At 44.8% G+C, this 57,671-nt stretch carries 53 protein-coding genes, 1 pseudogene and 1 riboswitch (1 of these 55 cut by a window edge); of the genes and pseudogenes, 41 read left to right on the top strand and 13 right to left on the bottom strand.

The window, feature by feature from the left end; genetic code table 11:
- The first annotated feature begins 195 nt into the window (after positions 1-195).
- The 4 genes and pseudogenes from MKX34_RS31285 (at position 196) to MKX34_RS31270 (ending at position 3,510) form a co-directional block, all read left to right on the top strand.
- A pseudogene (locus MKX34_RS31285) lies at positions 196-550 on the top strand (nucleotide excision repair endonuclease).
- Between the two features lie 137 nt (positions 551-687).
- Positions 688-1,353, top strand: coding sequence for a glycosyltransferase (locus tag MKX34_RS31280; RefSeq protein WP_235219468.1), 666 nt, complete (start codon positions 688-690; stop codon positions 1,351-1,353).
- Positions 1,354-1,528: 175 nt separating this feature from the next.
- Positions 1,529-2,251 (top strand): hypothetical protein, encoded by a 723-nt coding sequence (locus MKX34_RS31275; protein ID WP_036682228.1) that lies wholly within the window; start codon positions 1,529-1,531, stop codon positions 2,249-2,251.
- A 5-nt stretch (positions 2,252-2,256) separates the two neighbouring features.
- Positions 2,257-3,510: a polysaccharide deacetylase family protein gene (locus MKX34_RS31270; protein ID WP_076296998.1), complete on the top strand. Its 1,254-nt coding sequence runs from the start codon at positions 2,257-2,259 to the stop codon at positions 3,508-3,510.
- A 16-nt stretch (positions 3,511-3,526) separates the two neighbouring features.
- Here the strand turns inward: MKX34_RS31270 and MKX34_RS31265 are convergent, their stop codons facing one another.
- Positions 3,527-4,585 carry an endonuclease/exonuclease/phosphatase family protein gene (locus tag MKX34_RS31265; protein ID WP_076296999.1) on the bottom strand — a complete coding sequence of 353 codons (1,059 nt, stop codon included), beginning with the start codon at positions 4,583-4,585 and terminating at the stop codon, positions 3,527-3,529.
- Positions 4,586-4,740: 155 nt separating this feature from the next.
- On the opposite strand from MKX34_RS31265, the gene rlmN reads away from it, so the two are divergent.
- From rlmN to MKX34_RS31245, 4 genes are all read left to right on the top strand, one after another.
- Complete coding sequence (gene rlmN / locus MKX34_RS31260) at positions 4,741-5,811, top strand: 23S rRNA (adenine(2503)-C(2))-methyltransferase RlmN (RefSeq protein WP_036682223.1); 1,071 nt, start codon at positions 4,741-4,743, stop codon at positions 5,809-5,811.
- A 79-nt stretch (positions 5,812-5,890) separates the two neighbouring features.
- A complete protein-coding gene (locus MKX34_RS31255) occupies positions 5,891-6,178 on the top strand; it encodes a DUF6509 family protein (RefSeq protein ID WP_036682221.1) in 288 nt (95 codons plus the stop codon).
- Positions 6,179-6,287: 109 nt separating this feature from the next.
- Positions 6,288-6,767: a transcription elongation factor GreA gene (gene greA / locus MKX34_RS31250; RefSeq protein WP_036682220.1), complete on the top strand. Its 480-nt coding sequence runs from the start codon at positions 6,288-6,290 to the stop codon at positions 6,765-6,767.
- A gap of 157 nt (positions 6,768-6,924) precedes the next feature.
- Positions 6,925-7,854: an AEC family transporter gene (locus tag MKX34_RS31245; protein ID WP_076099740.1), complete on the top strand. Its 930-nt coding sequence runs from the start codon at positions 6,925-6,927 to the stop codon at positions 7,852-7,854.
- A 4-nt stretch (positions 7,855-7,858) separates the two neighbouring features.
- Here MKX34_RS31245 and MKX34_RS31240 read toward each other — a convergent pair whose 3' ends face one another.
- The 4 genes from MKX34_RS31240 to MKX34_RS31225 all read right to left on the bottom strand — a co-directional run bounded on the left by MKX34_RS31240 (position 7,859) and on the right by MKX34_RS31225 (position 11,818).
- Complete coding sequence (locus MKX34_RS31240) at positions 7,859-8,701, bottom strand: aldo/keto reductase (protein WP_076297000.1); 843 nt, start codon at positions 8,699-8,701, stop codon at positions 7,859-7,861.
- Positions 8,702-8,759: 58 nt separating this feature from the next.
- Entirely contained in the window at positions 8,760-9,968 is a 1,209-nt protein-coding gene (locus MKX34_RS31235) for an MFS transporter (RefSeq protein ID WP_038573785.1), read from the bottom strand.
- A gap of 210 nt (positions 9,969-10,178) precedes the next feature.
- Positions 10,179-10,691, bottom strand: coding sequence for a hypothetical protein (locus MKX34_RS31230; RefSeq protein ID WP_244886541.1), 513 nt, complete (start codon positions 10,689-10,691; stop codon positions 10,179-10,181).
- A 158-nt stretch (positions 10,692-10,849) separates the two neighbouring features.
- Complete coding sequence (locus MKX34_RS31225) at positions 10,850-11,818, bottom strand: Gfo/Idh/MocA family oxidoreductase (RefSeq protein WP_076297001.1); 969 nt, start codon at positions 11,816-11,818, stop codon at positions 10,850-10,852.
- Between the two features lie 199 nt (positions 11,819-12,017).
- Here MKX34_RS31225 and MKX34_RS31220 point away from each other — a divergent pair, with 199 nt between their 5' ends.
- The 20 genes from MKX34_RS31220 (at position 12,018) to MKX34_RS31125 (ending at position 35,875) form a co-directional block, all read left to right on the top strand.
- On the top strand, positions 12,018-12,965 hold the full coding sequence (locus MKX34_RS31220) for a sugar-binding transcriptional regulator (protein ID WP_076297002.1): 948 nt from the start codon (positions 12,018-12,020) through the stop codon (positions 12,963-12,965).
- A 160-nt stretch (positions 12,966-13,125) separates the two neighbouring features.
- A riboswitch (purine riboswitch) is annotated at positions 13,126-13,229 on the top strand.
- A gap of 168 nt (positions 13,230-13,397) precedes the next feature.
- A complete protein-coding gene (locus MKX34_RS31215) occupies positions 13,398-14,012 on the top strand; it encodes a xanthine phosphoribosyltransferase (protein WP_036682464.1) in 615 nt (204 codons plus the stop codon).
- Positions 14,006-15,325: a nucleobase:cation symporter-2 family protein gene (locus MKX34_RS31210; protein ID WP_076297003.1), complete on the top strand. Its 1,320-nt coding sequence runs from the start codon at positions 14,006-14,008 to the stop codon at positions 15,323-15,325. Before MKX34_RS31215 ends, MKX34_RS31210 begins: the two co-directional genes overlap by 7 nt.
- A gap of 211 nt (positions 15,326-15,536) precedes the next feature.
- Positions 15,537-16,835 (top strand): SLC13 family permease, encoded by a 1,299-nt coding sequence (locus tag MKX34_RS31205; RefSeq protein ID WP_036682204.1) that lies wholly within the window; start codon positions 15,537-15,539, stop codon positions 16,833-16,835.
- Between the two features lie 33 nt (positions 16,836-16,868).
- Positions 16,869-18,020, top strand: a complete 1,152-nt coding sequence (locus tag MKX34_RS31200; protein ID WP_038573774.1) for a glycerate kinase — start codon at positions 16,869-16,871, stop codon at positions 18,018-18,020.
- 109 nt (positions 18,021-18,129) lie between these two features.
- Entirely contained in the window at positions 18,130-19,164 is a 1,035-nt protein-coding gene (locus MKX34_RS31195; protein ID WP_076297004.1) for a sugar diacid recognition domain-containing protein, read from the top strand.
- 92 nt (positions 19,165-19,256) lie between these two features.
- On the top strand, positions 19,257-20,612 hold the full coding sequence (locus tag MKX34_RS31190; protein ID WP_249267650.1) for an MFS transporter: 1,356 nt from the start codon (positions 19,257-19,259) through the stop codon (positions 20,610-20,612).
- 79 nt (positions 20,613-20,691) lie between these two features.
- Positions 20,692-20,898 (top strand): hypothetical protein, encoded by a 207-nt coding sequence (locus MKX34_RS31185; protein WP_232061479.1) that lies wholly within the window; start codon positions 20,692-20,694, stop codon positions 20,896-20,898.
- Between the two features lie 28 nt (positions 20,899-20,926).
- On the top strand, positions 20,927-21,616 hold the full coding sequence (locus tag MKX34_RS31180) for a hypothetical protein (protein WP_036682194.1): 690 nt from the start codon (positions 20,927-20,929) through the stop codon (positions 21,614-21,616).
- On the top strand, positions 21,613-22,815 hold the full coding sequence (locus tag MKX34_RS31175) for a glutathionylspermidine synthase family protein (protein ID WP_036682191.1): 1,203 nt from the start codon (positions 21,613-21,615) through the stop codon (positions 22,813-22,815). Before MKX34_RS31180 ends, MKX34_RS31175 begins: the two co-directional genes overlap by 4 nt.
- A gap of 69 nt (positions 22,816-22,884) precedes the next feature.
- Positions 22,885-23,478 carry a hypothetical protein gene (locus tag MKX34_RS31170; protein ID WP_232061559.1) on the top strand — a complete coding sequence of 198 codons (594 nt, stop codon included), beginning with the start codon at positions 22,885-22,887 and terminating at the stop codon, positions 23,476-23,478.
- Positions 23,475-23,867 (top strand): DUF350 domain-containing protein, encoded by a 393-nt coding sequence (locus tag MKX34_RS31165; protein ID WP_038573772.1) that lies wholly within the window; start codon positions 23,475-23,477, stop codon positions 23,865-23,867. The genes MKX34_RS31170 and MKX34_RS31165 overlap by 4 nt, the downstream gene beginning before the upstream one ends.
- Positions 23,868-23,984: 117 nt before the next feature.
- The gene (locus MKX34_RS31160) at positions 23,985-24,968 is read left to right on the top strand and encodes an ion channel (RefSeq protein ID WP_339204098.1); all 984 of its coding nucleotides are present in this window, start codon (positions 23,985-23,987) and stop codon (positions 24,966-24,968) included.
- 136 nt (positions 24,969-25,104) lie between these two features.
- Entirely contained in the window at positions 25,105-27,150 is a 2,046-nt protein-coding gene (locus tag MKX34_RS31155; RefSeq protein ID WP_076099734.1) for a catalase, read from the top strand.
- 169 nt (positions 27,151-27,319) lie between these two features.
- A complete protein-coding gene (locus MKX34_RS31150) occupies positions 27,320-28,474 on the top strand; it encodes a glycosyl hydrolase family 8 (RefSeq protein ID WP_076297006.1) in 1,155 nt (384 codons plus the stop codon).
- Between the two features lie 31 nt (positions 28,475-28,505).
- Complete coding sequence (locus tag MKX34_RS31145) at positions 28,506-30,059, top strand: hypothetical protein (RefSeq protein WP_076297007.1); 1,554 nt, start codon at positions 28,506-28,508, stop codon at positions 30,057-30,059.
- A complete protein-coding gene (locus tag MKX34_RS31140) occupies positions 30,056-31,606 on the top strand; it encodes a hypothetical protein (protein WP_076297008.1) in 1,551 nt (516 codons plus the stop codon). Before MKX34_RS31145 ends, MKX34_RS31140 begins: the two co-directional genes overlap by 4 nt.
- A 28-nt stretch (positions 31,607-31,634) precedes the next feature.
- Entirely contained in the window at positions 31,635-32,885 is a 1,251-nt protein-coding gene (locus tag MKX34_RS31135) for a glycosyltransferase family 2 protein (protein ID WP_036682179.1), read from the top strand.
- A gap of 52 nt (positions 32,886-32,937) precedes the next feature.
- Positions 32,938-35,034: a cellulose biosynthesis cyclic di-GMP-binding regulatory protein BcsB gene (locus tag MKX34_RS31130; protein WP_081383978.1), complete on the top strand. Its 2,097-nt coding sequence runs from the start codon at positions 32,938-32,940 to the stop codon at positions 35,032-35,034.
- Positions 35,024-35,875 carry a diguanylate cyclase gene (locus tag MKX34_RS31125; RefSeq protein ID WP_036682174.1) on the top strand — a complete coding sequence of 284 codons (852 nt, stop codon included), beginning with the start codon at positions 35,024-35,026 and terminating at the stop codon, positions 35,873-35,875. Before MKX34_RS31130 ends, MKX34_RS31125 begins: the two co-directional genes overlap by 11 nt.
- 6 nt (positions 35,876-35,881) lie before the next feature.
- On the opposite strand, the gene MKX34_RS31120 is transcribed toward MKX34_RS31125, so the two are convergent.
- Positions 35,882-36,433 carry a helix-turn-helix transcriptional regulator gene (locus MKX34_RS31120; protein ID WP_036682170.1) on the bottom strand — a complete coding sequence of 184 codons (552 nt, stop codon included), beginning with the start codon at positions 36,431-36,433 and terminating at the stop codon, positions 35,882-35,884.
- Between the two features lie 143 nt (positions 36,434-36,576).
- On the opposite strand from MKX34_RS31120, the gene MKX34_RS31115 reads away from it, so the two are divergent.
- The 8 genes from MKX34_RS31115 (at position 36,577) to MKX34_RS31080 (ending at position 45,258) form a co-directional block, all read left to right on the top strand.
- Positions 36,577-37,230 (top strand): alpha/beta hydrolase-fold protein, encoded by a 654-nt coding sequence (locus tag MKX34_RS31115; RefSeq protein WP_036682167.1) that lies wholly within the window; start codon positions 36,577-36,579, stop codon positions 37,228-37,230.
- A complete protein-coding gene (locus MKX34_RS31110; RefSeq protein WP_076274850.1) occupies positions 37,227-37,997 on the top strand; it encodes a class III extradiol ring-cleavage dioxygenase in 771 nt (256 codons plus the stop codon). The genes MKX34_RS31115 and MKX34_RS31110 overlap by 4 nt, the downstream gene beginning before the upstream one ends.
- 16 nt (positions 37,998-38,013) lie before the next feature.
- The gene (locus MKX34_RS31105; RefSeq protein ID WP_076297009.1) at positions 38,014-38,802 is read left to right on the top strand and encodes an SDR family oxidoreductase; all 789 of its coding nucleotides are present in this window, start codon (positions 38,014-38,016) and stop codon (positions 38,800-38,802) included.
- 223 nt (positions 38,803-39,025) lie between these two features.
- Entirely contained in the window at positions 39,026-39,274 is a 249-nt protein-coding gene (locus MKX34_RS31100) for a type B 50S ribosomal protein L31 (protein ID WP_036682161.1), read from the top strand.
- Positions 39,275-39,405: 131 nt separating this feature from the next.
- Positions 39,406-39,927 carry a YcxB family protein gene (locus MKX34_RS31095; protein WP_036682157.1) on the top strand — a complete coding sequence of 174 codons (522 nt, stop codon included), beginning with the start codon at positions 39,406-39,408 and terminating at the stop codon, positions 39,925-39,927.
- Positions 39,928-40,010: 83 nt separating this feature from the next.
- The gene (locus tag MKX34_RS31090; protein WP_076297010.1) at positions 40,011-41,585 is read left to right on the top strand and encodes a diguanylate cyclase; all 1,575 of its coding nucleotides are present in this window, start codon (positions 40,011-40,013) and stop codon (positions 41,583-41,585) included.
- A 33-nt stretch (positions 41,586-41,618) separates the two neighbouring features.
- On the top strand, positions 41,619-42,326 hold the full coding sequence (locus MKX34_RS31085) for a DNA alkylation repair protein (RefSeq protein WP_076297077.1): 708 nt from the start codon (positions 41,619-41,621) through the stop codon (positions 42,324-42,326).
- Positions 42,327-42,540: 214 nt separating this feature from the next.
- Positions 42,541-45,258, top strand: a complete 2,718-nt coding sequence (locus MKX34_RS31080; protein ID WP_081383979.1) for a CHASE3 domain-containing protein — start codon at positions 42,541-42,543, stop codon at positions 45,256-45,258.
- 535 nt (positions 45,259-45,793) lie between these two features.
- Here the strand turns inward: MKX34_RS31080 and MKX34_RS31075 are convergent.
- Complete coding sequence (locus tag MKX34_RS31075; RefSeq protein ID WP_076297011.1) at positions 45,794-46,834, bottom strand: stalk domain-containing protein; 1,041 nt, start codon at positions 46,832-46,834, stop codon at positions 45,794-45,796.
- A 191-nt stretch (positions 46,835-47,025) separates the two neighbouring features.
- Here MKX34_RS31075 and MKX34_RS31070 point away from each other — a divergent pair, with 191 nt between their 5' ends.
- Positions 47,026-49,593: a DUF2339 domain-containing protein gene (locus MKX34_RS31070; RefSeq protein WP_076105071.1), complete on the top strand. Its 2,568-nt coding sequence runs from the start codon at positions 47,026-47,028 to the stop codon at positions 49,591-49,593.
- Positions 49,594-49,627: 34 nt separating this feature from the next.
- Positions 49,628-50,341: an HAD family hydrolase gene (locus MKX34_RS31065; RefSeq protein ID WP_076105070.1), complete on the top strand. Its 714-nt coding sequence runs from the start codon at positions 49,628-49,630 to the stop codon at positions 50,339-50,341.
- Between the two features lie 93 nt (positions 50,342-50,434).
- Here the strand turns inward: MKX34_RS31065 and gdhA are convergent, their stop codons facing one another.
- A complete protein-coding gene (gene gdhA, locus MKX34_RS31060) occupies positions 50,435-51,820 on the bottom strand; it encodes an NADP-specific glutamate dehydrogenase (protein WP_036682144.1) in 1,386 nt (461 codons plus the stop codon).
- A gap of 239 nt (positions 51,821-52,059) precedes the next feature.
- On the opposite strand from gdhA, the gene MKX34_RS31055 reads away from it, so the two are divergent.
- The 3 genes from MKX34_RS31055 (at position 52,060) to MKX34_RS31045 (ending at position 53,147) form a co-directional block, all read left to right on the top strand.
- Positions 52,060-52,338, top strand: coding sequence for a hypothetical protein (locus tag MKX34_RS31055; RefSeq protein ID WP_038573758.1), 279 nt, complete (start codon positions 52,060-52,062; stop codon positions 52,336-52,338).
- A 259-nt stretch (positions 52,339-52,597) separates the two neighbouring features.
- Positions 52,598-52,798: a cold-shock protein gene (locus tag MKX34_RS31050; RefSeq protein WP_019914790.1), complete on the top strand. Its 201-nt coding sequence runs from the start codon at positions 52,598-52,600 to the stop codon at positions 52,796-52,798.
- Positions 52,799-52,916: 118 nt separating this feature from the next.
- Positions 52,917-53,147: a cold-shock protein gene (locus MKX34_RS31045; protein WP_036682139.1), complete on the top strand. Its 231-nt coding sequence runs from the start codon at positions 52,917-52,919 to the stop codon at positions 53,145-53,147.
- Between the two features lie 69 nt (positions 53,148-53,216).
- Here the strand turns inward: MKX34_RS31045 and MKX34_RS31040 are convergent, their stop codons facing one another.
- From MKX34_RS31040 to MKX34_RS31020, 5 genes are all read right to left on the bottom strand, one after another.
- Positions 53,217-53,678, bottom strand: coding sequence for a VOC family protein (locus MKX34_RS31040; RefSeq protein WP_076297012.1), 462 nt, complete (start codon positions 53,676-53,678; stop codon positions 53,217-53,219).
- Positions 53,675-54,238, bottom strand: a complete 564-nt coding sequence (locus tag MKX34_RS31035; RefSeq protein WP_036682135.1) for an NADPH-dependent FMN reductase — start codon at positions 54,236-54,238, stop codon at positions 53,675-53,677. The genes MKX34_RS31040 and MKX34_RS31035 overlap by 4 nt, the downstream gene beginning before the upstream one ends.
- A 153-nt stretch (positions 54,239-54,391) precedes the next feature.
- The gene (locus MKX34_RS31030; RefSeq protein WP_076297013.1) at positions 54,392-55,084 is read right to left on the bottom strand and encodes a response regulator transcription factor; all 693 of its coding nucleotides are present in this window, start codon (positions 55,082-55,084) and stop codon (positions 54,392-54,394) included.
- A 16-nt stretch (positions 55,085-55,100) separates the two neighbouring features.
- Positions 55,101-56,774 carry a GAF domain-containing sensor histidine kinase gene (locus MKX34_RS31025; protein WP_076297014.1) on the bottom strand — a complete coding sequence of 558 codons (1,674 nt, stop codon included), beginning with the start codon at positions 56,772-56,774 and terminating at the stop codon, positions 55,101-55,103.
- Positions 56,775-56,926: 152 nt separating this feature from the next.
- Positions 56,927-57,671, bottom strand: partial view of an MATE family efflux transporter gene (locus MKX34_RS31020; RefSeq protein WP_038573751.1) — the 3' portion only. The gene runs 647 nt beyond the window's last position; the window shows 745 of its 1,392 coding nt (coding positions 648-1,392); its start codon lies off the right edge, out of view — the gene reads right to left on this strand; it ends in the stop codon at positions 56,927-56,929.

The following is a 57,671-nucleotide window of genomic DNA, read 5'->3' as shown; positions in this document are numbered from 1 at the left end:
TTTATAATCCTCTCCTGTCTAAGACCGCAACCCTTGGGCAGGAAGGTTTTGAATAATGCCATATTTTTTAGTAATATTTCCATTAGATCAATCGAACTTGCTTTTATTGTATTTATTTGACTGCGCCAGATTGAATGGTCTTACTTAGCGATTTATGATACTATTTACTCCTATATAGAAAGAGGACGTGAGCTAATGATCAACATAACGATTCCCAAAGCGGATGTTAGTATTACTAAACAAATTAACCCGCAGTTAAGCAATATTTACGGATTTACTGATTTTCACCTGATTCCGAGAGATTACGGCGGTATCTTTATGTTCTACAATGATCAGGATGAGTTGTTGTTTGTAGGTAAAGCGAGAAAGTTAAGACAAAATTAAAAAACATTTTGAAGACACCGTATCTGACATCAAGCAACATCGGGACGAGGTCACCAGAATTGATGTATGTTTAATCGAAAGTCCAGTTCATAGAGAGATCTACGAAACCTATATCATTAATGAACTGAAATCTAAATACAATGTAGACAAAGTGATGTTTAGATAATAGTTAGACTCAGGCGCCGTCCACGTGATGGTGCTTTTTTTGTGTTCTGAGATCAGCTGTGTGAATGAAATGGAAGTAAAGGTGCACAATATACAAGATATTCAAATCCATTACTGTTCACAAGGAGATAGGTCATATTGAAAAATAAGAATTTGATGTTGAAGCTAACCTTATTGTGTATGTTTCTGGTTGTAAGTGTTACACCTACAATTGCTGATGCTGCAGCAGCTAAAGAGAAAAAGAGCTCCCACAAGCAATGCTTAACCCCTTCCGTAATTGAGCTTAAGGATAATCTTAGGAAGTTATGGATCGATCATGTGGTATGGACAAAAAACTACATTGTTAGCGCCTTTGCAGATTCCGAGGATAAGGAGAAGGTACTGGCAAGGCTGTTACAGAATCAGCAGGACATAGGGGATGCCTTTAAACCGTATTACGGTGAGGCAGTTGGAGATAAGGTAGCTCAATTATTGCGGGAGCATATTCTTATTGCCGGAAAAGTCCTAGATGCTGCGAAGGCTGGAAATCAGGCCGATGTGGAAAAATACAATAAAGAGTGGTATACCAACGCCGATGACATTGCCAAGTTCCTTAGTAGTCAGAATCCCAAATATTCTTATGAACAATTAAAGGAAATGCTTCATGAACATCTGGAATTGATTACTGATGACGTGACGGCTAGAGTTAAAAAGGATTGGGATGCCGAAATTGTCGCATTTGATAAAGGGCTGGAGCATATGATCATGTTCGCAGATATTTTAACCGAGGGATTGATCAAACAATTTCCCGATAAATTCAATTGAAATCAAAGCACCCGAAGGGGTGCTTTTTTTATTTTGCAGAAGAAAATAGGTCTTTAGGTGCATTTCAGAAAGTTAGATATAAAGGCTCACTTACATACAAGATAAGTAAACTATAATAGACTCGTGGGCACTCGACATTTTTTGACATTTTTTTATAATTGAGGTGATAAAATCGATGATTTCCCCCTTTTTTAAAAAGAAAGATTCAGTGGATAAGCAATCCAAGTCGGATATGGTTCAAAAGGTACAGTTATTAGATGATCAGGTCGAAGAAATAGAAGAAAAGACCTCGGACGAGACTTTAGCTGGATTGGTTACGACAGGCAAAGCTCAGCTTGATAAAAAATCACTCGATTTGATCTTCTCCGTGGAGCAGATTATTCAGGCCAGACAACATGCGGAGACCAATATTAATGAGCTTCAGGATCGGTTGACCCATTCCAGCAGTCATGTGGAGCGATTAAACCGGGATATGAAAAACCTTAATAAGGTCATTGAGGAAAGAGAAAAGAATGTCCGCGAGCTTGAGCATAAGTTGATTGAGAGAAATTTGAAGGTCGATCAAGTGCTGGAGGATTACCGCGAGCTTCAAACTGCGCTCACAGCTGAGATCGAGGAATTAAAGAGTACCATTGAGCTGGAGCAGCAAAAATATGTAAATCTGATTCAAAAACATAACGAAGCCCATGCAGAGAAACTTAAAAAGATGAATGATCTGGAAGAGAAAATCGGACGGGTTGAGATTGAGAATGCACATTTAAAACAGAAGTACGATACGATTCGCCAAGAAAAGGCGTATCTCTCGGGTATGATCAGCGATTTCACCAATCGGATGACGGTTCCTTTTGGGAGTGGCAGTAGTCTGACGGATCGAAATGATGGAAACGGAGATACATAGGATTCATGGCATCTAAGGAACCGGACACCATTCTAATGATTGAGTTACTGTCGCTTGAGCATGAACAGGCCGGTTATCAGATTGAGGTAGGTCTAACCCGTAATGTTGGGTACGCAAGAAGCAAGCTCACCATAGATGAATTTACATACGAACAATTGAAGGCGCTAGGTCCCTTTTCCGGAGGGAGAATGAGATTGTCGCTGTATCCGAAGTGGGATCCTTTTCGGAATAGTTACTACAGCACACTGATTATAATGAACAGAGCATACAGCGAAACATTGTATTTTGCCTGTTCTGAATATTATGTAACCCAACTTCTTCAATTAAAGCAGCAGGACTATCCTCAAGCAGAAGAGGAGAGGGTAGTTCAGACCATGCTTCCCTCTACAGAACCAGGGCATAGGATAAGCAGAAAGAAGACCAAACGAATTGGACTGGTTGCACTGCTGTGTCTCATGTTCGCTTGTTTGATATTTGTGTTACCTCTGCGAATGGATGGACAACTCGTAGATAGTGCTGAAGCGCTGGAGGAACCCGTATTAGGGGCCGACTCTGAGCCATTACTTTCGGTGCCGTTCGTTACCCTTGCGCAGACGATATCGGTTCATAACCAGCAAGCCGAGCCTACACCAGAACCTTCGGCCCCTCCTCAGGAACAGACATTGCCGTACGAAAAGTATGAATTACCCGAGAATGAATTTTTGTATAGCTTGCCAAAGGGTTACGTTGCCTTGTCATTTGATGATGGACCGTCAAAGTATACGAAAGAGATCGTAGATATTCTAGTAGAACATAAGGTGGCTGCCACCTTTTTATTCATTGGGAATAAGGTAGCTCATAATGCGGAAGCCGTTAGGTATGCTAATGAGCATAAGATGTCGGTTGGGAGTCATTCGTGGGATCATAGCAAAATGACTGCTAATAGCGTTGAGGAGAACCGGAATAACTTGGCGAAGACTAATCAGGCGCTGGAGGAAATTACACAATCACCGATTACTATTTTTCGGCCGCCATATGGGGCGATCAATGACAAGTTAACCGCCAAGGTGACGGAACAGCAGATGAAGGTATTATTGTGGAATCGTGATCCCGAGGATTGGAACGTCAAGAACCCAGAGGATATTCTTCAATATGTTCATCATGCCGATCCGTCCGGCGGAGTCTATCTATTTCACGAAAAGAAGATTACTGTAGAAGCTTTGCCTGCTATCATTAAGTATTTTCAAGAGAAAAACCTGAAATTTGTTGTGTTTAAATAGAATCAGAGAATCCATGTTATTGCAGAATAAAAGTGGCTGTTACAGGGTTGTGATCACTGTGTTCGAAGGATAACTCATGACCCTGTACGCCGCTTATGCTGACGTTTGGTGAGACTAGAAAGCCATCAATCACTGCGCGGAAATTCACACCTTCTGAATAGGCAACATCGAGCGTCCGGACGGAGGGTACCTTGGCATCTACGGCCCACTGAAAGCCCTGTTGAAAATGTTCTGGGAATTCTTGCAGCCATTGCGGCCAATCCTGCGTTGTCTCGAAAGCATCAGGAGCTGTACCCGGAAGGGAATGGTTCCAATCTCCCCCTAAGATGAGGTAATTCCCTTTGTCATTCTCCTTCATGATATAAGCCGATAAATACTCCAACTGCTGTTTACGAATCGTTCCGCCTTGGTCAAAAGCTGATAAATGAAGATTGATCAGAATCAGTTCTTTTCCGTTATCAACGGGCAATCTGCTCTCCACAAAAGCACGATCGAGATCAAACTGTTGGCGAGGCCAGGTTTCTTTGCCCGGGAGATCATATCTAATATTACTTGTGCTGTTAAAACGGGATAAAGTTAATAAACCGCTGTTCACCGAGCCCATCGGATCAAGAACTGGAAGCGGTACCCAAGGTACCTTGTAGTTGGTCGCGAAAACATTGCTGTAATCAGCGAACTTATTCGACAAGAAAGAGACTTCATCTATACCGTTGCTACGGGAAGAATCGACGTCGACCTCCTGCAACATGAACAGGTCCGAGTCTGTAGTTGTCATAAGGGACGCTACGGCCTCAAGGTTTGTCTTCGTTTGTTCCCTACTGCTTGAGCGTGACTTTGTTCCGCCATCCATAAAGAAATCTTGGCCTTTATCCAACCCGGCGTAGCCAATATTAAAGGTGGTTACCGAGAAGGACTCTCCCTGCTTCAGTACTTGCTGCGGATTATTGTTTACAGTAAGGGTAGTAATCTCCTGTGGTTTGTAGTCAGTGAGGGTAATATACACTAAAAAACCGCCAAGGATTAGAACGGCAGCTAGAAGGGTGAGACTGATTGCTTTTATTCTTGTTGAACCCATATGATTCCATCGCTCCTTAGATACATGTTCATAGAACAGACTTTAATGGTGTAAACTTCGACACAACCCAATAACTCCCCTTGTTTTAATAAAAAAAATTTGAGACAATGAGTAGTGATGGTCTGAACTTTAACGTTTTGAAAAGAGGATAACGAATGAATATAGAATCCATTTATGGATTAACTTTTGATCAACTGGCGGCATGGCTGTTAGAACGTGGACATAAAAAGTTTCGGGCTACGCAGGTCTGGGATTGGCTTTATCGGAAGCGGATTACAGACTTTTCGGAAATGCTCGATGTAAATAAAGATTGTGTAGAATTATTAGAGCAGAATTTTGTCATTCATACCTTGGAAGAACATGTGAAGCAGGAATCTGCGGATGGAACGATTAAGTTCCTGTTCCGCCTAAAGGATGGCAACCTGATCGAGACAGTGCTTATGAGACAGAAATACGGCTTGTCTGTATGTGTAACCACGCAAGTGGGCTGCAATATCGGCTGCAGCTTCTGTGCAAGTGGGCTATTGGCGAAGAGCCGGGATCTCTCCAGCGGAGAGATTGTGGAGCAGATTATGAAGGTCCAGCAGCATCTGGATGCGGCGAACCTGGATCAAAAGGTCAGTCACGTCGTAGTGATGGGCATTGGCGAGCCATTCGATAACTTTAAGAACCTGCTCGATTTCCTGGCGATTGTCAAAGATCACAAGGGACTAGCAATTGCGGGTAGAGGGATTACCGTATCAACGAGCGGATTGGCTAACAAAATCGTTGAATTTGCGGATGCGAATACGCAGGTGAACCTGGCGGTTTCTTTGCATGCCCCTAATAATGAACTGCGGACGCAGATCATGAAGATTAACAAGGCCATTCCAATAGAGAAGCTAATGGAGTCTATAGATTATTATTTGGAGAAAACCAAGCGGAGAATTACGCTGGAATACATTCTGATGAAGGATGTAAACGACGGCAGAGAGCATGCGCTTGAACTGGCTGAGCTGATTGGTGATCGACGTCCGCTCGTCAATGTGAACTTGATTCCATATAACCCGGTGGATGAACACAGCCAATATCAAAGAAGCGAGCGGGAGACGGTGCGGGCCTTTTTTGATACCTTGAAGAAGCAGGGTGTCAGCGTAAGCACTCGTCTGGAGCATGGTGTGGATATTGATGCTGCCTGCGGACAGCTGCGAAGCAAACAAATCAAGAAATCCAAAGCCATGGCTTGATGGACTACCTCGACAACAATATGTTACTTTTTGTGATACAATGACGTGGCAGGTATTAGGAAAAGAGGTTGATTGAGTTATGTTGACATTTACGGGCTACAATGTGGAGAATGTAAAAGATCCTTTCGGTATACTAACCGGTAAACGGTATGAATTTGTCGTTCAACTGGACGTTCCAGAGGATGATGAGCTGTATGTAGAGAACGGAGTATCCGCTAGAGCGATTATTAAGGTGGATGAAGATCAAGTCAGCATCGTAAGTTATGATCTACAGGAGACAACTTCAGGTCAACTGCTCGATTTCGATATGGAAGAGGACGAGGAAGAAGCGTTACTCCTTTTTTGTAAAGAGCATTTGCCAGAATAATTAAGCAGCATTGACCTCCTTGCCCAATGTTCAATTGTGGCAGGGATTTTTTTAAAATATAAGCATTTATATGTTCAAGCTGTAAATTATCTAAATAGGAGTTGTATACATGTCTAATGAAGAAGTGTTCTTGACCAAAGAAGGGTTGGCTCAATTAGAGGAAGAGCTGAAGGAATTGAAAGGCGCAGGGCGTAAGGAATTGGCCGCACGGCTTAAATTGGCGATCAGCTATGGAGACTTGAAGGAAAATAGTGAGTACCATTCGGCCAAGGACGATCAATCGTTCATGGAGACTCGTATTATGATTCTGGAGAAAATGTTGACCAAAGCCAAGATCGTGGATGAGAGCCAAATGGATCTGTCAAAGGTTAGTATGGGTTGTATTGTTATTCTGAATGACATCGAATATTCGGAGAAGATCGAATATAGAATTGTTGGAGCTGCTGAGGCAGATGTTCTTAATAACAAGATTTCCTATGAAAGCCCGCTAGGCAAGGAATTGCTGGGTAAAAAGGTCGGCGATATTGTTAGTGTAAATGCACCGATGGGCATCATTAAATATGAGTTGCTTGAGATCAAAATGATGTAACAATATACCGAAAAGCTCTCAACCCTTTGTAAGGGCTGGGAGCTTTTTTTGTTGGCATGATAGGTTTTGGCTATGAGGTATATTGATTTCATATCTTAGACGTTCTGCGCTGTTGCGCTTATAGTTTGAAGTAACCTACAGCAGAGGAGTTCTATTCATGATCCAAAGTGTGTTAACGACGTTATACCAAGTCATCGTGCCCTTGTCCATCCCTGTGATCGTGGGTGCGCTGCTTGGGCGGTTTAAGAATCTGGATACGAAGCCGTTATTGACGCTTTATCTATACTTTTTAACGCCGGCAATTATTCTAAATACATTGGCTACTGCCGAGATTTCCATGGATGATATTTATAAGACGCTCGCCTTTTCGCTTCTGAATCTAATCTTCTTATGGGCGATTGCGAATATAGTGGGCAAATTATTGAAGCTAGATCCATCCGAAGTATCCGGTCTGACCTTGATTTCAACGTTTACGAATAGTGTGAATTATGGACTTCCGCTGGTGCTGCTAGCTTTCGGACAGCTTGGTCTCGATAAGGCCTCTGTATATGTGATCGGACAGATGATTATCGTGAATACGATAGGCGTTTATTTTGCAGCAAGATCTCAGTTCTCGGTAAAAAATGCAGTGAAATCGGTCTTTTCGCTTCCTGCCATTTACGCAGCTCTGTTGGCCCTTCTTCTCCGCATCTTTGGCCTGCATTTGCCTACAGAGGTGGCTACAGGGGTTGCCTTGGTAGCTGGAGGATATTCGCCGGTGGTACTGGCGATCCTTGGCGCACAGATGGTTAAAGTGAGAACCATGCCATCCGCACGCAAGGGCCAGTCTACTTTTTGGACAGGGATGTCGATTCGATTAATCTTAGCGCCGCTAGTGGCTTACCTCGGATTATCGATCCTGCAAATAACCGGGACCTTGTTCTCTGTGCTGCTGATTTTGGCTTCTATGCCAGTTGCCGTCAACGCCGTAGTGTTAGCCGAGCGCTTTAATGCCTCACCGGAGCTGGTATCCAAATGTATTTTGTGGACGACGCTTGCTTCGTTTCTCGTGTTGCCGGTGCTTATAGTGTTAGTGCAAGGTGCGTAAGCCCTTAGAAATCAAAATGATCTGGGTCTGGACCTACCCGTTGATCTTGGTTGAGAGAGTTAATTAGAGTCATATCCTCGTCAGATAAATTGAAATCAAACACGTCTACATTTTCGATGATCCGGTGTTCTTTAGTAGACTTAGGAATAGTGATAATCCCACGTTGCAGGTCCCAACGGACAATAACTTGAGCGACGGATTTGCCATGTTTGGCAGCAATTTGTTTCAGTACAGGCTGATCGAACAATTGACCTTGCATTAACGGAGACCAAGCTTCTAATTGGATTCCTTGCTCTTTGCAGAAGTCGAGCAGCTCTTGCTGATTCAAATAGGGATGTAATTCAACTTGATTGACCATCGGCTTAATCTCAGCATCCTTCAGTACATCTTCAAGATGGTGAATCTGGAAGTTGCTGACCCCAATGGCTTTTACCCGGCCCTCTTTATACAACGTTTCAAGCGCTCTCCAAGACTCTTTATATTTTCCTTTTACAGGCCAGTGAATAAGGTACAAATCCAGGTATTCAAGTCCGAGTTTAGCTAAGCTAGTCTCGTAGGCGGCAATGGTCTCTTCGTAGCCCATATCTGCGGTCCAGACCTTTGAGGTTACGAAAAGCTCTTCTCTGGACAAGTTGTTCTCTTGTAGAGCCTCTTGGATGGCTTGTCCCACGCCTGTTTCATTCTCATAAATTGCGGCAGTGTCAATGCTGCGGTAACCTTGTTTAATAGCGGACTTGATCGCTTGTATCAGTTCTGCGCCTTCTTCTACTTTAAATACGCCAAGCCCTAGCCAAGGCATATTTACACCGTTGTGTAATGTAGTTGTATCCTGTAGATGTTGAGCCATAATAAAGTAACCTCCTAAGATATTTAAAAGTTTGTTTGGGTTGTTAATGGACTGCTGTTTAAGCAGCTTTAGTCTGGAGAGGAGCCTCATCTTTCTTCTCCAGAGCACGGCTCCATGCCGTCAGTAATACTGCGGACAGAACCATGATTGCACCTACCCAAGTGGTATGAATCAGTCCCATATGATCTGTGACGATGCCGCCAAGGTACGCACCAATGGCAATACCAGCGTTAAAAGCAGCAATATTTAATGCAGAAGCTACATCTCGTGCACTTGGCGCATATCGATCTGCAAGCGTAACAACATGTACTTGCAAGCCGGGCACGTTCATGAAAGCTAACAGTCCCATAAAGAAGATCGTAATCAGTGCGGCAACCTTATAAGGTGCGGTAAAAGCTAAGACAAATAAGACGACAGCTTGGACTGCAAACATATAGAATAGAGCATTCATCGGTTTGCGGTTGGCGGCTTTACCTCCAATCACGTTCCCGATGGCAATCGCAATGCCGTATACAAGCAAGATTACGGCGACTGTATTCTCTTTGAAGCCGCTGATCTCATGCAGAAGGGGCGATAAATAAGTAAAGACTACAAATGTGCCCCCATAGCCCAAAGCTGTAATCGCGAAGGCAAGCAGTAAACGCCCATTGGTGACCAGCTTAACTTGCTCACGAAGGGGTGTGTGGGTACCTTTGCGCAGCCCGGATGAAGGAACAAGGATCAGATTGCCGATGAGTGCTATAAGCCCGATAGCAATAATAGCAACAAATGCAGCACGCCAGCCGAGTTGTTGGCCAAGGAACGTACCTAGCGGAACGCCAGTAACAGTAGCTACTGTAAGTCCTGTGAACATGATGGCAATGGCACTGGCCTTACGATCCTCAGGCACGAGGTCGGCGGCAATGGTCGAAGCAATCGACATGAACAAGCCATGGGCCAGTGCGGAAATTACTCTCGCGATTAACAGCAATGTAATCCCGTCCGCAGCCGCCGCAAGACTATTGCCGATAATAAAGACGATCATAATGCTTAGCAGTAAGGTTTTGCGCGATATCGACGTGGTTAGCGACGTTAAGATGGGTGCGCCAAAAGTTACTCCTAAAGCGTATAAAGTAACGGTCAACCCGGCTGTGGTTACCGGTATATGCAGATCCGTGGCGATTAGAGGCAGCAGCCCCACACTGATAAACTCAGTGGTACCAATGGCAAAGGCACTAATGGCTAGAGCTAAGAGTGCCAAGGTGCTTCTTCTTTTATCTAAGGACATTTCTTTCACTCCTACGCTGTGTTAATCACCGGCCGGTAAGTGCTATTATGAAGAGATCTGTCCATTAAGTATAGTACGTACTTTAAAGTGCTATAGGTACTAAAAAGTACCTGTAACGCAACTCACCAAACCCAAAAAAAGCATGGGCGCCCTGATCTCGTCGGGTTTGCCCATGCTTTTTGCTATACTTGTTATATAGTCCCGAAAGGGTTAACGAGACCGTTGTTTGAGGTGGCGCCGTTTAGTTGTGCCTTTGTTAGTGGCGTGCCCACCCGATCCTCCACCAACCGCCTGTTGCTGTCTTGTTCCTGGACTTTCAATAGCGGAGTTTGTTCCACCGGTGCTGAACGTTCCGCCTCCGCTTGCTACCTGAGTTGCGGAGGCATTCTGGCTCCGTTTAGGCAGTTTAACCGTCTGGGTATTGATAACGACCACAACTTCTTTGCGATACGGATATAATAAGAGGGGCTTAGCTTTGCCGCGTTTGTTGCCCCCACTGCCTAGGTTAGTCGCATCACCGCCTGCGCCGACACTTTGTTGTTGGCGTGTATAGGGAGAAGCAATGGCGGCATTATTGCCGCTTGCGCTGCTGCGTCCTGCACCGCTTGCAATTTGTGTAGTGTTGGGGGCGTTCGTATATTGATTGTTGATGACAAAGATTAATCTGTCCACTCCGTGGAGTGGGGTCCTTGTAATTATGCGCCGTTTTCCTTTTTGAATAATGACAACGATCCGGTCTCTTTTATAGGCCACCCATATTCACTCTCCCATACTTTGACTTCATTAACATTAATGCAGATGGGGGGATTAAGTGATGAATACGGGCGGACCACCTCGAAAAACAATCATTTGCCTAAGTTGCTGCCTAATAATCGGTTTATTTATTCAAAGCTATATTTGATCCCCCATTGCTCCCGGACATTGCTCATAATGTCCATGACATCCAAGGAGAGGTCGAGGGTCTCTTTATGGCTTTTATCTGCAATATACCGCCGCATATCTTCAATCTCGTATTGTAAAGCCTTGGCTGTATCTCCAGCCTCAATCGTCTCTACTGTGCCATCCAAATATTGAATGGTGGCTTTGCTGGCCCGCGGGAAATTGTCTACGGTAATAAATCCGAGTTCTCCTGCAACCACGCCTCGTTTAGGCATTTTGGAGCGCATTGTAAGGGAGATTACCGCCATTTCATCTGCAGCATTGTTAAGAATAATGCCGGATTGCTCGTCCACTCCTGTCTCGAATCGTTTTACTGTAGTAAGAATCTCATGGGGCCGTTTGGACAGGAAGAATCTTGTGAAGGACAACGCATACGTCCCAATATCCAGCAGGGCTCCGCCCGCCAGATCTTTGCTGAAGAAACGGTTGTTCACATCATATTCTTTATGGCTGCCAAAGGAGACCTGCACCATTTTGAGGCGCCCGATGATGCCATCCTCAATGAGCTGCCGCAGTTTTTTATACAGTGGCATATGGTAGATGGTCATAGCTTCGGCCACAACCAGATCCTTTTCAGCGGCAAGTCGGGTGACCTCTTGAAGTTGTTTGCTGTTCACCGTGATTGCTTTTTCGCAGAGAACATGTTTGTTATTCTGTAAGCTTTCAATGATGTATTCATAATGATTGCTATGTGGCGTAGAGATGTACACTACATCAATTGCGGGATCCTGCAGCATTTCACTGTAACTGCCATAAGCTTTCGTGGCTCCATATTGATTAGCGAATTGTTGTGCTTTCTCTAAGCTCCGCGATCCAACCGCATACAATGTTTCCCCCGTTTCATTCAGCGCAGCCGCAAATTCGGCAGCTATACTTCCCGGACCTACAATTGCCCACTTTAAGGGATTCATTTCCAGCACCTCGCCTGTTTGGATTGTTTGTTTTTATTTAGAGATAACCTTGATTCCATCTGAACCATTCATCTCCATAAAAGTTTTGATATTAAGCACATTTGTGCAATATAATGATAAATGTGCAAAACAATCGTCTACAGTATAGCGGGGGGTTCTAAATCCGTCAAACTGTTGAATATAGCGGGGGCGTTGTAACATGGATCGAAAAGAAGATAAGAAGCTGCTCATTAAAATAGCACAAATGTATTATGAACAGAATTTAACGCAGAGTGAAATCTCTAGCGAACTTGGTATATATCGTACCACCATCAGCAGGATGCTAAAGAGGGTACGTGAAGAAGGTATCGTTACAATAACTATTAATTACGATACTGGCGATCATTTTACATTGGAGCAGGAGCTGAAGGAGCGGTTCGGGCTACGGGAAGCCATTGTTGTGGAGGTAGATCCTGCACAGTCCAGCACGATTAAACGCAAAGCTATAGGACAAGCCTGTGCGAGATGGCTCGAGCAAGTGCTTCAGCCGAAAGATACGATTGGGTTTTCTTGGGGAAGCAGCTTAGCTGCCGTTGTAGAAAGCCTAACACAAGCCCAGAGACCTTTTGTAACCTGTGTACCTACGGTCGGCGGCCCATCAGGAAAGATGGAGAGCGGGTACCATGTAAATAACATCTGTTATCGAGCTGCTCTAAAATGGGGTGCGCGCTCGTTAATGATTGATGTTCCAGCGATCACGGAGCAAAAGGAAACTAGAGATCAACTGATGAATTCACAGTACTATCAGACCATTGCCAAGGCGTGGGACCATCTGGATATCGCTGTGTTCGGCATCGGATCGCCGGAAATGAAAGGGGAAGAGGCGTGGCGCGGATTTTATGGTGATGCAGTGATTGCTGAGCTGGAGAATGGAAAGGTCGCTGGTGATATCTGTTCACGATTCTATGATGGCAACGGGATTCCCGTGCATACCGGAATATCGGATCGAACGCTGACTATTGAGCTGGAGCAGATCAAGCAAGCTCGGTATTCGATTGGTGTAGCGGAATCACTTGAGAAGGTTACAGGGATCCTTGGTGCGCTAAATGGGGGTTATATGAATGTACTTGTAACGACCCAAGAAACGGCGCAGAAGATATTGGAGTAACAACTACTAAATGTAAACAATTGAATTTCGTGAAAATAACCTGAAAATGGCATGCAAATTGCTTAAAATTTTGCTTGTAAGCACCAGACAGAGCGTGTAAGATATACAAGGTATTCATATCGAACATTTATAAAAATATAAGTTTCACATTATACATTATCTTTATATTTGCTTATCAACTCATATAATCTTGGGAATATGGCCCATAAGTTTCTACCGGATAACCACTGTAATTATCCGACTATGAGTGAAATAGCGCATCTAGGGTTCCGCTTCCTGACTATGGAAGGACTGGACCGAGCGATGCGGACACTATGCAGTGTTACACCACTAAGGGACAAAAACCCAGAAGGACAAATTCACTTGAGAGAAACGACTCAAGGGATTTGTCCTTTTTTTGTTTTTAATTCAGAAGGAGAGATCAAGTTTACTATGAAGGTACTTCAAGAGCGCATCAGACAAGAGGGTCTTATTTTATCAGATACGGTACTAAAGGTAGATTCATTTCTGAATCATCAGGTGGATACGGAGCTTGCCTTACAAATTGGACAGGAGTTCAAGCGGTTGTTTGGACATTTACCTATCACTAAGATCATCACTATTGAAGCGAGTGGCATTCAATTTGCCATGGCTACGGCCATCGCCTTAGGCGTACCGTTTGTATATGCGAAGAAAAAGAAAGCAGTGACCTTATCTGAAGCGGTCTATTCCGCGCCGGTACATTCTTTTACACGCAAAGAGGATTATATGGTTAGTGTCTCGCAAAAATATATCGGACCAAGCGATAAGGTGCTTATTGTAGATGACTTTTTGGCTACTGGTGCTGCTCTTGTTGGACTGGTTGATATCGTGCAAGAGGCTGGCGCTGAGCTCCTTGGCGTTGGTTGTGTGATTGAAAAATGCTTCCAAGAAGGCCGGAGTCTACTCGAGGATAGAGGGATAGAAGTCCATGCTTTAGCCCGGATCACATCTATGTCACCAGGTGAAATTCACTTCATTGATAATGAAAGTTCAAAAGAGCCAATCAAGGAGAGTGCGAGATGTTAAGCAAGAAAAAAGTATTTGCGTTAGGATTTCAGCATGTACTGGCGATGTATGCCGGAGCAGTTGTTGTTCCGCTGATCGTAGGGAACGCACTGAACCTGAATGCCACCCAAATGGCCTATCTTATCGCAGCTGATTTGTTTACTTGCGGGTTAGCTACTTTGCTGCAGATTATGGGCACTAAGTATTTTGGCAGCAGGCTGCCGGTTATTCTTGGATGTACCTTTACGGCAGTAGGGCCGATTATCGCTATCGGCAGTGCCAACAATTTGGCAACGGTGTACGGAGCAATTATTTTATCTGGTCTATTCGTGGTACTGGCGGCCCCGCTTTACGGGAAGCTGCTGAGGTTCTTCCCAACGATAGTAACGGGCTCAGTCGTGACCATTATTGGGTTATCTCTTATTCCTGTAGCTATGAATAGCGTAGCTGGCGGAGAAGGCAGCGCTGATTTTGGGAATCCCCGCAATTTGTTGCTTGCACTGATCACGCTGCTGGTCATTTTAGCGGTTAACCGTTTTACTAAAGGATTTCTTCGCTCGGTCTCTGTCTTGATAGGTCTTTTAGTGGGTACAATTATTGCTTATGGAATGGGCATTGTTAGTTTCTCTACAGTAGGTGAAGCCTCTTGGGTAAGTGTTGCACAGCCTTTCTACTTCGGATGGCCTCAGTTCAATCTTACGGCTATTTTCACTATGATCATTGTTAATATTGTTAGTATGGTGGAGTCCACAGGCGTTTACTTTGCGATTGGTAAAGTAACGGATCAGAAAGTGGAACAAAAGCAGATCGTAAACGGGCTGCGTTCGGAAGGTTTGGCGATTATGCTGGGCGGGATCTTTAATGCATTTCCGTACACAGCATTTTCGCAAAATGTAGGTCTGGTCTCGCTGACTCGGGTCAAAACCCGGAATGTTATTTTTGCAGCCGGCGGGATTATGGTTGTGCTTGGATTACTGCCTAAATTGGCGGCTCTGACAACGGTTATTCCCAATGCCGTACTGGGTGGAGCGATGATCGTGATGTTCGGATCGGTTGCTGTTTCCGGGATGTCGATTCTGTCAGAGGTAGATCTGCGTAAGGATGGTAATCTGCTGATTGCCGCTTGTAGTATCGCTGTTGGTTTGGGTTCGGCAACTGTACCTGCGATGTTCGATCAATTGCCTGAATTCGCCCGGATGCTGCTGCAAAACGGTATCGTATCCGGTTCCCTTACAGCGATTGTGCTGAATATCTTCCTCTCGAAGACAAAGGATAATGTTCTGGCAGAAGATCCTGCTGCCCCTGTTCTAACGAAAGAAACACAAGTCTCATAATACGTTTAATTCATGTTAAAAGACCAAGCTCTGGTGTGCTGAAACCTAAGCTTGGTCTTTTTCTCATGCTCAGTGCTTGTGCATATGCACAAAAAAATAGGTTGTCCCGTCAATATTATTGGGCTTGTAAGCGCAGTATACTCAGTTTAGAAAGCGTTATCAAATTACACACTGTATAGTGTCAAATTCTTATACTAGGGGGCAACTAGAGATGGAAGGCACAGTAATTAACTGGATGGGCGCGATTGCGGGATTGATTCTGGCCGTCGTATTGATTTTCAAAAAGGTTAACCCGGTCTACGCACTCTTTTTAGGCGCGATTGCCGGAGGGATATTAGGCGGGGCATCCATTGCAGAGACAGTACAATATGTCATCGACGGAACGAATAGTGTTATGGGTGCAGTTGTACGTGTTCTCGCAGCTGGTGTGCTGGCCGGGGTATTGATTGAATCAGGGGCAGCCGAACGAATGGCCGAGACCATAGTAGATAAGCTTGGTGAAAAGAAAGCGTTATTATCTATAGCGCTGGCTACTATGATAATTACAGCAGTGGGCGTATTCATCACAGTCGCTATCATTATTGTCGCTCCAATCGCTTTGTCCGTAGGTAAGAAGATCGGCATTTCCAAAACCGCTTTGCTGCTCGCACTGGTCGGTGGCGGTAAAGCCGGTAACATTATTTCACCGAACCCGAACACCATTGCCGTAGCTAAAGGCTTTGATGTAGATTTGGCTCAGGTCATGATTCATGGATTCATCCCAGCCGTTGCGGGTCTGATTGTCACTGTTATTATTGCTAATCTGTTAGTCAACAAAGGTGTAAAAATTGCAGAGGGCGACGTTGTAACTAAAGAGGAAGACAGCACTAAGGTTAAACCTAGCTTTGGCCGTGCTATCGTCGCTCCAGTTGTCGCTATTTTGCTTCTAGCCATTAACCCAATCGGAAATATTCTAAATATCGAATTGCTGAAATCATTTAAAGTCGATTCTATGATCATCTTGCCTCTTGCCGGCATTATTGGATTGATTGCTATGAAACAAACGAAGAACATCATTTCTTTTACAACCTCAGGGTTAAATAAAATGACAGGTACAGCCATTATCCTGATTGGTGCTGGTGCTATCGCTGGTATTATCTCGAAATCGGATCTGAGCGCTACTGTTGTAGATGCAATAACGGCTATGGGGATTTCCGGAACGTTCCTTGCTCCAATTGCAGGGATCCTGATGGCGGCTGCTACAGCATCAACCTCTACGGCTTCTATCGTGGCTGCCGGATCATTTGGTCCCGCTATTCTTTCGATGGGCACAGCGCCGCTAAATGCAGCAATTATGGTGCACACCGGGGCTACAGTTATTGACCATCTGCCACACGGTAACTTCTTCCACGTGACCGCAGATTCCGTTAAGATGAACATCAAGGACCGGATGTCACTGATTCCTTATGAAAGTCTCGTGGGTCTGACGATGGCTATCGTCGCCACTATATTATACGGCTTCATCCTATAATTTATATTTGCAACTAGAAGGGACGGATATTCTATGAATAAAGACTTTGTCATCGTATTGGCACCGGATTCTTTCAAGGAAAGCATGACAGCCAAAGAAGCTTGTGAAGCCATGGAAAAAGGCATTCATAAAGTAAATTCTAATATTACTTGTATTCATGTACCCATGGCAGATGGCGGCGAAGGAACGATGCAGTCCTTGGTCGATGCAACGGAAGGTACAGTATATATAACAAAAGTTAAAGGGCCACTGGGCAATGAAGTTAGCGCATCCTACGGAATCACAGGAGACGGGCTGACAGGGGTGCTGGAAATGGCTAGTGCGAGTGGCATTCAGCTGGTATCCCCTGAGACACGTAACCCGTTGATTACAACCACCTACGGGACAGGACAATTAATCAAAGCATGTCTGGATCGTGGGGTCAGCAAGCTGCTGATTGGCATAGGTGGCAGTGCCACCAATGACGGAGGCGCCGGGATGGTGCAGGCATTAGGCGGCAGACTGCTGGATGCCGAAGGCAATGAGCTGTTATTTGGTGGTGGTGAGCTTGGCAGATTAGCCCGTGTTGATCTGAGTGGATTTGACCCTCGCCTGAAGGATGTACAGGTTGAAGTGGCCTGCGACGTTACGAATCCATTATGTGGTCCGACCGGAGCTTCCAATGTATTTGGTCCGCAAAAAGGGGCTACGTCGGATATGATCAAACAGCTGGACAGCAATCTGCATCATTATGCGAGTGTCATCAAAGAGCAACTGGGTTTCGATATTATAGATATGCCTGGTGCTGGTGCAGCGGGTGGACTTGGGGCAGGACTGGTAGTGTTCTTAAACGGAATATTAAAAAAGGGCATTGAGCTTGTGATCGACTATACTGGACTTGAAGAAAAGGTGCAGCAGGCGGACATGGTGTGGACCGGGGAAGGAAGCATCGATTTCCAGACCCAATATGGCAAGACCCCGCTTGGCGTTGCTGAGGTAGCTAAGAAATATAATAAACCCGTACTGGCCTTCGCGGGACGGATCGGCGATCAGACGGAAGTGCTGTATGATAAAGGGATCGATGCTATTTTTGGCATTATGCCAGGCGCAGCTTCATTGGAGGATGCTTTGAATAAAGGGCAAGAGAACCTGGAAAGAACGGCTGAGAATGTGGCTAGGTTAGTCATGCTGAACCAAGGAAGCTGAATGAATTATACAAAGTGATAGAGGGGCTGACTGAACGGAGTCAGCCCCTTTTTTCTTTTTTAAGGTAGAAGCTTTCTGAGTAGAATATAAGGGAACAGGAGGTACAGACATGAAGATATCGAAATCACTCGCAGGACAAATAGCACAAGAAATGATGAGCGTAGTTCCTTATAACATTAATGTTATGGATGAGAGCGGGTTTATTGTGGGGAGCGGAGATCTGAAACGGGTCGGAACCTTACATGAGGGAGCGAGAATAGCCATTCAAAGTGGTCATGTCTTTGAAGTGTACGAGGATGGCAGCGGCATGAAGCCGGGGGTGAATGAACCCATTATTATAGATCATAAAGTTTTGGGTGTGGTAGGTATTACGGGACATCCAGATGAGGTTAGGCCGTTTAGTAAGCTGGTCAGAGTCACTACTATATTACTTATTGAGCAGGAAGCAAGGAACAAGCTGGAACAGGATGAGCGAGTAAAACGTGTGAAATTTTATCATGAATTGTCTTATCGTAAAGAAGCATATGATCTTGAGTTTTTGGAACGGGCGGGCAGCTATGGGCTTGACCTTAAGAAAAAATGCTGGGCGATCCTTGTGGAAGGCGATGTGAACGGAAAAGAATTCAAAAATGTATTTAGGTCCTATCCACATTACTGGAATTTGGAGAATGATAAGGCGGTTTTTTTCATAACGGATGTTTTTCTTTATAAAGAGCTTATAGGAAAACTAAATTCATGTGCGAATGTAGGGCGAATAGGTTCTGGCGAAGCAGAGGAGTTAGCTGCATATTCACTTGAACAGGCCCAGGCGGCGATTAGTGTTGGCAGTAGAGTCGACCCGCTCAAGAAATTGTACACTTATGAGGAACTAAAATTCTTGATTCATCTCTCTTATGACGGTGCTGAACGGCCCGGAACGATTTATGCTCTGCTGGATCAGTCGGGCGATAAGACAGGCCTGATTGAAACGCTGCAAGTATTTATTGCTGAGAATGGGGACCATAATCGTACTGTACAGAAGCTGAATATTCACCGAAATACACTGAACTACCGGCTTAATCGCATTCATACATTGACGGGCAAAAATCCACGCAACTACATGGAGTTGTTTGAATTGTTGTGCGGATTGATGTGGCGGAAGTAATTTAAATCCCCGTATTCCAATTGCCATCCTGATTTTATAGGCATAAACTTAGATAAGCTTGTATAGATAAATTAGGACAGGGATGGATAGGAATGAATGATAAAGTAGTAATGAATGATAAAGTAGTCATGCCATTATGGACCATGTGCCTTTTTATCGTAGTGATGAACACAACGATGTTTAATGTATCACTTCCAACCATTATTCAGGATCTCCAAATTTCTGCTGATCTAGGTTCATGGGTAATTTCGAGCTATTCGATTGGATATGCTTTATCGACGGTTATTTATAGCCGCTTATCAGACGTGGTGCCGATTCGGAGACTTTTGACCGTTGGCTTAATTACTCTTGGGTTAGCCTCAGTGTTTGGATTATTTGCGCATGACTTTAATACATTATTGATAACGAGAATAGTACAATCTGCCGGCGCGGGTGCGATGGCTGGATTGGGTCTCGTACTGGCCAGCCGTTATGTACCTATTGAAAGACGTGGTGCGGCTATCGCCATGATCTCCGCAGGGAGTGCAATGGCCTTTGGGTTGGGCCCTATTTTCGGTGGCGTCATCAGTCAGTATTTTGGCTGGAACGGGTTATTCGGAATTACTTGCCTTGTGCTTGTTGTATTGCCAGTGCTGCTGCGGTTATTACCTAAGGAACAGCCTCAGCCTGCAAGCTTTGATGTTATTGGGGCGGCGTTGACCGTTGTAAATGCGGCAAGTCTGCTGGTAGCCGTAACTACCCAATCTCTGGTATGGTTAGCAGTGGGCATAGTATCTATTATCGTGCACGCTTGGTATTTGAAGAAGGCGAAGGAATCCTTTATTAACCCGCAGCTGCTAAAAATGCCGGGATACTTGAAGCTAGTTACCATAGGCTTTTGTATTCTGGTGCTGAACTTGGGGAATTTGTTCCTGATGCCGCTTGTGCTCGCTAATCTATTTGGTAAATCGGCGTTGATGATTGGTTTGTTTATCGCACCTGGTGCGTTATTATCCGCATTTCTTACCCGTTTTGTTGGACGTTTTATTGACCGGTATGGCAACTTGCGCTTCTTAATCATAGGACATTGTATCCTTGCCGCTGTTATGGCTGCATTTGCGCTGAACCTTTCTGTATCTCCTGTAGTTCTTCTGCTTGGTTATCTTTGCTTCTCTCCTGCCTTCTCGGCGACAATGGCATCCTTAAATAATGAAGCTTCTCGGGTTCTTCCGCGAACTTGGATTGGTTCAGGTATGGGGCTTTTACAACTGATTCAGTTCTTTGGAGGTTCTGTATCTGTTGCGGTCTGTGGGCTGTTGCTGCATGCTCAGCGTGATCTTGCGCCGGCAAAAGCATATGAGCATGTATACGGACTGTTGCTTCTTGTCAGCTTGTGTTCGTTAGGAGTTCTCCTTTTATACAGACGTTCTTATTCCAAAAGTAATACTGGGCAATCTATACAAGCTTAGAACTGAAACGAAAAGGTGATAAAAACGTATCAGATGCTATAGCAGATATAAGGAAGGAATGGTAATAATGGATAACGGGATGAGTGTAGTTTTAATCGAAAAAATGCCAGAGGGTGATCTACGAGTAATTGAAGAGCGTACGTGGAGCATGAATATGATAACTGCACTTGAACATGTCAATTATATAGTGGTGGGCAGTAAGGAATATGAAGCGGTTGAAGGACGGCTGAATGTGGATGAGGGCAAGCTGGAGCTTTTGCTTGTTCCGATGCACACTGAGGGATAGAAGATCATCAGGGAAGGAGAACCTTACGATGGCTAAAGAAGAAAGGGATAAGGAATTACCTGCATCAAAATTATTTACCGCCGATGGCAAACCCATCCGTGTATTATCAACATCGCTAGGCATAGCCTTATTAGCGAATGCTATGTTTATTCCTGGCGGAGCGGGGGCTAGCGCGAATACTTCTGCGGGCGAACCACAGCTAGTCTCTTGGTCTAATGAAGAGGTTAAAGCTTATTTTGATAAAAATGTGGATTGGAATATTCCCTATCCCGAAGAAGGTACGAAAGAGGTAGAGGAGCAAGGCCAAGGCGTAGTAACTTCAAACGGGACAACTGTAGTGAATAACTATGGCGGTTATCATTCAGGTTTTGGCTGGACGGATTTGCTTCTGTATCATATGTTGTTTAACAGCGGTGCCAATTACTCTTCCAGAGGATGGGCTAAGGACCGTCCTACCTATTATGGAGGCACGAGAACCACTTATAAACCACCTACTTATAGCAGCGAAAAGTTTCAGAATAAAAAGGTGCCCGGTTCTGTAGTGAAACCTAAAACCTCAACCTCATCCACGGGTTCCATCACGAGAAGGGGTTCCTCTTCGAAGACCGGAATCGGGGGCACTTCCAGTGGCTTAAACTCTTCGAAGAACTCTAAATCAAGCTCAGGCTCGAAATCTTCATCGAGATCAGGTTCAAGCAAGAGTGGTTTCGGCGGATGAGTGATCAGCAGAGCGTGTTTGAGATCCTGGATTTGTCTGATCTTGAGCGGGGCCCACGGGTACAAGCGCTGTATGAGCTTGGGTTCACTTGGGCAGATCTAGAGGAAGAAGAGTATTGGATGGATGCAATAGCTGTGATGCGCAGCGACATTTACAAGGAGCTTGAGGAAGCCTCCGCAAAGCTTTGGGCTATCCTCGATAAGGCGGTTCGGTATATACATCTAAAACGCGATTTGTATGAGCTACTGGGCATTCCCCCTGTTCTTTGGGAGATGCTTGATGGGTCTCCTATTCCGGAAGAAGGCTTAATCAGCCGGTATGCAAGGTTTGATTTTGCGATAGCTCATGATGGAACCATCAAGCTTCTGGAACTGAATGCCGATACACCTACAGGTTATGTGGAGGCTTCCATAGCAACACCTTGGATCTGTGAACAGGCGGGTGTGGCTAGTCCAAATCATGCGATGAAGGAACAACTTGCCGCAGCATGGCAGATAGAACGTCCAGATACCGCAGCTTGTGTTGCTTATGGTTCCCATCTTGAAGATTCAGGTACGATTGAAGCCTTGGTCAGACATAGCGGACTTACTATTCAGTGTGTGGATTGCCTCGACCTGTGGGTCGATGAGGGCATTTTGAAGGATGGGGAGGACCGGGTGATACAGCGGATGTTTGCTCTATATCCTAAAGAGTGGATGGCCGTCGATGAAGGTGGAGATGCACTTGCCTATGCCGTTGAGCAGGGAAATCTTCAGCTTTTTAATGGACCTCACAGTATCCTGTTGCAGTCTAAGGGATTGATTGCAGCTGTGTGGGGAATGTATGAGCTTGGCTTATTATTTGACAATGAAGAGCGTGAGGCGATCTCACGTTATATTTTGCCGACTTATAATAAGCCTGTGTTCTCTGGCAGCTTTGTGTCCAAATCTGTATTTGGCCGCGAAGGCGGTTCTGTACGTCTCTTTGACGATAGTGGAACTCTGGAAATTGAGGACGAAGAGGGTTATGATAGCAGTCAGCTTTTTCCCTCTGTATATCAAAAAAGAGCTGAACTAGCCCGAATACACACCGCCGAAGGTGAATTCCACCTACTGACAGGCATGTTCGTCATTAATGGGAAACCGTGTGGGCTGCTCGGCCGGGCTGGCGGACTGATTACGGGCAATGCCAGTCATTTTATCGCGTTGGGAGTGAGATAGTTGGATAAAAGTAAGGCTATAAACAAGTCGTCTACTAGATTAGTAAAGGCCCGGATCGGCGCTTTATGTATGATGCTTCTAACGGTGCTGCTGCTTAGTGCATGTTCCAGTAATCAGGGGAGTGTGTTTGATTCAGGCACTGCCGAAACTTCTGATAGTGTTGCACGGGTACCTTGGGATTACCGGGTTGTGGAGAGTACTGTAGGTGATCTAATTGGCAGCGATATGACGGTGTTGCCGGATAATGAGCTGCTGCCGAATGATGAGAATTATGCTACTGGCGATAAAATATGGACATTGCAGTTCATGGACGCTGAGCTGATCACAGATGCTGACCAGCGCAATGAAGTCCGCCTATCTTCCTGGACGACCATTAAATCGTATCCCGATGAAAAAACAGCAGTAGAGGACCTTACCAACCTTAAGGTATCGGTAACTACGGATGTTGATCTTGTAGGAGTATACAAGACAAAATATAATGAGAAGACAAGAAACTTTGCCGTCCTTGAGCTGCCTTCCGGCAACCGGATCAAGCAGCCGATAGACGATGAGCGTTATGCAGCATTAGAGAAAGAAAAGACCGCTTCCGTAGTCCTTGAGGAAGTACATGATTTCGCCGATTATGACTCGGCATATGCGAAATTTCGGGGGTGGGCAAAGTGACGATTGTTGTTAATTTGATAGTCAGTATATTTGTGATTATTCTTCTGCAATTGTTGGGTATGGTTATCTTTGGCTTGATGACCCCGTTCAAGGATATGGAAGAGCTGAAAAAAGGGAATGTGGCTGTAGCTCTAGCGCTTGGCGGCAAATTTCTCGCCACAGCAATTATCATTGGAGTAGCGGCGTATACGAATACCTCTATTCTGCATATGATCATTTGGTTTGCTGTCGGTTATGTGTGCCTCATCGCTGCTTACTGGATTTTTGAATTGGCGACACCAAGCTTTAAAATTTCAGAACATCTGGAAAAAGGCAATGTGGCAGTAGGCACTATGCTCTGCTTGGTGTTTATCGGCACAGCGTTTGCAGTCAGCAGTTTGATTGTTTAGTTCAAAAATCGCAGATGGACATGGAAAAGGCTGCCCTCAGTAATAACCTCGAGAGGCAGCTTTATTAATGTGAGGAAGGGATGGCAGATGCATTTTTTTCTGAGAATATCCACCAGGATGATGCGTTTACGCAAACGGTCGATCGGTTTGATTATTTTGATCTTTATAATTCTTAGCGCATCGATAGCTTACCTGCTTGAACCGAGTACATTCCACAACTGGTTTAATGCCTTCTATTGGGTCATGACAACGATGGCAACCGTTGGGTATGGAGATTATTTTACAGAGACTGTAGTGGGTAAGCTATTCACCATGTTTCTGTATATTTTTGGGATTGGTCTTCTCAGCTTGGTTATTGGCAAGGTCATTGACTCTATTGCAGAAGTGCAGAGAATGAGAGGAGCAGGAACATTGAGCTTCCGGGGAAAGGATCATGTGATATTAATCAATTGGAGTAAGAAAGCGCAAGCTGCGGTAGATGAGGTGTTATGCTATTCACCTAAATGTCATATCGTCATCATTGATGAGATAGGACGGCATCCGCTGGAGCATATGGAACAGGTCCACTTTGTAAGCGGTGATGCTTCCAGCGATGAGATTCTCCTTAAAGCTAACATATACGAAGCCCGGGCAGCCATTGTGTTCGGAGACACACGGATTGATGAAGCATCGCTAATTGACGGGAAGTCTCTGCTTATCGCCTCCAGCATTGAGCGCATAGCGCCACAAGTACATACTACCGTAGAAATTATGCAGGAGAAGAATATACAGAATTTCAGGCATGTTCAGGTCAATGAATTCGTTCTGTCGCATGATGCCATTTCTAGATTGGCTGTCCGATCCGCTCTACAAGAGGGGAATTCAGAGGTGATTACGCAGCTGCTGAGCCGCCAGTATGGGGATGATATTTATGAGATTCCAGTGAATAGTGCATGGAAGACCTATGGGCAGGCGTTTCAGGAATTGCTCCTTCAAGGTGCAACTTTACTCTCGGATCGTAGTGACCTTAGCATCAATCGCAAGCTGGGCCAGCCTATTCCTAAAGAGGCTAGATTATATATTGTTTCGGATGAAGAGACGTACCGGAGAATTAAAGGTTAGGTCAGAAATAAGCGAGTAAGCGGATTTTCGGGAGAATGGCTTCTCGGAATTCCGCTTCTTTTTGTTTGCCGTTCCTTCCTTAAGGGTAAGAGATGAATATTATCGTTACTCTACCTTTCGGAAGGAGCCATTGTTAATGAGTGAACAGCAAAAAGTGAACGGAAATAGCAAAAATGAGCAACTGGAACAGTTTCGCAGTAAGGACGAAGGTCACGCTTTAACAACCAATCAGGGATTGAAAGTGTCCGAGGATGAGTTCTCCCTAAAAGCCGGTGACCGGGGGCCAACCTTGCTGGAGGATTTTCATTTTCGGGAAAAAATGACCCATTTCGATCACGAGCGGATTCCTGAGCGGATCGTGCATGCACGCGGATTTGCCGCCCACGGGGAGTTTGAAGTATATAAATCGTTGAAAGAATATACGAAGGCGAAATTCCTTCAAGATCCGTCCGTAAAGACCCCGGTGTTTGTCCGGTTCTCAACGGTAGCAGGATCACGGGGTTCAGCCGAAACTGTGCGGGATGCCCGGGGCTTCTCGACCAAATTTTATACCGAAGAAGGCAATTATGATTTGGTAGGCAATAATATGCCGGTCTTTTTTATACAGGATGCGATTAAGTTCCCTGATCTAGTGCATGCGCTTAAGCCGGAGCCGCATAATGAAATGCCTCAGGCGGCATCAGCCCATGATACCTTCTGGGATTTCATCGCCAATAACCAGGAATCGGCCCATATGGCGATGTGGCTGATGTCTGACCGCGCCATTCCGCGAAGCTTCCGGATGATGGAAGGGTTTGGGGTTCATACCTTCCGTCTGATCAATGAGCAGGGGAAAGCACATTTTGTTAAATTCCATTGGAAACCAGTGCTTGGTGTACACTCTTTGGTGTGGGACGAAGCACAGAAAATATCAGGAGCAGACCCTGACTTCCACCGACGTGATTTATGGGAATCGATTGAAGCCGGCAACTTTCCGGAATATGAGCTGGGCATTCAGCTTCTTAGTGAAGAAGATGAATTCAAGTTTGATTTCGACGTGTTGGACCCTACAAAGCTATGGCCAGAGGAAGACGTGCCCGTGCAGATCGTTGGGAAAATGACCTTGAACCGCAACGTGGATAATGTTTTTGCCGAAACGGAGCAGGTGGCTTTCCACCCTGGACATGTAGTGCCTGGTATTGATTTCACCAATGACCCCCTACTTCAGGGCAGACTATTCTCTTATACGGATACACAGCTGATTCGGCTTGGGGGTCCTAACTTTCATGAATTGCCGATTAATAGACCGGTGTGTCCTTTCCACAACAACCAGCGTGACGGATATGGGCGGCAGACGATTAATCAGGGCACTGTGAGTTATCATAATAATTCTCTGGCCCAAAATACACCGAGACCTGTCCCAGAGGCTGAAGGCGGTTATGTGCATTATCAAGAAAAGGTTGAGGGCCGTAAGGTACGGAGCCGGAGTAAAAGCTTTGAGGATCATTTTTCACAAGCCAAGTTATTCTGGAATAGTATGAGCCCTCCGGAACAATTGCATATTATCGAAGCTTATTCTTTCGAGCTTGGGAAGGTTAAGAGTAAGTCGGTCCGACAGCAGGTCGTAAATATGCTCGCTAACATTACCTCTGAGCTTGCTGTACCTGTGGCAGAAGCCATTGGAGTAGCGGCTCCAGAAGTTGGCGGTTCTGAGGTCACTCAAGCTTCCCCAGCCTTAAGTCAAGCTAATACGAAAAAACATCCCAACACGCGTAAAGTAGGCGTGATTATCGGGGATGGTTTTGATGAAGCTGCGGTAATGCCTGTATTGGACACGCTTATGGGAGCTGGGATTCAACCGGAGCTAATCAGTGATAAGCTTGGATTTATTAAAGGCTCAAACGGTACAGAGCTTGAAGTCATCCACACCTTATCCACTACAGATTCGGTGCTCTTCGATGCGATTTATGCGGCTGGTGGAAATGCAGAGCGCAAGAAATTCCATAAAGATGCAGCGCTATTCCTCAACCAAGCATATGCACATTTTAAACCCATCGCGATGACCACAACACTTGCTGAGCTGCTTGCAACAGATGAACACAGAAGCAGTCCGGGCGTCGTAATAGGCGATGGTGGGGAAGTTTTTGCGGCTAGCTTCGTTGCGGCCATTTCTGCCCATCGTTTTTGGGAACGTATGGAATAAAGTAAATAGATGATAGAAAAAGAGGGGTCTGCTCGTCAGAAGGCGTGTGGATGCCTCTTTTTTTCATCTAATAGTTTCATAAATTTAACATTTGGATTAAGTATGTGATGTATATTACCGTTATAGATAATACTAGGCAATATAAGCAGATGCTTAGGGAGGTGATTTTTTGAGGAAAGAGATAGCTGTTGCTGTAGTGGTACTTATAGGTTTTACAGCATTAACAGCATGCGAGCAAACAGAAACGCCGGCATCAACACCCTCGCCCTCCGCGAATGTTCATACAACAGAGCCACCGAATCCTACGGGTTCGGCTAATAATGATGTGGGGGACCATTCACAGGAATTGGATGCTTTAGAGCAATTTATTGTTACGAAGCTTACCGGCTCGTCCGGTGTTTATACGAATTTAATTGAAACAGAGCAATCCGGGGAAGCGGCAAGCGGCCATGAGATTCTAAGTGAGTCTGCCTCTCTGAGGATGCTGGCAGCCGTACGGAGTGGTGAGAAAGAGCGATTTGCAGAAGAATGGGCGCTGGCTAAGCAAACCTTTGATATGAAGGGCGGTTTTAGCTACCGATATAGCCCTAAACAGCAGAAATTATATCCTGTGAATGCTGCCGTTGATGACTTACGTATCATTCGTGCGCTTTATGAAGCGGGGGATACGTTTAGGGATAAACACTATTTAGAAGAAGCGGCTAAGTATGGTGAGAGGTTTTATAACTATAATGTAAAAAATGGATATATGTATGACTTCTATGATGAAAATTACAAAAAAACCAACACATTCGTTACTTTATGTTATATTGATTTAGGTACAATGCGAAAATTGTCGGTTTCTGGAGAATCTCGTGAATTTTTGTTGAATAATATGAGCGTTATACTGAAAGATGGATATTTATCAGATGAGTTTCCCTTCTATGAAACAAGGTTTAATTATGAGAGTGGAACCTATACTTCGGAGAATATCAATACAGTAGAATCGCTACTGTCTATTCTGGCTTTGGCAGAGGTAGACCAGCAGAAATCCTCCAGCATTGATTATATCAAGCAGCAGGTCGAAGCTGGCACATTATATGGACAATATTCGCGTGAGGGAAAGCCGCTTAACGATATTCGCTCAACAGCCATTTACGCTATTACGGCTATGATTGGTGCCGAGATCGGAGACGATGCACTCTATCGCAAAAGCATTGAAAGAATGAACGAGTTCAGAATAACCGATGCCGGCAGCTCACTGTATGGAGGCTTCGGCGATGTAGCTAGTGGCCAAGCCTATTCCTTTGATAATCTGATGGCATCATTGGCCTATGTCTATTAATTTAAACCTATAGTAACGAAGGTGAATCTGCATGATAAACAACACGGTGAAATCACCTCTGAGGCAGGGGATGACACTCGCTAACCTACCGTTGCCATTGTCCCCGGCTTTTATCACTGCTGTTGGAGTGTTGCTTATAACCATCATAGCCTTATTTACCGCCCCGTATGTCGGAATGGCGGATAATGGTGATTTTTTTCGCAGCATCTATAGTAACGGAATTTATTTCAATCTGCCGGATTATGACGAGCAATACTTTGGTTATTTTGTAAAGCAATATGGAATCTTTCAATATTTTAATGAGAATGGCGCGACATTATTTTCTTCGCAGTCCCTATTTATCAAGCTGGCCATTGGACTTAATAAGCTGTTTTTTAGCAGCGAGGTTTTCGATATCCGGTTTCAAGCAGTCATTTATACGATTTTATATGTTGCGGCGATCTACTTATTAATAGAGGCTGTTACATGGGGGATGACCCGCAAGCAGGGATGGGTCACTGCAGGTATTGCTATTTTTATATTTGGAGATACCGGGTATACCGCTTATTTCAACTCCTTTTACGGCGAGAGCGTCGTGATGATCACGATGATTACTATGTTCGCAGCTTGGTTGTTGTTATATCAAAAAAGATACAATGACTATGTGCTGCTGGCCCTGTTCTTGATCAGTACGATTATCCTGACTACTTCCAAGCAGCAAAATGCGCCAGTGGGTATAATCATTGCGGTTCTGGGGTGTTCGCTCCTTTGGATTCGCAGGGATAAAATATTTCGCATTCTGACAATGGTTTCCCTTGCTTTGATCCTGTTCGCGGGTGTGTTCACCTATTTGAATATCTCGGATGAGTTCGTGAATATTAACCAGTTCCATGCCATGACCCGCGGGGTGCTGAAGGATTCCTCCGATCCGGAGAAGGCACTGAAGTCATTCGATATTGATGAACAATATGCCATCTTGAAGAATAGCATTTACTACGAGAAATACGGAACTATTGATGTGAATTCACCGATCCTCCAAGAGAACTTTTACAGTCGTTACGGATTTGTTTCGATCCTTAAATACTATATATCGAATCCGGATCAGCTTAACTCGATTCTTAATGTAGCTGCTCAAAGTGCATTCTCGATCAAACCAGCGGCGATGGGCAATTACGAGCAATCCGTTGGGAAGGAATTTCGAGCACAGAGTCACTTTTTTACTGGATACAGTCAGCTGAAAAAGGCTTTGGCACCACGAACGATAGGTTTTATCTTCCTTTGGACAGTGCTTGTCATCGGTCTGTATATGCCTTCTTTCGTAACAGCCATTAAGGCACGTAATTTTAGAGGATTGCAGCGGATGGTATTGATTGTCGCTACGATAGGCATTGGTCTTTCAGGCATTTTTGTATCGATTATCGGTGCTGGTGATGCCGACATTTCCAAGCATGAATTCTTGTTCACTTTATCTTTTGATTTGGTGACCTTTCTGACAGTATCTAGTGTGATCGGACGCAGATTCTCGAAAAATCGTAAAAAGCCGGTTAACGAGAGTTCCACCACTTCTAGTCCATATACAAAGTCTCAAAAGGATGTGAGTGTTTGAAGCGCAGAGGGATCTTATACTGTATATTGCTGCTGACGCTGAGCTTAACCATCCTATTGCTTCCCGCCACTCCTGTTCAATCTGCTGCATCGCCACAACAAGTCTTACTGCTCTATGACAGCCTTGCCAAGGGGACCGCTAAGGATGGAAATGTGACTGAACTTCAACGTCTGCTGGCAGCTTACTCGACAAAGGTTACACTTCGAAGCCTAGATCAATACGAGCAGGGGATGCTGAAAAATTACTCCAGAGTGATCATGGTCCGTAACGAAGCGGATATTTCGATCACGAATAAATCCTATATAGAGGATTGGGAGCATTATCAGGGGCAGTATTTGCATATTGGGTACAACCCACCTGCTAGTCTAATGAAGGCGTTACAGCTAACCACTGATGTGATCTATGACGGGAGTGCTGAGCTCGAAATTGGACAGTTCTCCGGAATTCAAGCTAAGGTGCAGGATATGCCTTATATTGCAGCGAGTCAGGCGGTCAAATCCTTTGGGAAACTCTCTTTTGCGGAGGAGGGTCTGCAAGCACCGTACGCTGTGAGTAAGGGGAATGATACATATGCCCCATATTTTGAACAAGGGAATGTCAGTACGCTGGGGATGGCATATGTTCTGAAGGATTGGCTCCATATCACTGCTGCTCCTAAAATGTACCTTGCGATCAAAGAAATCTATCCTTTCTCCGATCTGCGACTGCTGGCAGAAACGGGTGAGCGGCTGTATCAACTGGGGATTCCGTTTCTTGCAAGTGTGCGGCCTGTGTTCAGCAATACCGATTATCCGGCCATGCAGCGTTATTTAGTGGCCATGAAAAGTGTGCAATCCAGCAATGGAAGCATTCTGGTCAATGCCCCAGTGGTGATGCCAACGATAAGCTCCAGTGACCATACGCTTAAAGGAAAGATGAATGATTTCATCAATCTGTTGGCCGAAAACGGGCTTGGGCCGCTTGGAGCCGGAGCGGAGATGCATTGGTCGTATGACAAAGAGTATTCAGAAGCGGGGATGAGCTTTTTTGATTCCGTGGTGTTATATCCGGATGAACAGATTGATTATATGGAGCAGAGCGACACCTCTAAATCCTTTCCATCCTCTTTATATAGCGTTCCGCTGGAATTTCTTCAGGCTTTGCATACATCCAATAAAGTGATCCCGCAATTGCCGCTGGATACTGTAATCACCGTCGACATGCCCGAGGATGAGCGTCAGCTTGAAGAAATGCTGCAAAGTCTGGAGCGGAATTGGGTTTCTTTTGCCGATTATAAGCAAGAAGAGCATCAGGTGGTTACTGATCAGAACACAATCTCCTCATTAGATGGAATGATTTCTATTAATGGACAACCTCTAAGCCTGGACTATACACCGGAAACAGTGGATAGCGATTATCGCTACACAGAGGAGCAGCAAAAGAGCTTCACCCGGCTTTTTAATATTCAGAATCAATTTTTTATTGTTGTGATCATGATTTCTCTGCTGCTGTTTGGCGGATTGTTGATGATCGGATACCGGTTATATCGCAGAAAGTTTTTGAAATGAGACAACTAATCGTGATTTGGAGGACCCTATGACGATTTCAGACGTGCTGATGGTGATTGCGGTGATCTGTATTTGGTCTCTGCTGCTGGTGAATGTGACCCTCATTATCGCGGGCTATCTATATTATATTAAATCCGAAAATGAGGATATACCAGAGATAGAGGGTGAATATCCTTTTGTTTCAATTATGGTTCCCGCTCACAATGAGGGGGTAGTGATTTGTAAGACGGTTGAATCTCTGCTCGCGCTGGATTATCCGCAAGATCGGTATGAGATTATTGTAATTAATGATAATTCCTCTGATAACAGTGCCGAGCTGCTGGCGGGAATACAATCCCGAAATCCGGGGCGCCAGCTGGTAGTCATTAATACGGATGCAGTTACAGGAGGCAAAGGTAAATCCAATGCCTTGAATATAGGCTTTACCAGCTGTAAAGGGGAGCTAATCGCCATTTATGATGCCGACAATACTCCGGAGAAAACAGCTTTGCGTTATCTGGTTGCTGAGATCATGCATGATTCCAGCCTCGGTGCAGTGATCGGGAAGTTCCGGACCCGTAATCGTGATGCAAGTTTACTGACCCGGTTCATTAATATTGAGACCTTATCCTTTCAATGGATGGCTCAAGCGGGACGCTGGAAGCTGTTCAAGCTTTGCACTATTCCGGGAACCAATTTCATTATGCGCAGGTCAATTGTGGAAAGCATCGGTGGCTGGGATGTCAAAGCGATAGCCGAGGATACAGAAATCAGCTTCCGGATTTATATGATGGGTTACCAAATCAAGTTCCAGCCGAAATCCGTCACGTGGGAGCAGGAACCCCAGACCCTAAAGGTCTGGTTCAAGCAGCGAACCCGCTGGGCGAAGGGCAATATTTATGTCATTGTCAAAAATATTCCGCTGCTGTTCAATAAATCGGCCGCAAAGGTCCGGTTCGATATTCTTTATTTTCTATCCATTTACTTCTTGCTGCTGCTGTCGTTAATCACCTCCGATGTGCTGCTGATCCTGCATGCTTTGGGTTATGTGCATACTACTATTGCAGGTCTTAGTAATTTCTTATGGCTGCTCGCTATTATTCTTTTCGTTGTGGGGACCTTCATCACGCTAACGACAGAAAAGGGCGAGATGAGCTTGTCCAATCTAGGGATTGTAATGTTGATGTATGTGTCTTATTGCCAGCTGTGGATGGTTGTCGCGGCTAACGGATTATATCTATACCTGAAAGACCTCATCTTCAAAAGAGAAGCCAAATGGTATAAGACGGAGCGCTACTAACGAGGCACCAAAAAGTCATATGAGAAAAATGTAATCACAGGAGAAACAGAACATGAAGATAAAAAAACAGCTGGTTATACTGTTAACCTGCCTCTCCCTTTTGTTAATTCCAATCCATCCAGCTGCCGCAGAGACGTTGCCGCAGGATCATAAGTCGACTTATACAACCTCATTTACGGGAACGGACTCGTCCTTAACAGGTTCGAGTGCCCAGCAGCAATATTTTGAGGTTCTGGATTATTGGAATGTGGATCAAGTAAAGATCAAACTGCATTTTCAAATTTCACAAATTACCGAAGAGCAGATTTCTAGTGTTACCTTAACGCTAAACGGCAGCCCGTTCTATACGTTTCGTCCGTCACTACAAGACAACGGCGAACAGCTGTTGACCCTTGCGGCACCCAAGGGGTTTCTGAAAAAAGGGACGAATACACTGGGCATTCAGGGCTATTTGAAGACAGATCGTCAAGATGACCTCTTTTGTTCGGTCGATGAAACGTCGGATAATTGGCTGCATCTGTTCAATACGTCCAGTGTTAACGTGATTTATACCGCAAAGCCCTTGAGTGGAGGGATCAGTGACTTCAGCGAGCGATTCGCCGGGATAGATACCTTAACGAAGAGTCAGAGTATTCTGACTGTACCGGACAAAAGCACGGCGGCAGAAATGGAAGCAGCCACTTATGCGCTCTCCGGGTTTGTTAAGGGGATTACGTTAAATGATAAGACTATTCCCCTACTTCCCTACCGGGCAGACACTGTGCAGAATAAGGCCGCAGTTGTACTGGTAGCTATGTATGACAGAGTACCAAGCGAACTGAAAGCTAAGCTAAGCTCCACTGAAGATTTGGGTACGCACGCGCTGCTCCAGCTAGTGAATAAGGATACCCAGCCCACCTTGGTTGTAACCTCGAAGGATGAGAACTTGCTGATTAAAGCGGGTCGTTTGATTGCTAATCCAGAGCTGATCGGGCAGATCACTAGTGATCTGAAAACAGTAACGGATGCTACAGAAGTGTCAGCACCTGCGCTTTCGATTAGCTCTAACATCACGTTCACTGAGACAGGTGATAAACTGACCGGGGCACATCATCAGGAGCAGACGTATTTTATTTCATTGCCAGCGAACCGCTCGATTGCCGATTCCGGTAAAATCAGCCTGGATTTCCGTTATGCACAGAATTTGGATTTTACTCGTTCATTGGTTACCGTGAGCATCAACAATACTCCGATTGGCAGTAAGAAGCTGACTAAGGAACTGGCGAATGGCGATATTCTTAATCTCTCGGTGCCTCAGAACTTGAATATCTCCGGAAATTTCTCGGTGACAGTGGCTTTTGATTTGGAGATCGAAGGAGCCAGATGTATTATCGATCGGGATCAAATGCCATGGGCTTATATCAGTAAAGATTCTGTAATGCAGCTGAATACGAAGGATCGCACGGATCTCTTATTTAATAACTATCCATATCCGTTCATCCGCGATGGGATCTATAATCATGTAGCGGTTGTACTGCCCGAACAAATGGATGATTACGCCTATTTAAGTGTATCGAATATCTTTAATCTGCTTGGTAAATATGCCAGCGGAAATATAGGGAACATCCAGTTCTATACCGATACCGTCAGTGCCGATCATTTGAAAAATAATAATATCATCGTTATTGGTGCTTATAAGAATAATAAGGTGATCCGTGATCAGAATGCTAAGCTTTATTTTCAATATAACGGAGATGGAACCACAATTCGCTCCAATGAGAAAATGAGTATTGAAGAGCAATACGGCGCACGAATCGGAACACTGCAGCTGATTGATTCGCCATTTGAGGCGGGACGTGCATTGCTCGCGGTTACGGGAGTCAGCTCGGAAGAGTATTACTTAGGATCGAAGCTGCTCGCTACAGAACGGGACAAGTGGAAGGTGTTTGGCGATGGTGCAATCGTTGATAAAGACGGTAATGTCAGCGCACACCGTTTCAAAACGATCACTGGAGCAGCCGAGGACTCTGTGGCCCAAAAAATAATGGAACGGTCGGATGTACTCAGTTTTATCATTGTGATTTTACTGGTTCTAACGCTGGTGGTTCTATCGCTGATCCTGCTGCTTCGCAAACACATGAAGAAACGTGGTGATAAGCGTGAGACGTAATCGCAGCTTAGTGTCGGACATCGCTCTCTTATCATTCCTGGTGTTATCGTTCCTCTGTATCGTCTTCATTGCCGGGGCGCCGGATGATTACCTCCAGAATATTATCATTTTAACGGTGGCTTTTATTCTGGCCATTGTTACGTATTTTACAACGGTCACTGCAGGGCTGGTCTTGAATCTGGTGTTTATCTTTGCTTACGGATTCTACACGATGTACCAGACGATAACGCTAGGGGAGACGATTAGCCTGAATACTTATTTCTGGTTAATTATGACTCCGCTATTAACGGTCGTTCTATGGGTATTCACTTTAAGCAGCCGTGATTTGCAGGTGGAGAATGAGCAGCTACGCAAAAAGACTGCCAATATGGCTATCGTCGATGAAAACACAAATTTGCGGAACAGTATTTCTTTTCAGACGGATGCTACATTATTTACAAGCATTTCGACCCGCTATCAGATTCCGCTCACCCTGCTAGTGGTGAAGGTGAAGTATTGGAAAGAGATCAGACGGATCATTCCTGAAGATCAGCTGGCAGAAGCTATCTATGATGTGTCTCAGCTTAGTCAGGCGAGTATTCGTACCAATGATGCACTCTATCTGCTAGATAAGGATGAAGCAACATGGGGCCTGCTGCTGTTCACGGACAGCGATGGGGCGAAGATTGTGATCGAGCGGATTAAGCTCAAGCTTCAGGAGTTGAATGACAATAATTTCTCCAGAAAATATAAGGTCAGCCTGGGTCTTAAGATTGGGGCGGTCGAATACCAAGCCGGCACGATTGAGAATCCGCTGGATTTCATTGTTCAGGCCAAAAAACAGCTGGAGTACGACGTGTAGGCCAGCTTAAAAATCAACAGTTTCACTATCAGCCTCTGTATGGATGGCGATGAGCACGCTTGCCGGCTCATCGCCTTTATTTATGACCAGATGTGGCACACAGGCATTCCAGCTAAAGGAATCCCCCGCTTGGAACATCCCGAAATCTTCACCTTGCTCCGCATAAACCTCACCTTTTATCACTAAATGGACCTCTTTGCCTTCGTGCGCCTGCGGAGTTTCACCCGTAGAAGTACCCGGAGGGAAATGGACAAGCACCATTCGTACACCACCTGCCGAGCTTAAATGTTCAACTTGCAGTCGATCACTTCCACTGCTGGTGATTTGCCGCTCCTTGGATCGTACCACCTGCATCCGCTCTTCCTTTTTTAACAGCAAATAAGCCAACGGAACGTTCAGTGCATCAGCAATCAGGCTAAGGGTAGCGATCGAAGGAGAGGTCTTATTAGTCTCAACCTGGCTCATAAAACCTTGTGACAGGCCAGTAGTTTCACAGATTTGGGCAATCGTTATATGTTTTCTTTTACGGATTGTACGAATGTTTGAACCTATATTCATAAGTAAAGCCCCTTTTAATATTAGTAATAGCAAATATATTTTTATATTAACAAATTATTAATTGACATACTAGCCAGAGGTTTATAATATTATCCTTACAAATATTATTTTTGTATTACAAATATTTTGAAGGAGTGTTTAGTATGAAGGCACCTTATATATATGATGTCAGTCTACCTTCCGGCTACGATGTGAATCGGGTTTATCCGGTTATCTTCACCTTGCATGGCAAAGGTTCCAATGAGAAGAATATGTTCGGACTTGTCGAGCCCTTGTCTGAAGAGTTTATTATTATCGGGATTCGGGGAAATATGATTTTAGGGGCTGGATTTCAATATTATGATCTCAAAAGTCTAGGTCATCCCATCCGTGAGCAGTTTGATCAGGCTGTATCGCAATTGCAGCAGTTTATCGAATACGCCACCGACAAATATCCTATAGATGCTAAACACCGTTATCTGCTTGGCTTCAGTCAAGGAGCCATTTTGTCCATGACACTCGCTCTTACAATGGGGAATTCGCTTCGGGGAATTGTGGCGCTGAACGGTTATGTTCCGGGGTTTGTGAAGACAGATTATGAGCTGAAGAGTGTGCAGGAGGTATCGGTATTCATCTCGCATGGTGAATATGATTCTGTATTTCCAATTTCAGTGGGGACAGAAACAGCCGCTTATTTCGAAGGTCTAACCCCATTATTAACCTTTAAAACTTATCCTTCGGATCATGGTGTATTACCGCAGAATCAGCAGGACCTGATCGCTTGGTTACTGCAGAACTTAGGGAGTGATAAACTATGATACCTTCTTACTTTATTGCCCACGGTGCTCCTTCTCTGGTACTTGATAACAATGCATATACGAAATTTCTTGGGGATCTCGCTGAGAGGAATGTCAAACCTAAAGCGATTGTTCTATTTTCTGCACATTTTGAAGAACACACACAGTCGGTTGGAGTTATGGAGACTTTCGACACCATCTATGATTTCTATGGCTTCCCAGATGAGATGTATCGAATGACTTATCCTGCCAAAGGAGACAATGAGGTTGCACAGCAAATTATGTCTCTGTTCCACAAGAATGGGATTGTCAGCAAATTAAATACAGAGCGTGGACTAGATCACGGAGCTTGGGCTATTCTTAAATTAATCTATCCGAATGCAGATATTCCTGTCGTGTCTTTGTCAGTTAATCGAGAGCTGTCCAATGAACAGCAATATTTAATGGGTAAGGCTTTATCTGAGCTGCGTGAGCAGGATATTATGATTATTGGCAGTGGTGGAACCGTCCATAATTTGCGTAGCGTGAAGTGGGGAATGGAGAACGTCGAGAAATGGGCGGAGACATTCGATGACTGGCTGCAGCACAGGGTGGAAGCTTGGGATACAGAGTCACTATTTAGCTATCAGGAGCTTGCTCCCTATGGTATTGATGCAGTGCCGACTAATGAGCACTTTATCCCTCTGATAATAGCTATGGGAGCTGGCGATAAAGGGAAAGAAGCGAAGCTGCTGCACCGAAGTTATCAGTATGGCAATTTAAGTCTTAGCTGTTGGGAGTTTAATTAAGAAGGAGGCATTAATGATGGACTTGGGACTTCGTGGGAAATCAGTTTTTGTAGCCGCAGCAAGTAAAGGGTTAGGACTCGCAACTGCGCTGGAGTACACCCGTGAGGGGGCGAAGGTAATGATCGCCAGCAGGAGTATGGAGCAGCTTGTAGACGCACAGAAAGAGATTCAGGCAGCCACAGGACAGCAGGTCAACATTGTTCAGATGGATGTGACTGTCCCAGAGGATATCGTACATGCTATTCAAACGGTTGTAGCCCAAAACGGTGGGCTTGATGTTGTAGTGACCAATGCGGGGGGGCCTCATGGCGGAGGTTTCGCTGATATGGAAGACGCGGATTGGAACCAAGGATTTGAGCTCACACTGATGAGCACCATTCGTTTGATCCGTGAATCACTGCCGCATCTGCGCTCTTCTGGGGCAGGGCGAATCGTTAATATAAGCTCGATTTCTATCAAGCAGCCTATTGAGGGACTAATTCTTTCCAATGTTTTTCGCGCTGGCGTGTATGCCTTGACCAAGAGCTTGGCTACTGAGCTGGCTGCGGATCGCATTTTAATTAATACGATCGCTCCAGGGCGTATTGCAACCGACAGGATTCTTCAACTAGACGGCAAACGTGCACAAGCCGAGGGGATCCCTATGGAGCAGATTCAAGAGGAAGCGCTGCTGCAAATCCCGTTAGGAAGATTGGGCACGCCCGAAGAATTCGGCAAGGCTGCTGTTTTTCTAGGCTCTTTTGCGAATACTTATGTTACGGGACAATCTCTTTTAGTCGATGGAGGAATGGTGAAATCGCTCTAACCTCCGGCGTTATGGGTAGGCTTTGAAAGGTTATGGAAATATTAGTAATTTCAATATTAGTTGCTTTGTGCTCTAAATAAGCGTATGATGGAGCGGTGGTCTAAATCGTAAGATTTACGAATTTTCCTACGTTTATTAGGTTATACTATATATAAACCTACAGATCATTTGGATAATTTACCATAAAGGCTCCACGAATTTATTCAGAAGGAGGACGATTAGAATGAGAGAAGGCATACATCCTAAGTACAACCAAGTGATTTTCTTGGATGCAAGCGTAGGCTTCAAATTCTTGAGTGCATCTACTAAATCATCCAATGAAACTATGGAATGGGAAGACGGCAACACTTACCCAGTGCTCCGTGTGGACGCAAGTTCCGCATCCCACCCATTTTACACTGGTAAACAAAGAGATACAGAACAAGGCGGCCGTGTTGACAAGTTCAAACAACGTCTTGCACAAAAGAAATAAGAATCCTTACGGATTGAAGAGGGACAACCCATGTAGAAGCAATCGCTTCGGGGATGTCCCTTTTTTGTGTTCAGGCATGTTAAAATGAGATGAATTTAAAAATATACATGGCGTCGAGGGAGCGATCAGTGATGGAAAATGTAATAAAAGTAGATACAGTCCTAAAGAGTGAAGACGTTCAGGAGTTTAACTTATGGTTTAGCTTGAATAGCCGGATTATACTCAACTCTTTTAGCGTAGTCGCTTACTTTATGATTTTGTTATTAATTACTAAGGATTACAGTACTCAAAGCATCTCAATCCTGGCTGTGACTGCTATAATTCTTGCCGCTGTCTTATGGTATATGACCAAGGCAAGCTTGATCAAAAAATCCAAGAAGGCGTTCAAAACAGATAGCCTAATTCAGCAACCGCAAAATTATACGATTTCAGATGAAGGCATATCTTATCTTTCCGAAGCGGGCACTGGACAAGTGAAGTGGGAAGAGATACATAAGATAGGTGAAACTACGAACTTGTTTGTGTTTTTTGTGTCCACACAGAGAGCGCTGATTATCCCTAAACGTTTCTTTGAATCGGCACAAGATAAAATAACATTTAAGGATTTAGCCAGAAAATATATGTTCTCCAATCGGGTGAAATTTAAGGCATAAGATGTGCTGTTATTGTTGATTCATTTGTACCAAGGATTAGGCTATAATGATAGGAGTGACTTGAAAAATAGGAGAAATATGGCATGCCATGGATTCAGGGATATCCGTATTACTTATTAATGGGCAGTGTTCTAAGTCTGTACATGGGCGTCAGCTCCTATCGGCACCGTAAGTTAGCAGGCAGACGCTATTTGTGGATCTTAATGCTGTTAGTCAGCCTTATATTTGTTGCAACGGCCGGAGAGATTATGTCACCCTCTTTTCAGTCTAAGCTGTGGTGGAAGAATGTGCAGCAGGCTCCGCTTTTTTTTAGTGCGCTCTTTACTTATGCTGTGGTAAAAGAATACGTATCTCCTTCCACAGGGCGCCTGCCCGTGAAGCTTGCCATCTTCTCTATCCCTATTGTTATGGATGTACTTCTTATTTTTACGGATAGCTATCATCATCTGATGCGCAGTGAAGTGGCCGTCCTGACGGTCGCGGGTGTTAGTGGAATTGCTGTAAAGCCTACGCTCCTTAGTATGGCTTTTATTGCGTATGATCAGCTTTTTGGGCTATATGCAGTCTGCTTGCTGGCAGTTTCCCTACTGAATACCCCGAGAGTTTATTTGCGGACTAATTTGCTGCTGTTGGCGGGTTTGCTAGTTCCGGTTATTTCCGTCTTTTTACTTCCCCTCTTGAAGATTACCATTACAGGTTTTACGGCGTTTACTTATTTGCCTGCGATTATAGCGGCTTATTTCGCACTTTTTGTTAGCTCCAAATTAACCATCTTCCCTCTAACCAAAAACAAAATTCTAGAGCACATGAAAGACGGCGTAGTTCTGACTGACCGTTATGATAATATCATTGGCATAAATGATGCGGCGACTGCTATTTTATACGACATTACCGGAATAGCGAACGATAACTGGATGGGAAAAAACATTGATCTTTTTATGAAGTCTCACAAAGACATTGCAGCTCATTACAGTCAGAGGACGGAGGGACAGTTTGAGGTAGTTTGTTCTGGCGCAGGGGAGCTCTGTTATGGGGTTTCTTTAATTGCTACGGAACATGCGACAACAGAGAATAAGGGTATGCTTATTGTGTTTAGTGATCATAGTGAGAAGAAGCGGTATGAGCGTGAGCTGGTCTATCAGGCAACGGTTGACGATCTGACAGGGCTTTATAATCGCAGGCATTTCATGCAAAGGGTCCAGAATCAAACGATCCCAGATGGATTAGGATTGGCTCTGCTGTTATTTGACATCGATGATTTTAAATTAATTAATGATACTTATGGTCATTTAGCGGGCGATCAGGCGTTAGTTGATTTCTCGAATAAAATACTTCAGGTATACCAGAATAAAGGTATTGCTGGAAGAGTAGGTGGCGAGGAATTTGCCGTATGCTTTTTCGCTGAAGATAAATGTGCAGCCTTAAAAGAAGCAGAGAATTTTCGTACAATGATGAGTGATTACACGATAATCTTGAATGAACAGGATAGCATTCATCTTACCGCAAGTATCGGAATCTCTTTTACGGAGCGTAGAGAGGTGAGTTTCGAAGATTTATATCGGGAAGCGGATGAAGCGTTATATCACTCTAAGAATACAGGGAAGAACAGAGTTACGTTAGGTCGTGAACCGATCATAAGAGAAACAGTAAAGGGATAAGAACATCGAAGATAAGGGAGTGGCCTAATGAATCTGACTGTTGATGAAGTGATGAGCAAGCTTGAGGAGATGGGTACAGAGCAGACGAAACGTACCTTCTTACGACATGGCGCAGTGGAACCTTTATTTGGAGTAAAGGTAGGGGATATGAAGAAGCTGGTTAAGGATGTGAAAAAAGATCAGAGTCTGGCAAGGGCTTTGTATCAGACAGGCAATTACGATGCAATGTATTTGGCTGGGCTAACCGTCAATCCCAAGACTATGACGAAGCAAGAGCTTCAAAGCTGGGCTTCGGCGGCCAGTTGGCATGCGGTAGTGGAATATATAGTATCCCCTCTCGCCGCAGAGAGTCCATATGGATTGGAACTTGCGAGAGAGTGGACTCGTTCCTCGGATGAACTAATAGCCGTTTGCGGCTGGAGCACTTATGCAAATTACATTTCAATTACACCGGATGATAAGCTGGACATCGCTGAGATTAGGGAGTTGTTACAACAAGTAGGCGCTACTATTCATCAGGAGCGGAATCGTGTTCGTTATACGATGAATACTTTTGTAATTATGGTGGGCAGCAGTATCACAGAACTGCATGAGGAGGCAGCAAAGATCGCAGCAGGTATAGGTAAGGTCCAGGTGAACATGGGACAAACCGCTTGTAAAGTTCCCATGGCTGTTGATTATATTGCTAAGGTTGAACAGGCTGGGAAGCTAGGTGTGAAGAAGAAAACTTGTATTTGCTGAGTTAGATATTTAGGTAACCCTTCAAGGAGAAAGGCACTTGTGGGGTTTTTTTTTATTCCGGGAAAAACAAGTGTTTCAACCCTGCGGAAATTGTTTAAATTAGCAGCAGTCAAAATTTACATAGAAGAATTAATGAAGCCTTATTCAAGTAATCTTTTGCAATGATGTAGAATAGAAAGGGGTTTATAGTTAGAAGACAGGACGGAGGCTAGTTGTGAACAAACGTCGATTCACTTTGCAGTATAAAATACTGTCAATTACAGTTTTAATCGTGATCTGTCTATTAGGATTTGTTTTTGTCATGCATGGAAGAATCAATGCTCTACAGCGGGAAACCAGCTTCATCTCTCATCAGGATCGAGAGATTACTAATTTGGCTAATCTAATTGAGAAGAATATTTTAGATATGGAAACCGGACAACGTGGATATGTCATCACCGGCGATAACAAGTATCTGGAGCCCTACAATTTGGGTAAGGCTGAATGGGAAGCTAATTATGATAAGCTTTACGTGCTGACTGCTAATGATTCTTTACAGTTACAGCGTCTGTTGGGTATTGAAAGTAAAATTAAGCAATGGATCGAACAGTCGGGAAATTATGTGATCCAGTTGAAAAAAGAGGGACAGGACGCTGAGCTCCTAAGATACTTCAATTCCGACGACGGCAAAGATCAAATGGACCGGATTCGTAATCAGATCAGCACTTACCGCGAGACGATGAAAGAGAACACCAACAGTCTGATTGCTAGACAAGCAGACAAGAATAAATTATTGCTAGAGCTTCTTTATATTGCTTGGGCAATTATAGCGGTTACCGCGATGGTCGCTTCGTGGATCAATTCACGCGCCATCGTTAGTACGGTTCGTAAAGTTACCCATACGATTGCAGAATTGGAATCTGACGAAGATATGAAGACAAGGATAGAGATCACCACGAATGATGAGATCAGGGATCTGAGCGTAGCTACGAATCATCTGATAGACACGCAACAAGAGCGGATATGGATTCAGGCTAACGCAAACGAATTGTTGGCGAGGTATCAGGGCATCACACATATCTCGCAACTGGGCGACATTTTTCTTGGCAAAACCGCAGAAGTCCTCGATTACCCATATGGTTCCTTATATGTTCGAACACAGGACCATGATCGAGATTTCTTTAAGAGAGTCTCTACTTTTGGCGGAAGCAGTAACATTCCAGATCAGCGGGCATTCCAGATCGGAGAAGGTCTAGTTGGACAATGTGCTAAAGAGGCGCGCTTGATGCAAATACAGGATCTGCCGGAGGATTATATTAGCATACAATCTGGGTTGGGTATTTCTGCGCCGAAGGCGCTTCTACTAATGCCGATTTCTTTTTCGGGTGAGGTAGTTGCTGTGGTGGAAATCGCCGCCTTTGCTCCACTTACGCAATTGCAGGTTAAGTTCCTAGGGTCTATTTCGAATGCCTTTGGCTCCGCAATTAACAGTACGATTAGCATTATGAAGATTGACCAACTTCTGGCACAATCTCAGCGTCTAAACGAAGAGCTACAGGTATATACCGAGGAACTACAGACTCAGTCTGAGGAGCTGCAAATCCAGACGGAGTCACTGCATGCAACGAATAGAAAGCTGGAGGATAAGAAACTGCTGGCGGAACAAAAGTCACTAGAGGCGGAAAGAGCTCAAACGGAACTCAGTGAATACACAGAGTTATTGCAGCAAAGCTCACAATATAAATCAGAGTTTCTGGCTAACATGTCTCACGAACTGCGAACTCCGCTTAACGGCATTCTGCTGCTCTCCGAATTTCTTATGGAGAATCAGTCGGGAGCTTTAAGCGAAGAGGATATTGAATTCTCAAAAGCCATTCATTCTTCGGGACAAGATCTGCTGGCGCTGATTAATGACATTCTGGATTTGTCCAAGGTTGAGGCAGGAAAGCTGAATATTGAAATTGAAGCGATAAATATATCGGAGATTCCGGAGGCAATGATCCAGAACTTCAGTCAGCTTTCCCGTAAAAAAGAGATTCCTTTGCAAATACAGCTGGGAGAGAACTTACCCCCGCTGTTTTATTCGGATGCTCAAAGAGTGCGGCAAATTATTATAAATTTGCTGTCCAATGCGTTTAAGTTTACAGCGGAAGGCGCAGTCACTCTGGAAATCCGTTCAGCAACTAAGGACGAGCTGCTGGATTTGGCAGATTCGTATACAGGGGAATTTATTGCCTTCGCCATCAAGGATACTGGAATTGGGATTTCAAAAGAAAAGCAGTCGATTATCTTCGAGGCTTTTCAACAGGCAAATGGAAATACAGAACGTCAATATGGTGGAACAGGGCTTGGGTTATCCATATCTAGAGAGCTGGCAACCCTGCTCGGTGGTAGAATTATAGTGGAGAGTCAAGAAGGAGTGGGTAGCGTCTTTACAGTGTATTTGCCCTTGAAGCTTGAGGCCCCAAGCCTTGAGGAAGTGGCTGATCAAGCGACTGTTATTCAAGAGATTGGGAATGGAGTGGTACTTGCCGCTACAACGGCTGAGGATACACGTAATGACTTCACTTCTCTGAATCAAAAGCATGTACTTATCGTGGATGATGATGAACGGAATTTGTTTGCTTTATCAAATACCCTAAGAAAGCGCGGGCTGCATGTAACTACAGCTACTAACGGAGAGAGCGGCCTGTTTGAACTGGAGCAAGCGGCTTCTATAGACATCGTTCTTATGGATATTATGATGCCAGTGATGAACGGATATGAGGCAATCAATCGGATCAGACAAATGCCCGCAAAGAAGGATATTCCCATCATTGCACTGACTGCAAAAGCGATGAAGGAAGATAAGGCTAAAATCCTTCAGGCAGGGGCAACAGATTATCTTAGCAAGCCGATTAACCTGGAACGTTTATTAGCGTTGATGCAATTGATTCTAGCTAGCGATTCATGAAATAGATAATGGACGGAAACAATCATGGGGTGTCCTAGTAGTCATGACAATGGCTGCTGGGGCACCCCTGTTTTGTTGACGTTGAACTAGACCTCTAACTTCGGATAATTCAAACGAAGTTGCACGAACGAAGTAACTATAATCTGCTATCGGACACAGCTGACCGTTAACGCAGCTTTTTACCACATTTGTAATTCTAACGGACCCCACTGACGCTATTGGTATAAAAAACATCGAATATGCCCTCTTTTTAATGAATAGTGGTGCTGGAGTCCGAAACGCTGCTCTGAAGGCGGAAAAATCGCAAATAACGTCAGCTGGGCCGTAAGGCTCGCGATTATGATCATCCAAAACTTTGCAGCAAGGCGAGCAAAAGTGCACCTAGACGTTCAGCCGGCTTTCGTTTGCCTCAAATGCTCTGAAGTGAGTCACCCACCCTATTGCCCAAAACGCAAAACAGCGATCCTCCGATAACGGAAGGATCGCTGTTTTAATGTCTCTTTGGAATCTTTTTAATAAGATTTCAGTCTCTCACTTATTGTTGCGCAGAATCTACTACAACTTTGACAGCTGTGCCGATTGGTGGCAGGCTTCTGGTCAGCACTGGGCTGTAGAATCCGATAACTTTTGTACCTTTAACAAGCTCGCTGCTTTTAACAGCTTCGCCGTCTTTATTAATGAGTACTGTGTCTTCGTTAATGCGCAGTACTACTTCTTTTTGTGACAATTCGCTCAGGCCACTGCCTTTAACAGTGATACTGATATTTCCTTCATCGTCTTTTTGAACTTCTTCAATAGTGCCAGCAGTACCTAGAAGATCATCTTGTTTCTGCTTATCCAGAACGGTGATTTTGTAAGTTGGTGTTTGTGGCGGAAGACTCATAGTCATGACCATGGAGTGTTCTGCTTTTGCAGTCATACCGATATGGAGATCTTTGAGTGCAATTTTAGTACCGTCTGCCATCTCAATAGCCGTATCTTCCCCTACATTTAATACGATTCCATCCGTACCTACACCTTGGATTTGAACGGATTGGTATTTACCACCATCATAGACAGCTGTAATCACACCAGTCTTAGTCATGTGCTGCTCGGCGGCATTTGTGTTGATCACAATGGAATCTCCCTTCACAGTCATGTTTTGATGAATTACTTCGCTTAAAAAGGAAGCTGGGACATACAAAGTGGAGTCAACCAATTGTGGTGCAGTTCCAAGTGTTGTATACATTTTGTTGATACTATAACGATCTTCTCCAGCTTTCACTGTAGTGAATACAGCACCATTGATAAGTTCAACGGATTTATTCTGTGCATTCCAGGTTAATTCAAATCCAAGGGCTTCAGTAATCGAACGTAGTGGCACCATCGGTTCTTTGCCGCTTGTGCTTTGGAAGCCTGTTTCTTTAATAGTCGATCCGTTGATTTCAATCGCAAACGTCTTTTGATTAACGCTAGCGGAGGTTTGTGTAGCCTCATTTTTAGCAGAAGTTGTGGTGGGTGCAGCATAAGCTGCTCCTGTAGAAAGTGCTAGTGACAAAGTTAAAAGAACTGTACTTGTTTTTAAAATGTTGTTCATGGTTGTGAGCTCCTTTTAAAATCTTTTGTTAGTGTTGTTATTATTCTGACGGGACACGCCTCCAAAATGTTGCAGTTTTTTTGCATCCCGATCGTAATCTTCATTCACTGCAAATATAAAAAAAGCATAAGACCCCACAGCTATATGTAGTAATATGTAAGTATTAACAATCGCTCACATAAGGAGGCGCTATGGAGTCATTCAAAGATCGACTGAGATTCATGAAGGTACAGCAGGACGGGCTTATTAAGGAATATGAGGCTCTGATTGCGGAATATGAAAGTCACGATCTGGTCAACGAGAATGAATACTTGAAGAAGCAATATGAGAAGCATAAGCTTGCTTTGGTCGAGCTAAAGACTCAGGTAGGTAAGCTTCAAGAAGAGAATACTGAGCTAAGAGTTGCGCTAACGGAACAGATTTTAGATGAAAAGCTGGGCATTCTTAAAGTGTCGAGGCAGAAGCTGCAGACTTATTTTGCCTCTAGAAGCCATGCTCATACAGATCGTCTGACGGCTTTTGAAGTGGAGACGAAACGTCATATTCAGCAGCTGTACCATACAGCCTCCAGGCAGCTGGGTGAGGAACAAGCAGAGATATCCAGTCGACTTGGGGCGTTGGCGGCAGAATTAAATGAGCGTGTGCTGGCACAGCGGCAGAGAATGAGGGAAGCGGAACTTCGCCTCAACTCGGGCATGGATAATGGATTACATGATTTTGCCTCGGAAGAGATCAGTGAAGAGGTGCTGAAGCGCCGAAGAAAACAAAATCAGATCGAAATGAAGATTGGACTAAGCTGGATTAACAAGCTGGGTATTCTGCTGTTGATTTTGGCGGTGGGGGCAGGCTTCCGGTATACCTATTCCAACTGGTTCACAGGTTATATGAAGGGAAGCGCCTTTTTTCTACTGGGATTATTGATGCTGGGAGGCGGGGAGTGGTTATACCGCAAAGGAAAAGGCACCTTCGCTTTAGGGCTGCTTGGCGGCGGGATTTCGGTGCTGTATGGCTCTATTTTTTATAGCTATTTTCTGCTTGATATTATTAGTATATATGTAGGGTTATCCTTGTCTGTACTCGTTACTTTAACTGCGGTACTCCTGTCTTTAAGGTATGAATCACGGAGTATTTGTGCACTGGGCTTAATCGGAGGATATCTGCCCTTATACTCTTATCTGGGGGCGTTTGGCCTTTCGGGCAACGCAGTTTATGTAGCTATGGGTTACTTGTTTCTATTGAATTTATTCATCTTATTGATTTCTTTCCGCAAACGCTGGAACGTTGTCAATTATATCAGCTACTTATTTAATACACCCTCCATGCTCATATTAATAGCTTTGTCGGATAGCAACGGAATTAATATGTGTTATGCTGTTTTGACTTTTGCGATGTATCTGGGAATTACCTTGTGGTACCCGTTCAAATATCGTTCCAAGCTGTCCTGGTGGGATTTCTCTCTCTTAGGATGTAATACGTTTATTAGCTGTCTCACCTTGTATATTTTATTTATGGATGCAGGACTGAAGGATTACAATGGTGCACTGGCGTTGCTTTTCTGCCTGCTGTATCTCGGTCTGGGTCGAGGGCTTGAGAAGCTGATGCCACAGGAAAAAGAAAGCATGCTGCTGTTCTACGCCACTTCACTGACCTTCGGCATATTGATGATTCCATTTCAATTTGGAGCGGCTTGGTGGTCCATCGGTTGGCTGATTGAGGGCGTCGTTCTTACGTTGTATGGCAATCTGAACCGCTTTAAGGGGATGGAAAGGGCAGGCTGGGGCATTATGATGCTCTGCCTTGTAGTATTCTTCTGTCTAAATGTACCGACGCAGTGGGTCGCAGACTATCAATGGACGAATTTTAGAGATGTCTACTTCCCGCTAAAATATGTCTTTATCACAGCAGGCATGCTGATTGTCGCGGTGTTGTATGCAGTTCAGCATAACCGCAAGGATGCTCTTCAGCGCAGCGAACCTTATGAAATCACCTTAGCGTTGTGGTTTAAATATGCGGCGTTATTAAATTTCTGGATTTACGGCTTGTATGAATCGAGAAGATTGTATCATCTGGTTGTACCGGAGGACTTTGCGCATAGAACCTTCTATAATTTACTGCTGTCCGCTGTATGGACCTTGGTTCTGGCGTACGTGCTGCCAAAGGTGAAGGTGCTGTATGACACGATTGTTAAATATTTTGTGAGATTTCTGTTTGGGGTTGGCTACGTCATTTGTATAGTAATTACAGTAGGCCTGCCAAGTCTGCAAAATAATCTCGCGCAAAATACAGCAGCTGATTATATCGCACTAGCCGTACTGATTATCTTTAATATCTTTGTTTGGTTTAGCGGACGTGATCTGCTGATTGCAGCGCTGAATCGCCAGTTTAAGAGTATGGAGATCTATCCTGTTTTCATGGCGATTTATCTACTCGGCATTATCACCGCTTTCCTAGGAGTGCAATTGCAATTGAGTGATGCAGGGTTAATTTTTAGTCTCATTTATCTACTATTAGCCGTTCTGTTTATCATGTATGGCTTCCGCAAAAGGTATGTGTACATCCGGCGCTTCGGCCTTGGATTAACACTGCTGGCTACGGGCAAGCTGCTGCTCTATGATTTGGGTCTGCTGAACACTGGCAGCAAAATCATAGCTTATGCCAGCTTTGGCATCTGCTTGCTCGGTATCTCTTATCTCTATCAAAAGGTGTCAAACCGGATGGAGGAGGGCCAGACAACCGCCGATAATGGTACTAAAGGATAAAACACAGAGAGAATAATAGGAAGGAAGACGGTGGATGTACGAGACTTATATTTTCGACCTGTATGGCACATTAATCGATATTCAGACAGATGAGGAGAAGCCGGAGGTATGGGATCGATTATCGCTCCATTTCGGATATCAGGGGATGTCCATAACAGGAAAAGAGCTACAGGCACAATTTCTGCGGGAGAGGGATTTACAGCTCACCAAAGCCGCGCGGAATTGTCAGTATCCAGATTTCGTAATGGAGGATGTGTTTCGTTCTGTGGCCCGTCAATTGGGTGGAGAACCGGATCAAGCGTGGTTACATGAAACGGTTAGATGGCTGCGGACATTATCGATGATCCATATCTCACTTTATGAGGGTGTGCTTGAAATTCTGCATACGTTAAGAGAACGTGGCAAAAAGGTGTTCTTGCTCTCCAACGGCCAGAAAACCTTTATAGAAGCAGAATTAACGATGCTGAATATTCTTCCTTTATTCGATGGCATTGCCATTTCCTCCGAAGCAGGAGTGAGTAAGCCGGATCCGCTATTTTTTCGTTATTTAGTTGAGCATTATGGAGCGGATCTGCGTTCGGCCATTATGATCGGGAATGATCCCCGTACGGATATTGCAGGGGCACTAACGATAGGAATAGATTCCTGTTACATTCGTACGGCTTCTTCACCCCCCAATACGACTGCGGAGAGTACTCAATCGATATGGGACGGGGATTTGCGGAAGATCCCCGGATGGAACGCTTAGACATACAAAAAGTCCCCGTAACCGGATTCTTACTGACCGGTTACGGGGACTTTTGTATGTCGGGCGTTCGTGTCTAGAGCGCCGGTAATTTATTTAGATTACACCTTCAGCCAGCATAGCGTCGGCCACTTTTTTGAATCCAGCGATGTTCGCTCCTGCAACAAGGTTGCCGGACTGTCCATATTGCTCGGATGCATTTACAGATTGTTCGTAGATGGAAACCATGATTTCATGCAGCTTCGTATCTACTTCTTCAAAGCTCCAGGACAACCGCATGCTGTTTTGTGCCATTTCAAGCGCAGATACAGCTACGCCGCCAGCATTAGCAGCTTTGGCAGGTGCGAATAGCACGCCAGCTTGTTGGAACTGATGAATAGCTTCAAGGGTGGATGGCATATTGGCACCTTCGCCTACTGCTTTTACACCATTCTCAATCAGTTTCAATGCCATGGCTTCATCAATCTCATTCTGAGTAGCACTCGGAAGGGCGATATCACAAGGAATGGTCCAAATTTGCGTGGAATCTTCAGTATACACAGCGTTAGGATGTTCATTCACATATTCACTAATCCGTTTTCTTTCGACTTCTTTTAGGCGGCGGACAGTTTCGAGGTTAATCCCATTTTCGTCATAGATATATCCGGCCGAATCACTACAAGCTACGACTTTAGCGCCTAGCTGTACAGCTTTTTCGATCGCATAGATCGCTACATTACCAGAACCGGAAACAACAACGCGGCTTCCTTCAAAAGAAAGGCCTTTTGCCTTCAGCATCTCGTTTACGAAATAAACCGTACCGTAACCAGTAGCCTCTGTCCGAGCCTGACTTCCGCCGTAACCAATACCTTTACCAGTCAATACGCCAGCCGGATATCCTCCGCGGATCCGCTTGTATTGTCCGTACATGTAGCCGATCTCACGACCACCTACACCGATATCTCCTGCAGGAACGTCTTGGTCAGGACCGATGTAATTTTGCAATTCAGTCATGAAGCTTTGTGCAAAACGCATGATTTCGCCTTCGGATTTACCTTTAGGATCAAAGTCGGATCCGCCTTTACCTCCGCCGATGTGTTGGCCGGTAAGAGCATTTTTGAAGATTTGCTCGAAACCAAGGAATTTGATAATACTAGCATTAACGGATGGGTGAAAACGAAGTCCACCTTTGTAAGGTCCAATTGCACTGCTGAACTGTACACGATATCCACGGTTAACTCTGACCTTACCTTGATCGTCTGTCCAAGGAACACGGAACATAATCAAACGTTCTGGCTCAACCAATCTTTCCAGAATGGCATTTTCCTGATACTTAGGTTCAGCAGCGAGGATTGGAAGCAAAGATTCAAGGATTTCCTTTACGGCCTGATGAAATTCGGGCTCAAAAGGATTACGCGCAACAACCTGTGCGTATACGTCTTCGATATAACGATGTGCCTTGTTGCTGTTTGTGTCTAATTGCTGGGTAGATACAGAGCTCATGAATTCAACCGCCTTTTCTAGTATTCATTTGGTCCAACACTTTTTTTATATTTTGGCACAAGTCAATGTTCCTCACAACTGTTTTTATTAAATAACTTACTTCAAGTGGAACGTTATAGACGCTGGGATGATAAGAAAAGTGTGAATAAACCGCGGTATACTTCGCGTAATGACGCGTTAAAGCGCGAAATATGCTACAATGATTGTGTAATAATTGTAAGGAGATGAAATTTAAAAAAATGAGTGACAAAGTAAATGAGCAGGAGCTAGTAAATGTATTATCTGCCAAAACCAAAGTGGATCCGCAAATTATCCGCTTAGTATTGAAGCATGAACAGACCTTTATCAATAAGGCCAAGGCGAACGCCAAGGGTGAGGTAGACATCGACAGCGATGATCTGGTCGACTATGTCACTGCCCAACGTGATGTGAAGCTGGATGAAATCACAGTAGAGACTATTCTTGATGCAGAAATGGATTACCTGATGGATAAAGGATTGGCAGGTTATATCGACTAACATGGGTATTCGTCCGGCTCGGCTGCTGCTGTTTACAGGCAATAAGAGCCGGAGTGAAAATTAAATAGGCATACGCATTGCTTTTAGTGATTTAGTGTGGTACAATGAAATCAATCATAAATTTAACCCTTAATTCACATATTGTAAAAGGTTATCATTTGTGCGTATGAGTCCTTTTCCAATGTGTGAATTTTTATTTGTTCGTACACTACGTAGGAATAAAAGGACATGTGTTAAATAAAATATTGGAGGTAATATCATGCAAACAGGTACAGTGAAATGGTTTAACGCAGACAAAGGATTCGGTTTTATCGAGGTTGAAGGTGGAAGCGACGTATTCGTACACTTCTCCGCAATCACAGGCGACGGATTTAAATCTTTGGACGAAGGCCAACGCGTTGAGTTCAACGTAACTCAAGGCGCTCGTGGACCACAAGCCGAAAACGTTGTAAAACTGTAGTTTAAAAATCAGGCTGCCCTTAACACAAGTTGAGGGCAGCTTTTTTTATTTTCATAGTATGAATCTGCCCCTAATAGGGTAGCGATATCGTCTCGATTCGATCCAAGGAGGGGTACTTATGTATTTTCGTAAAAAAGCACTGGAGGAACTTCCGCAAGAAGACACAGCAATTTGGTCCTGTACCAAGGAAGGTTGCACAGGTTGGATGCGCGATAATTTCGCCTTTCAATATGTACCTACCTGCTGGCAATGCAACTCTCCCATGACTAGAAGTATGAAGATACTGCCAACGCTTGTGAATACGAATGCAGACATGAAGGCCATGAAGAAGGGCATTTCGATTAAGTAATCGAAGAAGCTAATATACTCAAACAGCTGGACCCTTGGACGGGAGCAGCTGTTTTTTTGTTTGAGTATTTTATTTACTGTGCAGTAATTTCTCCCATTCCGTTAAGGTTATGTTCTCTGAAATAGGCTTCAGATGTTCAGGGACCTCTACGTGGCACATAAATTCCAAGCTGTTGCCGTCAGGGTCGTTGAAGTAGACAGAAGCATTTCCTTGATAAGCCCGGATAAAAGGCTCAACAGAAGTCCGGTTGCGGAACGGAACAGCCTCTACCCCAATCGATTCCAGCCATTGCAGTGATTGCTTCAAGTCCTCGTAAGTGACACGGAAGGCAATATGCCGCAAGGACGGGTGGTATGGGGTTTGAACCTCCTGGCCTTCCCAAAGACCAATCCAGCTCCGGCCTTCCTCGATCCAGAAGAATACAGTTTCTTCATCCCGCCAAGCCATTTTCAGATCTAATTTCTCATAAAATTCGATGGATACCTCAAGATTGCTTACTGGTAAATGTGCTTCATATAGCCCTTTGATCATTGGATAGCACCTGCCGATCTGTCGATTTTGCGGGCTAAATTCAGGAATGCTTCTAATACTAGGTGGATGCGATCTTCGATTTCTTGCCCACCCTCGTATCCGTCATACCCGACCTCGAACCGCTTGCGTTGCAGTCCGCCGATGGAGATCCAGTCTGGTGTATTAATGCCGTGCAGGTTACGTACGATGGCTTGCAATTGAAGTAATGAGCTTATCCCTACCGCTCCCCCGGCTGAACTGGCGGATAACACAACTTTACCGTTGAAATGCGCCTGGCCTAGATGATCAATCGCATTTTTTAATACGCCACTTACCGAGCCGTGATATTCCGGAGTAACCAAGATTACTGCATCCGCTGCTAACATCTCTTGTTTAAGCTCGTTTAAATGTTCATGCTCTGTGTAAATCTCGTCTGGTGAATAAAAGGGAAGTGGGCGTTTGTAGAGGTCAAACACGGTAACCTTTTCCCCATGCTGACTAATGAAATGGGCAGCATGTTCTGCCAGCTTCGTGCTGGTTGCTTCTTTTCGATTACTGCCTGTCAGGATCATCACTTTCATCTGTATCCACTCCTATGTGAGGTCAATTGCTATAAACCAATGATAGTTGAATCGGCCTCTGTTAACATCAGCACATGGAATGAACATACATAATAAAAACGCTCAGCCATTGTGCTGAGCGTCTAAGACTAAAGTTGTAGAGGAGTTTTGATTCTAGGCGTTATAGCCGCCTTTCAATGCGAAAATGGCAGCCTGAGTCCGATCCGCTAAGTTTAGCTTTCCGAGAACGTGGCTGACATGGGTCTTAACGGTTTTTTCGGTGATGACCAGCTTGCTGGCAATCTCTTTGTTACTCATACCGAGCGCAATCAGGTCTAATACTTCTTGCTCGCGTGGAGTAAGAAGCTCTAATCCGGTGATCGCAGCAGGTGTTGCGTTTGGGTCGTTCGGATCGGAAGCATTAAGTTCCAATTGCTCTAGTGTAGAGGTCGCCATTAGATTCATCAGTTGGCTGGCAGCCTCGGAATGTAGCTCCACTTGCCCGTTATGTACCTTGCGGATCGCAACTACCAGCGCTTCTGGTTCTATATCTTTAAGCAAATAGCCTTTGATTCCTACGCGGATAGCCGGGAGTACATGATCCTGATCCGAAAAGGAGGTCAATACAATGACCTTGACCTGCGGGTGGAAGATCCTCAGTGCTTGAGCGGTCTCAATGCCGTCCATAATGGGCATATGCAAATCCATTAATATGACATCCGGGTTCAATTCGGCTGTTCTTTCCAGTGCCTCGCGGCCGTTGGAGGCCTCCCCAATAACCTTGATATCGGGTTGTGTGGAGAGAAATACTTGCAGCCCACGGCGTACCATTGCATGGTCGTCTACTAATAATAAGTTTATCGTCATTTATGATCACCCGACTTCATGTAGATTGGATGGGCAGAGGTATGATTGCCTCAACCGTTGTGCCTTGATTTTCCACACTGTGGATATGAATACGACCGGAGAGAGCTTCTGCTCTTTCCTTCATAATATGCAGACCAAGAGATTCATTAGTGTCTGTGTTAGAACGCCGTTTGGCCCCGCCTTTACCTTGGTCGGCAACGCTCATTACCACCTCGGCTGCATTCAGATGCAGAGATACCTCCGCTTTAGAGGTTCCAGAATGCTTTCGTACATTATTGAGCGCTTCTTGGCCAATGCGCCACAGCCCTTCCTCCACGTTGCGGGGAAGTTCGTGAACACCGCTCCGTTGCGTCTGTATCAGCAGCCCTAGCTGCTGGCCATGAGCCTGCAGCGCAGTCAATAAACCGGCTTCCAGTCCGGCAGGCCGAAGCTGCATAATTAATGCACGCATTTCTTTGAGTGCTGACTGGGATAAAGCTTGAATATCGCGGACAGCTTCAGTAGCAGGATGGGAGATATGCTCCTGCTTCAGCATGCTTTCCACGCCTTTGGCGGTCATTGAGAGGGAGAAGAGGATCTGGTTCACGGAGTCGTGCAGGTCACGGGCCAGACGATTCCGCTCGTCAAGACGCGCAATTTCGCGGCGTTTCTCTCCAAGCTGAGCACTTTCCAATGTAGCGGAAATATGTTCAGCGACAGCCTCAAGCACCTCTCCATCCGCAGTTGCGGAGGCTAGTGCTTTAGGTGAGGTGATCAGTAGAATTCCTGCACCTTGTGCGGCAATCTGCCGAAAGGGCACAGCGAGCATCACAACACGCTCCGCAACAGGTTGTTCAGAACAGCAGGACTTCGTAATTTCCTGCTCTTCATCAGGGGTTAATGTCGCAAAGCGTTGTCCTTTTGCGATATCTCCTAGACGTACTTTAAAAGAATCCGAGAGCTGGAAGGGAGCTGTTTCCGGCGTTATATTAGCCGCATAGGCAGCATGGACTTCGAATTGTCCCTCATGCTGCCCGATAATCGCTGCAAAGGGCCAATCGAAATAGTCGCCAATCAGGGCGGCGCTTTTCTCGATTAGAATACTGGGCGAGATACATTGGTTGGCGGTTAGATTTAAAGCTGCGCTGAATTCGCCTAATTTGGCGTACAGATTCGCGCGGCGCTGCTCGGTGCTATATAACTGCATCCGTTCAATAGCACTGCCAATTTGCAAAGCCACGGATTGCAGCAGAGCCAGCTCGCTGTCGGCGTAATGTGCTTTGCCTGGTGCGGCCACATTCATAAGTCCCAAGTAACGCTCACCTGAATGCAGCGGGACGGTAGCGTGGTGGGTGATCCCCAGCGTGTCGCCCCAGTTATACTGCCTGGCGTTACTGAGCCGCTTGCAGCTTAGAATGTTGACGGCATGCTCGAGCCGATCATCCCATAGGCGGCTTAGGCACCAGCAGCTTCCGCACTGCATTGGTTGTTTATTGTCGCGTTGTAGTGCAGGTGGCAGACCTCGATCAGCGGCACACTCATATTCCATGTATTCTTCGCTCAGGAAGATCCAGCCTGCAGTGTTTCCGGTTAACTCAAGTAGCTTGCCCATGACTGTATCGAGCATGGGTCTCAGCTCATTGGAACTGTTCAAAGTCTCCGCAATCGTTTTGAGCGTCAGTAACTCATGAATTCCGGTTTCCTCCGGCATGAAGCTCTCTCCTTTAGCTTTGTTAATTATGTTCTATCTATTGTAACGTAGAATGGTTCATTCATTCTCAAATTTTATGTAATTATGGCGTAAATAAAAAAGAAGGTTCCTTAAGATCTGATATGACCTTAAAGAACCTCTGAGTATACATGTTAATTTACAGCTGCGGGAGTAGCGGAAGGCGTACAGTGTTCTGGAGCTTCGTGTTCAATAAGTCCATGTTTCTCCCAAGCTCGGCTTTTCCAACGGAAATACATAATGACGGCTCTCACCCACTCGTCCACCGCAGTGGCAATCCACACGCCGGCTAACCCGAGATCAAGTTGGAACACCAGGAAATAACCAAGAGGTAAGCTCATGCAGACCATAGAGATCAGTCCCATATATACAGGGAATTTGGCATCGCCCGAGGCGCGTAAAGAGTTAATGATAACCAGATTGGTTGTGCGCCCGGTTTCCAGGAAGAAGCTAAGCAATATGACCTGCGCCCCCATCCTAATGATGTTCTCATTGTCTGTGAAAAGCCCGAATAGCGGTACCCGGAAGAAAATCACCACAGCATCTATTATTACGGTAACCAGCAGCGCCCACTTTACACTGGTGAATACACGCTTATAGGCTTCATCAGGGCGTCTAGCTCCCACGAGATGTCCTACAACGATGGAAGTTCCCATAGAGACAGCTACACTGAATAAATAAATATAATTGGAAATATTAAGCGCGTACTGGCGAGTAGCCATAGCTTCAGCGCCTAAATAAGTAATATACAGTGTGAATACAAGCTGGCACGATTGATAAGTGATGGATTCAAAAGCGGACGGGATGCCAATTTTGAGAATTTGCAGCACGTATTTTTTAGAAAGATGAATGTAATAGGTTACTTTCACCCGTACCTCC

This window comes from Paenibacillus sp. FSL R5-0636 (genome assembly GCF_037974255.1).
GTDB lineage: Bacteria > Bacillota > Bacilli > Paenibacillales > Paenibacillaceae > Paenibacillus_AQ > Paenibacillus_AQ odorifer.
Note: the sequence above shows the minus strand (reverse complement) of the source record. Positions and strands in the feature narration are given on the sequence as shown.

Coding starts and splice junctions, on each gene's coding strand:
- MKX34_RS31275 (WP_036682228.1), top strand. CDS start 1,529: ATGATTTCCCCCTTTTTTAAAAAGAAAGATTCAGTGGATAAGCAATCC.
- MKX34_RS31270 (WP_076296998.1), top strand. CDS start 2,257: ATGGCATCTAAGGAACCGGACACCATTCTAATGATTGAGTTACTGTCG.
- MKX34_RS31265 (WP_076296999.1), bottom strand. CDS start 4,585: ATGGGTTCAACAAGAATAAAAGCAATCAGTCTCACCCTTCTAGCTGCC.
- rlmN (WP_036682223.1), top strand. CDS start 4,741: ATGAATATAGAATCCATTTATGGATTAACTTTTGATCAACTGGCGGCA.
- MKX34_RS31255 (WP_036682221.1), top strand. CDS start 5,891: ATGTTGACATTTACGGGCTACAATGTGGAGAATGTAAAAGATCCTTTC.
- greA (WP_036682220.1), top strand. CDS start 6,288: ATGTCTAATGAAGAAGTGTTCTTGACCAAAGAAGGGTTGGCTCAATTA.
- MKX34_RS31245 (WP_076099740.1), top strand. CDS start 6,925: ATGATCCAAAGTGTGTTAACGACGTTATACCAAGTCATCGTGCCCTTG.
- MKX34_RS31240 (WP_076297000.1), bottom strand. CDS start 8,701: ATGGCTCAACATCTACAGGATACAACTACATTACACAACGGTGTAAAT.
- MKX34_RS31235 (WP_038573785.1), bottom strand. CDS start 9,968: ATGTCCTTAGATAAAAGAAGAAGCACCTTGGCACTCTTAGCTCTAGCC.
- MKX34_RS31225 (WP_076297001.1), bottom strand. CDS start 11,818: ATGAATCCCTTAAAGTGGGCAATTGTAGGTCCGGGAAGTATAGCTGCC.
- MKX34_RS31220 (WP_076297002.1), top strand. CDS start 12,018: ATGGATCGAAAAGAAGATAAGAAGCTGCTCATTAAAATAGCACAAATG.
- MKX34_RS31215 (WP_036682464.1), top strand. CDS start 13,398: ATGAAGGTACTTCAAGAGCGCATCAGACAAGAGGGTCTTATTTTATCA.
- MKX34_RS31210 (WP_076297003.1), top strand. CDS start 14,006: ATGTTAAGCAAGAAAAAAGTATTTGCGTTAGGATTTCAGCATGTACTG.
- MKX34_RS31205 (WP_036682204.1), top strand. CDS start 15,537: ATGGAAGGCACAGTAATTAACTGGATGGGCGCGATTGCGGGATTGATT.
- MKX34_RS31200 (WP_038573774.1), top strand. CDS start 16,869: ATGAATAAAGACTTTGTCATCGTATTGGCACCGGATTCTTTCAAGGAA.
- MKX34_RS31195 (WP_076297004.1), top strand. CDS start 18,130: ATGAAGATATCGAAATCACTCGCAGGACAAATAGCACAAGAAATGATG.
- MKX34_RS31190 (WP_249267650.1), top strand. CDS start 19,257: ATGAATGATAAAGTAGTAATGAATGATAAAGTAGTCATGCCATTATGG.
- MKX34_RS31185 (WP_232061479.1), top strand. CDS start 20,692: ATGAGTGTAGTTTTAATCGAAAAAATGCCAGAGGGTGATCTACGAGTA.
- MKX34_RS31180 (WP_036682194.1), top strand. CDS start 20,927: ATGGCTAAAGAAGAAAGGGATAAGGAATTACCTGCATCAAAATTATTT.
- MKX34_RS31175 (WP_036682191.1), top strand. CDS start 21,613: ATGAGTGATCAGCAGAGCGTGTTTGAGATCCTGGATTTGTCTGATCTT.
- MKX34_RS31170 (WP_232061559.1), top strand. CDS start 22,885: ATGATGCTTCTAACGGTGCTGCTGCTTAGTGCATGTTCCAGTAATCAG.
- MKX34_RS31160 (WP_339204098.1), top strand. CDS start 23,985: ATGATGCGTTTACGCAAACGGTCGATCGGTTTGATTATTTTGATCTTT.
- MKX34_RS31155 (WP_076099734.1), top strand. CDS start 25,105: ATGAGTGAACAGCAAAAAGTGAACGGAAATAGCAAAAATGAGCAACTG.
- MKX34_RS31145 (WP_076297007.1), top strand. CDS start 28,506: ATGATAAACAACACGGTGAAATCACCTCTGAGGCAGGGGATGACACTC.
- MKX34_RS31135 (WP_036682179.1), top strand. CDS start 31,635: ATGACGATTTCAGACGTGCTGATGGTGATTGCGGTGATCTGTATTTGG.
- MKX34_RS31130 (WP_081383978.1), top strand. CDS start 32,938: ATGAAGATAAAAAAACAGCTGGTTATACTGTTAACCTGCCTCTCCCTT.
- MKX34_RS31120 (WP_036682170.1), bottom strand. CDS start 36,433: ATGAATATAGGTTCAAACATTCGTACAATCCGTAAAAGAAAACATATA.
- MKX34_RS31115 (WP_036682167.1), top strand. CDS start 36,577: ATGAAGGCACCTTATATATATGATGTCAGTCTACCTTCCGGCTACGAT.
- MKX34_RS31110 (WP_076274850.1), top strand. CDS start 37,227: ATGATACCTTCTTACTTTATTGCCCACGGTGCTCCTTCTCTGGTACTT.
- MKX34_RS31105 (WP_076297009.1), top strand. CDS start 38,014: ATGGACTTGGGACTTCGTGGGAAATCAGTTTTTGTAGCCGCAGCAAGT.
- MKX34_RS31100 (WP_036682161.1), top strand. CDS start 39,026: ATGAGAGAAGGCATACATCCTAAGTACAACCAAGTGATTTTCTTGGAT.
- MKX34_RS31095 (WP_036682157.1), top strand. CDS start 39,406: ATGGAAAATGTAATAAAAGTAGATACAGTCCTAAAGAGTGAAGACGTT.
- MKX34_RS31090 (WP_076297010.1), top strand. CDS start 40,011: ATGCCATGGATTCAGGGATATCCGTATTACTTATTAATGGGCAGTGTT.
- MKX34_RS31075 (WP_076297011.1), bottom strand. CDS start 46,834: ATGAACAACATTTTAAAAACAAGTACAGTTCTTTTAACTTTGTCACTA.
- MKX34_RS31070 (WP_076105071.1), top strand. CDS start 47,026: ATGGAGTCATTCAAAGATCGACTGAGATTCATGAAGGTACAGCAGGAC.
- MKX34_RS31065 (WP_076105070.1), top strand. CDS start 49,628: ATGTACGAGACTTATATTTTCGACCTGTATGGCACATTAATCGATATT.
- gdhA (WP_036682144.1), bottom strand. CDS start 51,820: ATGAGCTCTGTATCTACCCAGCAATTAGACACAAACAGCAACAAGGCA.
- MKX34_RS31055 (WP_038573758.1), top strand. CDS start 52,060: ATGAGTGACAAAGTAAATGAGCAGGAGCTAGTAAATGTATTATCTGCC.
- MKX34_RS31050 (WP_019914790.1), top strand. CDS start 52,598: ATGCAAACAGGTACAGTGAAATGGTTTAACGCAGACAAAGGATTCGGT.
- MKX34_RS31045 (WP_036682139.1), top strand. CDS start 52,917: ATGTATTTTCGTAAAAAAGCACTGGAGGAACTTCCGCAAGAAGACACA.
- MKX34_RS31040 (WP_076297012.1), bottom strand. CDS start 53,678: ATGATCAAAGGGCTATATGAAGCACATTTACCAGTAAGCAATCTTGAG.
- MKX34_RS31035 (WP_036682135.1), bottom strand. CDS start 54,238: ATGAAAGTGATGATCCTGACAGGCAGTAATCGAAAAGAAGCAACCAGC.
- MKX34_RS31030 (WP_076297013.1), bottom strand. CDS start 55,084: ATGACGATAAACTTATTATTAGTAGACGACCATGCAATGGTACGCCGT.
- MKX34_RS31025 (WP_076297014.1), bottom strand. CDS start 56,774: ATGCCGGAGGAAACCGGAATTCATGAGTTACTGACGCTCAAAACGATT.